Raw genomic sequence first — 55089 nt, forward strand, 5'->3', positions numbered from 1 at the left:
AGGATATTGAGTTCGCACATCTTGTTGTCTGGTTGTTGTTTTTTGGCGAAATCATTTGATCACATGACAAGATGTGTATCCAGCTTAAATTGATGATTTTTCTTAAAATCATCAGGGGATTCCTCAGACCAGAACGTTATTCTTGTTAATGATAGCGTAATGGATATTTCTGGGATGTTGGTTTATACCCGTGGTGAGTATCGTTTAGTTATTCCTGAGTCTGAGACTTTGGTAACTAGTAGTAATTTTAAACGTAATGATATTAAGCGGACTGATTTCCCTGAATATACAATTGAACTTGATGGTCAACATCATAAGTTTAATTTAAATAATGGGAGTTATCCTCGTGAAAATGAAGGTTACTTCCCATTGGTTGTAGGCTCTAAAAATGTCTTAAATTATTTTAATTCTCCTTTTTCAGGTGATCCTAATAATTATGGTAGTAATCGAGGTGCTTCAGATATTGAGGAGTTTGAATTACAACAAGCTAAAATCATTGAAGCACTATATCGAATGAATGCTGATATTGTTGGCCTGCTAGAAATGGAGAATAATGGGTTTGGTAAAAAGTCAGCGATTGCACAATTAGTAAATGAGTTAAATGATCGTTATCGCTGTAATGACAATACCGATAACAATGTGTATCAATTTGTCGCTATCGATTCAAATAATGACTTAGTTTCTGACCATCAGGACCATATCGGTACAGATGCAATTACTAATGCTATTATCTATCGACCAAATAAAGTAACTTTGCTTGATTCTAAGGTAATACCCTTACCAAAGCAGAATGCTGAATCCATTTTAGACCCTAAAACAGGAGATGTATTTCGCAATGGCCAAGGTCGTCCAATAAGTAGTGGAAAAGCTTCACAACGAGATGCTCTTACTGCTACATTTCTTGTGAACAATACAGATAACCATTTAACTATATCAGCGAATCATTTTAAGTCTAAAGGCTCAAATTGTATTGATGATTGGCCAACGGGTGAAGAACTCGATGCTTTTTTGAAAACTTTTGATCCTAAGGATCGTAATAAAAATCGTTTGCCTGATGATGATTTTCAAGGACAGTGTGAACGTTTTCGCGTCGCTGCTGCTTATGAATTAGGTAAGCAGTTAGAGAAAATTCCAGGTGACAAAGTCATTCTTGGTGATTTGAACTCGTACGCAATGGAAGATCCAATCTTGGTATTAACTGACAATCCAACGGGTAAAATTATCTATGCCGGCCGAGATACTTATATTGATGATCGTCCGCAATTTAGTGATTTGAGTGGTGTTCGTATTGATCGTACCTTTGGCTATATCAATGCAGTACCTTATAAAGATAAGAAATTTGATCGTCCAAAGAGCTGGAGTTACTCATTTAACGATGAACTAGGTTCACTTGATCATGCTTTAATTTCTTTATCGTTACGTGACCGTTTAGTGGATGCGATTGACTGGCGTATTAATAGTATCGAATCACCATTGTACGATTATAGTAAGCAAAATAATGGTCGCCCACATAAAGGTAGTCATTGGCAAAATTTCCATCATGATGACAATGGGGAATTAACTATTACTCATTATCGTTCTTCAGATCATGATCCTGTGTTACTGGTTTTTGAGTACCAGAGAAATGACCTAGAAGCAGGCAGCACAGGTTTAGTTGGACTGATGTTAATCGGCTTGGCAGGGTGGTTCCGTCGCCGTCGCTAAGTAAATAAGTTGAATTAATCAGTAATAAAAATCCGCCTTCACTGGCGGATTTTTTTATCAAGCAACCACTAAAAAAATAGCTAAGCTAATCCTTGAAGGATAACAAATTTTTCTAGCAGTTGTTCTTCGCTTTCAATGTGTTGAGGATCCGTAATAATACAGTTATTGATCGGACACACCGACTGACAGGTCGGTTGATCATAGTGTCCTTTGCACTCGGTACATAAATCTGGGTTAATCTCATAAACGTATTCACCCATCGAAATGGCGCCGTTTGGACACTCTGGTTCACACATATCACAGTTGGTGCATTTGTCTGTGATCAATAGTGCCATGATTATTTGCCTGTTGGGTTGCGAGTATCTTGACCGGCATTGAGGTTACGCATTAATAACGCGTACTCAAGATCTAAGTCTTCAGGCATAGGAATAAATACGAAGTGACCATTACCTTTTGCATCATCAATGGCTTGCGACTTGTGGTTTTCCATCATTTCAAGAGTAAAAATGATATTGCCTTTAGGGGTCATCAACTCAAGACTGTCACCGACACAGAACTTGTTCTTCACTTCCACTTCAACTAAATCACCACGGCGTTTACCGGTAAACTCACCGACAAATTGCTGACTATCGGAGACAGAGTAACCATAGTCATAGTTTTGGTAGCTATCATGAGTATGACGACGTAGAAAACCTTCGGTATAGCCGCGATGCGCGAGGCTTTCTAAGGTGCCCATTAGGCTGTCATCAAATGGTCTGTCAGCGACGGCATCATCAATCGCTTTACGATAAACTTGAGCCGTTCGGGCGCAGTAATAGAATGACTTAGTACGACCTTCAATTTTGAGCGAATGAACGCCCATTTTGGTTAAGCGTTCAACGTGCTGAACGGCACGTAAGTCTTTTGAGTTCATGATATACGTACCATGCTCATCTTCAAACGCCGCCATTTTTTCTTCAGGACGATGGCTTTCAGACAGCAGAACGACGTCATCAATCGGTTTACCTAATCCCAAGGTGTTATCTGGACGCTCTGCTTGTACTTCAATCGCTTGGGCGGCGCTTGGATCGAACTGTTCGACAATTTGCCCTGACGCATCTTCTTGGCCTTTTTCAACTTTGTACTCCCAACGGCAAGCGTTGGTGCAAGTACCTTGGTTCGGGTCTCGTTTATTCATGTAGCCTGATAATAAACAGCGGCCCGAATAGGCCATGCACAGTGCGCCATGAACAAATATTTCTAGCTCAGTCTCTGGGCATTGTTGGCGAATTTCTTCGATCTCTTCTAGTGACAGCTCGCGAGATAATATTACGCGTTCGACACCTTGGGTTGACCAAAACTTAACCGTTGCCCAGTTAACCGCATTAGCTTGGACTGACAAATGAATCGCCATCTCAGGAAACGCTTCACGTACCATCATGATCAGGCCGGGATCGGACATAATTAATGCATCCGGTCCCATGTCGATAACCGGTTTTAAATCGCGAATAAAGGTTTTTAATTTTGAGTTGTGTGGTTGAATATTACACACCACATAGAATTTTTTACCCAGTGCATGCGCTTCGTTAATGCCGATTTGCAGATTTTCGTGGTTAAACTCGTTATTACGTACGCGTAGGCTGTAACGCGGTTGGCCGGCATAAACAGCATCTGCGCCGTAAGCAAAGGCATAACGCATATTTTTTAGACTACCGGCAGGTGACAGTAGCTCAGGAACGAAAGGGGATGTTGTACTCATTATTAGCTTCTCAATCTGATTTCAAGTCAGGCCAATACCACCTCATGGTATTGGAAAGGGCGCAAATTTTACGTCAAAAGGTAAGCGGTGACCATACTCTTTTTCAGGTTATTATCCCTTGGCGTCTTGGTCTTGTCGTGGAAGGATGAAGAGAAAGGATTCAGGCTGGAGATACCAGCCTGAATAGGCCGTTAGGCGTCGTTTGACGGTAAGCCGCCTAATACATCAAATAAGTTAGGTAATAGAGCAGAAAATTCACCACACATTAACGATAAATCCGCATCGAATCGCGCCGCTTGGTCTTCTCTTGGAATATCTTCGTTTTGATCTTTGAGCTCATCACTAAATACCAAACGCTTTAAGCTGCAATCGTCGGCCAGAATAAAACTGATCCGCTCTTGCCAGTTGAGCGCTAACTTAGTCACCACTTTATTAGCGGCAATATGACTGATGATTTCATCACTGGTCAGCTCTTGCTTTTTACAACGGATGGTTGCGCCATCTTCTAAGGTGGATTTTAACTCTGCTTCTTCTAAGAGCGTAAAGCCTTGTGGTACGTTGCCATCCTTGACCCATTGAGTCAATGTGGTTTCGACCGCGACTTCAGGAATTGCTGGTACAACGGGTAAGCTGCCCATGGTTTTGCGCAGCAGAGCCAGAACATCTTCGGCTTTTTTATAGCTGCTAGCATCGACCAGAATTAACCCTTCTTTAGGCATGATGAGTACGTAGGTATAATGGCTACGAGTGAAGGCTCGCGGCAGCAAATCAATCATGACTTCTTCTTTTAAGGTCTCTTTCTCTTTTTTCTTGAGTGGTCGACCTTCTTGCGTCTCAATGGTGTCGACTTTGGCATTCAAAGACTCTTTGATCACCGACGCTGGGAGCATTTTTTCTTCTTTTTTGGCGCAAATCAGTATTCGTCCATCACTAACGTGCGTCATCATATCGCCATGTTTACCAAGGGCATGCACCCAGCCAAACTTCTGTTTGTCTTGACTAGAGCAAGGGCTAAAACGAAATTCCGTTAGTTGAGTTTCCAGTTGATCCGCATTAAAGGGAATATCACGATTGACGCGATACACCATACAATTTTTAAACCACATAGTGCGCTTCTTTTGGTTGTTCACAATTCGTCTATGATAGGGGAATTGACGATTAATGTCTTATACTCTTACGACACGAAATGACGATTGGTTAGCGGAGTTTGGTCATGCTAATCATCTCGTAAACCGTACACAAGCGTGAACTTTATATGAAAATTAGTTTGCAAAGGTCACAAAAGTGTCATAATCATTTCCCATAATGCATAGCGTTGATTAATAACAAAGGTTATTCAATTATGTCTAGAAGGATTCTGGTTGTTGAGGATGAAGCACCCATTCGTGAAATGTTGTGTTTTGTGCTTGAACAAAAAGGCTATCAAGCAGTGGAAGCTGAAGATTATGATAGCGCGGTGACTAAGCTCGCTGAACCTTTCCCCGATCTTGTTCTGCTCGATTGGATGCTACCCGGCGGTAGCGGGATTAACTTTATCAAACACATGAAACGTGAAGAGTTAACACGTAACATTCCGGTTGTCATGCTGACCGCTCGGGGTGAAGAAGAAGATAAAGTTCGTGGTTTAGAAGTAGGAGCGGATGATTACATTACCAAACCGTTTTCACCGAAAGAGTTGATTGCGCGTTTAAAAGCGGTTATTCGCCGTGTTACTCCTACCTCATTAGAAGATGTCATTGATGTGCAAGGTTTAAAATTGGATCCGGTGTCTCACCGAGTGACCGCTGATGATATGGCGCTAGAGATGGGACCGACCGAGTTTAAGATGCTGCACTTTTTTATGACTCACCAAGAGCGCGTATACAGTCGAGAGCAACTGCTGAATAACATCTGGGGCACCAATGTCTATGTTGAAGATCGTACGGTGGATGTGCACATTCGCCGCTTGCGTAAAGCTTTAGAAGATGCCGGGCATGATAAGCTGATTCAAACCGTGCGTGGCGCTGGCTACCGGTTTTCAACCAAAGCTTAAGTCGGCCCGTTGTGGAGTATTATGGTTGAACGATTAACTTGGAAAAAGCTGGCCTGGGAGCTGGCTTTTTTTTACCTTCCCTGGCTGATTGTTGGCTGGGTATTTGGGCATATGCCTTGGTTGCTGTTAGCGGCAACGGCATTACAGCTGGTTTGGCATTTGCATAATCAAGTGCGATTTTCGGCTTGGTTGTGGGATGAAAAGCGCTTAACACCCCCTTCTGGTTCAGGGAATTGGGAGTCGCTGTTTAATGGTATTTATCGTTTGCAGCAGCGGCAACGCAAAAAGCGCAAAGAGCTCACCAATTTAATTCGCCGTTTTCGTAATGGTGCAGAATCGTTACCTGATGCGGTGGTGGTGTTTCGTGCAGAAGGCAATATTGTGTGGTGCAACCGCTTAGCGCAGCATTTGTTGGGATTTCGTTGGCCCGATGATGCTGGACAGCCGATTTCCAATTTGATCCGCACGCCAGGTTTTATCAATTATCTGCAGAAAAATGATTTTTCAGAACCGTTGACCATGCACTCGCCATTGAATGTTGAGCGATCTTTAGAGCTACGTATCGTGCCGTATACCGAAGGTGAACATTTAATGGTCGTACGTGATGTGACTCAGGTGAAGCAGCTTGAAGGCATGAGACGAAACTTTTTTGCTAATGTATCGCATGAGTTACGCACGCCAATGACGGTACTGCAAGGTTACTTAGAAATGACGGAAGACCCAGATCTGCTACTCGGTCCAATGTGGCCGAAAGCCCACGGAGTGATGACCGAGCAGTTGAATCGGATGTCGAGTTTAGTTAATCAATTGCTCACCTTATCGAAAATTGAGGCTTCGCCCATTCATGAGTTGGATGAAGAAGTTGATGTCCCAGCGATGCTTGAGGTGTTAGAAAAAGAAGCGTTAAGTTTAAGTGGTGAACAGGCTCATCAGATTCGTTTTACTGTGGATAAACAGCTTAAAGTCTTAGCCGATGAAGACCAACTGCGTAGCGCTATTTCTAATTTAGTTTATAACGCCGTGAAATATACCCCAGCGGGCGCAGAGATTCAGGTTCGCTGGCAAAATACTGAACAAGGGGCGTTGTTTGAAGTGGAAGACCGTGGTGAAGGGATTGCGGCTCAGCATTTGCATCGCTTAACCGAGCGTTTTTATCGAGTGGATAAAGCGCGATCACGCGATACCGGTGGTAGTGGTCTGGGGTTGGCGATTGTCAAACATGCGCTTTCCCATCACGATAGCCATTTAGATATTCGCAGTGAGGTTGGCGTTGGGAGCTGTTTCTCGTTTGTGTTACCGAAACGTTTGGTGGTGAAATGCAATTAAGACGTTGGTTGATGGTGATGATGGCGAGTTTTCCGTTCAGTTCAGGAGCAGCGCAATCACTCACCGATTATCATCGCGTACCGGGTATATCGGGGAGTGTCCTTTCTGTGGGCTCGGATACTCTTGCCGGGCTGACAACACTTTGGGCAGAAGCGTTTAATGAGCTGTATCCTAATGTTAATGCTCAAGTACAAGCATCAGGCTCATCGACGGCACCTCCAGCCTTAACGGAAGAAACAGCGCAATTTGGACCGATGAGTCGACCAATGCGTCTACGTGAGATTGAAGCGTTTGAACGCACCCATGGCTACAAGCCGACTGAGTTACGGATTGCGATTGATGCGATTGGTGTGTTTGCTCATCGAGATAATCCCATCGAGGGGTTGAATTTTACCGAGCTCGATCAGATTTTTTCAGTAACGTTACGTTGCGGAGCCACAGAATCGATCAACCGTTGGTCACAATTAGGTCTAGATTACTCGTGGGCACAGCGACGCATGCAGTTGTTTGGACGTAATTCGGTATCGGGAACGTACGGCTATTTTAAGCAAACCGCGTTGTGTGGCGGTGATTTTAAAGCCCATGTCAATCAACAGCCGGGTTCAGCCTCTGTGGTGCAGTCGGTCGCTTCATCGATTAATGCATTAGGCTATTCTGGGGTAGGCTATCGTGTTTCTGGAGTGAAACTGGTCCCGATTGCTCGCCAAGGACGAGATTACGTTTATCCCTCACACGATAATATTTTGTCTGGTGAATACCCTTTATCTCGTTATCTGTATTTGTACGTTAACAAACACCCAGGGCGGCCATTAATGCCGCTGGAAAGAGAATTTGTGCGTTTTATCTTTTCTAAGCAGGGACAAGATCTGGTTAGCAAAGAAGGTTACTTAGCCATTTCTGCTGAGGTCGCGCAGCAAGAATTGGCCAAAGTGGGGATTCAGTGATCCGTGTTTACCGCGCATGCCAGCAGTAAAATCTAGGCTTTGACCCGCTTGATTTAAAACGTTAACGTCCAACCAACTTTATGCCAATAGGCTTGTTCACTGAGTAAATCGATGTGCAGCAGTTTGTTGTTTTCAAGCCAAGCCGGATCACTGCATGTTAATTGCCACCGATCTTCTTTGGCACTTAAGCGAATCTCGGGAAGTGGATCATCATTGCGCTGTCCATTTAGGACAATCGCTAACCGTAACACGCGGATAAGGCCGATGATGTGTTTTTTCTTATAGAGATAGAAATCGCTCATTTCACCAAGCTTAAGAGCTTTACGTTGAAAGCGAACCAGCGTGGCGAGCACCCTTTGTTGTTCACTGTTAAACCCTGGCATATTGGTGTGCTGTAAGATGTAAGCGGAGTGACGATGAAAGGCTTGTAAGCTGATGCTAAGGCCAACTTCGTGGAGTAGCGCAGCCCATTCTAGTAGCGCAAATAAATCACTGTTGGCTTTGAGTCCTAATTCGTCATTAACTTGACTCAAAAACTCTTTAGCGTAGCCCTTAACTTTTGCCGCGTGCTCTAAATCAACGAAGTGTTTGACCGCTAAGTTTTCTGTCGTGCGTAAACGGACATCGTCGTACTTGAACCTATCTTCCATTTCATACAGTAAGCCTTCGCGCAATGCGCCATCGGAAAAATGCATTTCCTTGATCTTTAATGCATTAAAGACACCGGTTAAGATGGCAACTCCGGCAGGAAAGACCGGTTTACGATCATCAGTCAGTCCGGTTAATTGAATATCCGCAATTTGATTAGACTCACACAGCTTATCGACTAATTTATGTAGCCGTTCTTGGGTGATCACGCCATCGTCGTAGCCTAAGCCAATCAATACTTCATGGATAGCTTTGACGGTACCGGATGAGCCAAACGCACGCTGCCAGCCTTTTTTACGATATTTACTGGCCATGGACTCGAGTTTTTGTTCCGCCGATAAAATCGCTTGAGCAAACTTTTTCTTGGACAGTTTATCATTGGTAAAAAAGCGTTCAGTGTAACTGACACAGCCCATCTGTTTGCTGTTAACCAATTCAGCTTCAAAGCCTTTACCGATGATCAGCTCCGTACTTCCACCGCCAATATCGACGACCAGCATAGAGTCTGCTTGCGGTTGAGTATGAGCTACACCAAGATAAATCAATCGCGCCTCTTCACTGCCAGGAATAATTTCGATAGGAAAAGGCATCACCTCTAACGCTCGTTGTAAGAAAAGGTGAGCGTTATTAGCTTGACGTAAGGTGTGGGTGGCCGCGATACGGACATTCTCGACTTTGAACCCTTGGAGCCGCTCGGCAAACATGGCTAAACAGGCTAACCCTCGCTCAATGGAGGCGTGATCCAGATTTTTTTGTTCATCTAAGCCTAATGCCAAATGCACCCGTTGTTTATGGCGGCTGATCAGTTGTAAATCTTGTTCAACGACTTTTGCGACCACCATATGGAAGCTATTTGAGCCAAGATCAATCGCCGCGATTTCTCGGCTGGTCGATTCGCTACTGTCTGGAGAAGAGATCTCAGAGTGGGTTTTCATGTGGCTCAAGGTTTCCTTTGGGTTTGCGTGTTTCTTTTTCTATTTGTTTAAGGTAGTCGTAAATAGCCAATTGTGAACGTATTTTTTTCCGATTGCCGCGTTTGACGTAACGGTTACTCATCTCTTTATCGATAACTCGAGCTTTGACGGTATCGGTAAACTGGAGATTAATGATATCGATGATCCGTTGTTTTAAACGTGGGCTACGAATGGGTGTGGTTACTTCAATCCGATGATCGAGGTTACGTGTCATCCAGTCAGCCGAAGAGATATAGACTAAAGGGTCGCCATCGTTATGGGTGATCAGTACTCGTGGATGCTCTAAGAAACGATCAACAATACTAATAATACTAATGTTATCACTGACTCCTGCAACACCGGGAACTAATGAACACATACCGCGAATGATCATTTTTATTTTAACGCCCGCGCTGCTCGCACCATAGAGTTTATTGATCAATCCTTTATCAACCAAATTATTCACTTTAACCATGATTTCAGCCTTCTTACCGTTACGGGCATTGGCAATTTCACTATCAATTAACCGATACAACTGGGTACGGCTATTTCGCGGTGAAACCAGTAAGTGAGTAAATTTAATCGGGCGAAATGGATTTTCAATATACGCAAACACACTACGCACTTCATTGGTGAGTTCATGATCGGCGGTGAGTAAAGAAAAGTCAGTATAAATCCGTGCGGTTTTTTCATGGAAATTCCCGGTACCAATATGTGCATAGCGCACTAATTCACTCTCTTCTCGACGAGTAATCAACAGTAACTTGGCATGAATTTTCATTCCTGGGATACCAAAAATCACGTCAACGCCCGCTTCAGTGAGGATCCGGGACCATTCGATATTGGCTTCTTCATCAAAACGCGCTTGCAGCTCGACGACCACGACGACACGTTTACCGTTATGCACTGCATCGATCAACGAATTCATCAATTTAGAGTTTTTAGCTACCCGATAAATGTTGATTTTAATACTGATCACTTTGGGATCAAACGAGGCTTGGCGCACTAACTCGGTGATATGCTCAAAGCGATGGTAAGGGTAGTGGAGTAAGATGTCTTGGCTACGAATGGCATCAAACGCGTTTAAGTAACCATCGAAATCAGCACATTTGAGAGGTGGTAATGTACGGTTTTCTAAGTAATCGCGCCCAACATTGGGAAACGCGATAAAGTCTTTAAAGTTGTGATAACGACCACCGGGAAGCAGACTATCATAATAAGAAATTTTGAGTTTTTCACATAAAAACGTCAGCATGGCTTCAGGCATATCATGTTCGTAGATAAAACGCACGGGCATCGCGGTCAGTCGCTGACTTAAGCCTTCTGATAATTGTTCGAGTAAACTGTACTCAACTTCGCGGCGTAAATCGTACTCTGCATCTCGAGTCATTTTTATTGCGTAGCCGTGAAGCGTGTCGTAATCAAAAAAGCCACGGAAAATATCATCTAAACAGTAACGAATAATATTATCGAGCAAAATAATGGTCTTGCGTCCTTTGCCTTTTTGCTCAGGTAACATGACAAAGCGAGGTAAGTGATCGGTTGGGATCTCGAGCAGGGCATAGCTTGATTGCTGGTCTTTTTTAAGCTCAACGGCAATGTAAGCGTACTCATCTTTAAGAAATTGCAATACATCAATATCATCACGCAGCAATAGCGGAGTAATATGGGGTAACACCTCTTTATGAAAATATTTACTGATCCACTTTTGCTGTAAGGGATCGAGTTGGGTCTCATTGACTAAAAAAATCCGCCGCCGGGCCATTTCGACAATCAATTCACTGTATAGACGATCAAAATCTTGGTTCAGTTTAAACGCTTTGCTCTGCATTTTACTCAGTAGATGCTTGGAGCTATCTTTTACGCCTTGTTCACGGTTGATTAAAATTCGCCGTTTGACATCGGCAAAACGGACTTTATAGAATTCATCTAAGTTATTAGAAAAAATACCTAAAAAACGAATTCTTTCAATCAATGGTACCGTTTTATCTGCCGCTTCTTGCAACACACGCTCATTAAACGAAAGCCAACTTAATTCTTTGTCGATGTACAACTTTTCGGTACTCATGGATTCCTTTCTTTTGCTTAAGCTCGAAAACCTTGACGAGATGATGCGTCGGTTTCCGCCATGCTTATCTGTTGCCTAGTTTATAATTTACGTCATCTCAATCACATCGTTTATCTATACTCATGGCGACGGACTGCCGTCTATCTGACGATCGACGTTATTTGTAGATAAGCCAATCGCAATGATCATTGTGCAAACTAAAGCGATGATATGACATAATTATTACAAATTGAGTTGATATAGAGTGGTTTTGTTTTCAGTTGCTTATCTGCGCTGTAATATAACCGTCACGTATTTGAAATAGTATACCCTGTAGCACCATAAAGTATGAAACGCTTCACATAGTTAAGCGGCTGGTTATTCTGATGCGCTTCTTGCGCTCGCGATCTTATTCTTACTCTCCGTGCTGTTGGTCACTACCGCTTTCTAAGCTCGGCCGCCCCCTCAAGATAACAAGGATAGAGTGAATTGATGCCCCACAGTGAATTTTCATTACAGCAACGAGATCATAAACGACGCTTGAAAGATCGTTGCGTTCGCTTTGCGGTAACCTGTGGTGGGGTTGGAGTCTTAGCGGCTCTGATTTTAATTTTTGTTTATTTGGCGTTGGTCACCCTACCACTTTTTGCAGATGCCAAGCTTGATGCCAACTTTGCTAAACAGCCGATTTCTTCTGTGCAGCCTCAGGTACTGGCGATGGATGATTATGGTGAGCATCTGTTCGTGGTCGATCAATATGGTGAAGCGGAATTTTGGGCGCTAAAGCAACCGAGTGATCAGCCGTTATGGCGACAGCCTTTGTCTTTTGTTCCTGTTAAAATAGAAGCCAGTACGGCACAAGACGGGTGGTATGCGGTTTTGGATGCTGCGCATCAGGTGCATCTTTTTCGTCCTCGGTTTGATTATTCAATAACTCAACAGCGACGAGAGTTTACCCCTGTGCTGGAGTCATTAAGCACCGAATCTACGCTGGTTGCAGCACCAGAGGAAGCGGTGATTGAGCAGTTCAACTTTGCGCTAACGGCTGACTATCTTTATACGGTCAGTTATTTGGCTGACCAACGGGTAATGATTCGTTGGCTGGCGCGACAAGCGCCTTTAGCCATGGCAGAAACGGTATTACCGACTCGGTACGCGCAACTGGATCAACTGCTTATTACTCCAGATGGCCAGACGATTTACTTACGTACCGGCTCGCAATTGGCGGTTATTCAGCGTGATGGTGAAGCGTATCGTCTGCGTGAACAAGTGGATCTTAGTCGCGGTCAGCCGCAGCGTTTAGTAACGAATATGACCTTGTTATCCGGCGCTTACTCGCTGCTGATTACTTACGAGAATGGCGTTGTTAGCCAATGGTTTGATGTTTTACAGCAAGGTCAACGCCAGTTGCAGTCGATTCGTGATTTTCAGCTGGCACCGTCTATTCAGCTTTTGCTCACGGATACTCAGCGTAAAGGTTTTTATACTTTTTATCCTAATGGCACGCTACAAAGTCATTATACCACCAGTGAAAAGCTGGTGTTGTTTGAGCGGGTTTTTCCTAAAGCGCCGACGCTAGCGGTGATGTCGAATAACGAGCGTTATATTGCCACTTGGGACGATGGAATCGTTCAGGTCATTGAATTGGATAATCCTCACCCTGAGATTTCCTTTTCGGCACTATGGAAAAAAGTCTGGTATGAAGGCTATCCAGAGCCGCAGTTTGTGTGGCAGTCAACCGCGGCGAATGAGCAGTTTGAACCTAAATTAAGTTTAGTGCCGATTGCGTTTGGTACATTGAAAGCGGCTTTCTATGCCATGCTATTTGCCGTGCCGATAGCGGTGTTTGCCGCTATTTATACCGCTTATTTTATGAAACCCGCGATGCGTCGAGTGGTGAAGCCGACCATTGAATTGATGGAGGCGCTTCCGACGGTGATCATTGGCTTTCTCGCTGGGCTATGGTTTGCGCCTATCGTAGAAAACAATTTAGCAGCGGTAGTCACACTTTTAATCGGTTTACCCATCTCGACGTTAATGATGGGTGTTATCTGGTCTTGGTTACCTAAACGTTATTTGGGGTATGACATTTCCGGTTGGCAAGCACTGATCTTAGTGCCATTAATGATCGTTATCATGGCATTGACGCTCTCTTTTAGTCATCTCATCGAACAAGTCTTGTTTGCCGGAGATGTACTGCTCTTTTTGGATCAAAGAGGCATTGGTTTTGATCAGCGTAATGCGTTAATTGTGGGGATTGCGATGGGATTTGCCGTGATCCCAACAATTTTTACCATTGCAGAAGATGCGATTTTCTCGGTTCCGAAACATTTATCGGATGGTTCATTAGCTCTAGGAGCGACTGGATGGCAAACCTTAACCCATGTCGTGTTATTGACTGCCAGCCCAGGAATTTTTTCGGCAATCATGATGGGGTTGGGGCGAGCCGTTGGCGAAACCATGATCGTACTGATGGCGACAGGAAATACGCCTATTCTTGATTGGAATATTTTACAAGGCATGCGCACCATTTCAGCCAATATTGCGATTGAACTACCTGAGTCTGCGGTGGGGAGCTCTCATTATCGAGTGCTGTTTTTAGCGGCGTTATTGTTGTTTGTCTTTACTTTTATCGTTAACTCCTTTGCCGAGTGGGTGCGTCAGCGCTTACGCGCCAAATATCGTTCATTGTAATCGGGAGCACGTAAATGAAACTGACCCAGCAATTTCAATCTGGCTCTCCTTGGATTTGGCTGACGGCTGGCGCCGTTAGCATCAGTTTGATCTCTGTATTAGGCTTATTGTTATTAATTGGCTGGAAAGGATTAATTTATTTTTGGCCAGCGCCGCTCTATCAATGGCAAACTGAAGATGGTCATACTTTAGTTGGGCAGCTCTATGCTCGAGAAAAGGTGACGGTCAATCATCTTCTTGAGATGGGAATAAGCCTACCTGAAGACGCGATTGCGCAAGGCCACGTGCAACGATTAAACATTAAGGTGGCTAATCGAGACATTTATCAGGCTGATTTTTTGTCGATTCTTGATATTAAATTGTCACCGGCGACCCTTGCTCATGGTTGGGTCGTCTTGCAACGAACCCATGACGGGCAGTTTTATGGTAAGCCGATTGGTTTTGAATCGACACTCATCAGTCAAGATAATTCTTTAAGTCCCTCTCAGTGGTTAGCAACCGTTTTTGGGCAGACTCAGCAGATAAGAGCGGAGATCGAGCAGCAAGTTCGACCGCGCATTCGTGAACTGGCTCATCAGTTAACGACGCTTCGTCTCTCAGATCCCAGTTCTTTAAAACAAACCCCTAACCAGCGTGCAGAGCGCCAGCAAAAAGAGCAGCAATGGGTGAGTGAGCTGGCCGAAGCTGAGCAACGATTAGAAAGTTTAAGGGCAACATTGGATGATCAGCGACTCTTATTGCAAGATATGGCTGGTGATACGATTGGTATCCCAATGAGTCAGGTGCTCGATTATTGGTATCCCAATGAAATGACCCATGCCGAGAAAGTGATTCGCTGGCTGAAGCATTTGTGGGATTTTTTATCCGACTCGCCTCGCGACTCGAATTCTGAAGGTGGGGTCTTTCCCGCCATTTTTGGCACCGTATTGTTGGTATTGATCATGTCTGTGATTGTGATGCCACTGGGTGTTATTGCTGCGGTTTACCTGCATGAATATGCTAAAGACAACACCTTTACGCGTTTAATTCGTGTCGCGGTGATCAACCTTGCGGGTGTGCCATCGATTGTTTATGGGGTATTTGGGCTGGGCTTTTTTGTGTATACGATTGGCGCAAGTATTGATAATGTGTTTTATGCCGATAGTTTACCAGCCCCCACCTTTGGTACGCCGGGATTATTGTGGGCGGCATTAACGTTAGCGGTGCTTACCTTACCGGTGGTGATTGTGACCACCGAAGAGGGGTTAACACGCATTCCGCCATCAGTGCGTTATGGTTCATTAGCGTTAGGGGCAACGCAGTTTGAAACCATTTGGCGGATAGTGCTGCCGATGGCCAGTCCAGCGATGATTACTGGGTTGATTCTTGCGATTGCTCGCGCCGCTGGCGAAGTGGCTCCTTTGATGTTAGTCGGTGCGGTTAAGCTAGCCTCGAATTTACCTGTCGATAGCGAGTTTCCTTTTGTACATCTAGAGCGCAAGTTTATGCATTTGGGATTTCACATTTACGATGTTGGTTTTCAAACCACCAATATTGAAGCTGCTCGCCCCTTAGTGTATGCCACGGCCTTTTTACTGGTGACCGTGGTCGTGATGTTGAACTTAACCGCCATTCATATTCGCAATAACTTGCGTGAAAAATACCGAACCTTAGGACAAGATTAAATATGTTTTCTGTTGAGCAAACATTAGGTTATCAGCCTCCCTTAGATGTTCATCATTTAACGGATCAGCAAACCGCGATTACTATTGAAGAACTCAGTTTGTATTACCAACAGACTCGTGCTTTAAATGGAATTTCGATGCGTATTCCCAAAGGGCAGGTGACGGCATTTATTGGTCCTTCAGGTTGTGGTAAGTCGACGTTATTACGCTGTATTAATCGAATGAACGATTTAGTCGATGGTTGTCGAGTTGAAGGCGCTGTGAAATTGCATGGTAAAAATGTCTATGACAGTGATGTCGATGTGCCGACGTTGCGACGCCGAGTCGGGATGGTCTTTCAGCGCCCCAATCCTTTTCCTAAATCCATTTATGAGAATGTGGTCTATGGTCTACGCTTACAAGGTATAAAAAACAGTCGGACACTCGATGACGCGGCAGAATATTCATTACGAGCGGCGGCCTTGTGGGATGAGGTAAAACATCGTTTGCACGAAAATGCATTTGGATTATCCGGTGGACAGCAACAACGCTTGGTCATTGCGAGAGCGATAGCGATTGAACCCGAGGTATTGTTGTTGGATGAACCTACCTCCGCGTTGGACCCTATTTCAACCTTAACCATTGAAGAATTGATTCATGAGTTGAAAAAACAATATACCGTGGTGATAGTGACGCACAATATGCAGCAAGCGGCACGAGTCAGTGACCATACGGCTTTTATTCATATGGGAAAGTTGATCGAATATGCAGATACAGATTCTATTTTTACTTCTCCATTGAAAAAACAGACCGAAGACTACATTACTGGTCGATATGGCTAATCAAATAGCAAAAAATAGGATGGCATGATGCAGTTAGGCCGACATATTTCAGGACAATTTAATGTCGAACTTGAATCGATTCGAACCCATGTACTGACCATGGGAGGGTTGGTGGAACAGCAACTCTCTTTGGCGATGCAGGCGCTGCACAAAGAAGATATCGAGCTAGCACGCAAAGTGGTTCGAGATGACCATCAAGTTAATGAAATGGAAGTGTCAATCGATGAAGCGTGCACGCGAATCATCGCTAAGCGCCAGCCGACGGCCAAAGATTTGCGTTTGATTATGGCCATCATTAAAACCATTACCGATTTAGAACGCATTGGTGACGTCGCGACTAAAATGGCCTATATCGCAATAGAAAGCCCTGCCGATAAAGAACGTCGCTTTCAAGTCTCATTAGAGCCACTCTGCCGTCAAGCTATCGCCATGCTGCATCAAGTCTTAGATGCTTTTGCTCGCATGGATGTGGTCGCGGCGGCGGCTTTGCATAAACAAGATGATAAATTAGACCAAGAATACGAAGCGGTGATCCGTCAGTTAATGACCTATATGATGGAAGACCCGAAAAATATACCGCACATTTTGCAAGTGATGTGGTCGGCTCGTGCTATTGAACGGGTCGGTGATCGCTGCCAAAATATTTGCGAATACATTATTTACTTTGTAAAAGGTAAAGATGTTCGTCACTTAGGCAAACAATCGATAGACGATGCGTTGCGCTAAACCAAGCCTCTCAATTGTTCAGCGACTTGAGCAATCGCGGTTGGATTCGTTACCGGGATCATAAAATCATCCACGTCCGCTTGGCCCATTTTTGCGGCAGCGGATTTGAGCTGCATGTGACTGGGCCGTACGCTTTTACCTGATAAGTGGACTTCCTGTACCCCAGTTTGTTGAATAATCCGCGTCACATTATTCGCGGTTAATCCTGCGCCTGCCATAATGCGAATTCTGCCTTTGGCAAGGGAGACCATGTCTGCCAATGCAGAGATACCTTGTTCTACTTGAGGTGCTTGCCCTGAGGTAAGTACTCGCTCACATCCTAAATCAATTAAGAGTTCAAGCGCCTGACGAAAATCCCGACATTGATCAATTGCTCGATGGAACGTCACACCTAAACCATGTTGCTGAGCACGGGTAACCAGTTGCTTGACCTGTGATTCGTCTATCTCCCCCTGTGCGGTTAAGGCCCCAATGACGACACCTTGGAGCTTAGCTTCGGCTGCAGCATCAATGTCATCTAACATCATAGCGATGTCATCGTGGTCATACAAAAAATCGCCTTGGCGTGGGCGTATCATGGCATACACCGGAATGGTTGATAGGCGAGCACTTTGCTTCATCATGCCATAGCTGGGGGTTAGCCCTCCTAACGCTAACGCTGAGCAAAGTTCGATACGCGTCGCGCCTCCTTGAATGGCATAATGCAGCGATTCGATATTATCAATGCAGACTTCAAGTTCATAATTCATGATGATCTCTCACTTAAACGGTTTGAGTTGTTGATGCTGATTTTATCAGTCTGCCGCGATAGCGTCTGTTAACCTAAGGTCTGAAATAGAGGTAAAGTTAAGCTTTTTACCTTTCCTTAAATAGTGTGAGTGAGTGATTTAGAGTGCCTAGGAATTGGCGTTTATTGAGGATGGCATGAATGAAAAAAGCCCAAAACCAGTGGCTTTGGGCTTTGATGACTTTACTTATGACTGATTGGCTTATGCGTTAAACGCTTTTTATTGTGTCTAACCTTTATCCGTGTGGCTCGAGTTGAGCGCGAGCCATTAATAGGCCGATAGTGGCCTATTAACTTATTTCTTACCTAGATCACCAGCATGCTCAGATAGGAATGCAGCTACGCCTTCACTAGAGGCTTTCATGCCTGCTTTACCTTCTTCCCATTGCGCAGGGCAGACTTCACCGTGCTTTTGGTGGAAGTTAAGCGCATCTACCATACGTAGCATTTCATCGATGTTACGACCAAGAGGTAGATCGTTAACCACTTGGTGACGAACTAGGCCTTCTTCATCAATCAGGAATGAACCACGGAATGCAACACCCGCTTCTGGATGCTCGACATCGTAAGCTTTAACGATTTCGTGTTTGATATCTGCAACCAATGGGTATTTAACTTGGCCGATACCGCCGTTTTCTACCGGAGTATTACGCCATGCGTTGTGTGAGAATTGTGAATCGATAGAAATACCGATCACTTCAACGCCTTTAGCTTGGAAATCTTCAAAACGCTTGTCAAAAGCGATAAGCTCTGAAGGACAAACGAAAGTGAAATCAAGAGGGTAGAAGAAAACAACGGCTTTCTTACCTTTTGTAAACTGTGCAAAGTTGAAGTTTTCAACGATTTCACCGTTACCAAGAACAGCTGCAGCAGTAAAATCAGGGGCTTGACGACCTACGAGTACCATTTTTTTGCTCCTAAGATGATGGTTAATGCTTGATAAAACAGCATGTTTTATCAAGTCCATTTAAACGAGACAAACTATAGTACACCATGTGGCATAGAAAAAAGCGAATTAAATAGATTAAGTTAATCGAAAAAAGCGATAAGAATTGGGGGCTGAATTTACTCGGTACGAGAAATCGCGCTTTAAGCTATTTGAGTGGAGAATAAAGAGAATACGATGAATAAATGGCCAAGCTTAAAGCAGCTACATTATTTGATTACGTTATATGAAACACGACATTTTAGTGAAGCGGCTGAACGCTGTTTTGTTAGCCAATCGACACTGAGTAAAGGCATTCAAAATTTGCAGACTCTGATTGGTTGCCCTTTATATGAGAAATCGGACAAAAAAAGCCCGTTGGTTTTTACTTATGCCGGAGAACAAGTGGTAAAGGGAGGGCGTGAATTACTGGCGAAAGGTAAAGATCTACTGGAGTTAGGTCAGCAGTGTCAAAATGGGCCAATGGAAGGACAGCTTAAACTAGGCTGCATTCCGACGATCGCGCCTTTTTTATTGTGTGATTTGGTGCAAGAGCTTAACCAACGTTATCCTAAGTTACACTTATTATTACGCGAAGATACGACCGCTAATCTATTAAACGCCTTACGAGTCGGAGAGCTCGATGTATTAATTCTCGCCTTACCGATGGACATCGGTCAGATGATGAGTCGAATCGTTGGTCGAGATCCTTTTAGGATGGTGATTAGCCGTCAGCAGGCGGACCGTATTCGAGTACCTATCACTTATGATGATCTGCCTAATGAATCGGTATTTTTATTAGAGCATGAGCACTGCTTAACTGAACATGCGGTATCTGCCTGTAAGTTAACCGATAAAGAAAAAATCAATCCTTTTATGGCAACCAGTTTACATACCTTAGTACAAATGGTGGCCAACGGATTAGGTATGACCTTTATTCCGCAAATGGCGATTGAACATGGTCTGTTAGACAATCAAAACTTAGTGATTATTGATCCTCCCGGTCAGCAGGCTTATCGAGAAATTGGTGTGGTATGGCGTCCCGGTTCATCTCGCCAGCCAACTTTTGAACAGCTTGCCGAAGTCGTGGCACAGCTATTATAACGCCCTCTCAGGACAAAATAAGGGAGGGACGATGGCAGCGATACACTCTTCGTTTTGGAAGTTGCTGTGATATTAGCGACGTTTGTTTACTCTAACTCCATCATTTATCTATGTTCATGGAGCCAGTGAGAGCGAGTTTTGGCTCTCATTGGCATTGGTGACGTTTTTTCCAGATAAATTTGCCAGTGGCTTGCTTGCTAGCGGTTAATAGCGCCAAGTCGTTTGGAGAGCATAATGATGTTAAGCCGTTTGGCTGTTCTGTATATTTGCGGTTTTTCTAGTTTTATTTGCCATTTTTTATTAATTAAACAGAGTTTAACTCTGCTAGTGAATCTTTTTTTGTCAAATTTTACAGCCATGAAGTTTTGAAGCTTTCATAAAATAGTAAAACTTCACATGGTTAATTTTACATCTTTTCCTCATTCCATTGTTTCAACATTCGGTTATCTATCCTGCTTGAACCCTGAAAATACGATATCGCTGATCGATTTAATTATCGAACGGCTGTTTTAAACGACTTTCAAGGTTAATTTTTAATGTAATTTTATTACGTAATAAATTACATTTTTTAAGCCAATAATAAACGATAGTTTGAAACGGAATAAAACGTTGAATTTAACGATGTGTTAACTTTCGCTCTTTAATTGTAATGGCTTATAGGGTAATGTTTGTCTTGAGTTTATTGGTTTGTGTCGTGCTGACTTACCTTTGACCCATTGATGGATTAAGTCAGGCTTATAAACACAACTCGCCAATATTATTGTTATACGCTTACTGTGTTTTTTGTAGTTCTAAATTTACAAATGACAGATAAAGATACTCTCTAAGGAAGGATGCCATGCTTGCTCAAACCCCCGATAAATCGTCATCAGCCATTGAAAACGCTAAGCATCACGATCAATTAGTTGTTAATGGGGCTCTATCCTCGGAACATAGCACCATTTTCTCTGTTGAAGCCCAAACCTTTTTAGCTGAGCTGTGTCGTCATTTTGCGTCGCGAGTGAATACGTTACTCAATGAGCGCGAACAGCAACAGCAGCGTATTGATCAAGGTCACCTGCCTGATTTTTTAGAGCAAACCATCGATATTCGTGAAGGCAGTTGGAAAATCCTTGGTATTCCTAATGATCTGCAAGATCGAAGAGTGGAAATTACCGGTCCAACGGATCGTAAAATGGTCATCAATGCACTCAATGCCAACGTTAAAGTCTTCATGGCCGATTTTGAAGATTCGATGTCACCCGCTTGGGATAAGCTGCTCGATGGACAAGTGAATTTGCGCGATGCGGTGAATGGCACCATCAGTTATCGTAATCCAGATAACGATAAGGTCTATCAACTTAAAGAAGATCCAGCCGTGTTGATTTGTCGAGTTCGAGGGCTTCATTTACAAGAGAAGCATGTCCTATTTGCTGAGCAAGCGATTCCCGGGGCTTTATTTGATTTCGCTTTGTATTTTTTCAATAACTATAAAGCGTTATTGAAAAAAGGTAGTGGTCCTTATTTCTATTTACCAAAACTCCAAGCTTATCAAGAAGCGCAATGGTGGAGTGATGTCTTCCATTTTACCGAAGATTATTTTGGTTTAGAGACCGGGACGATAAAAGCGACGGTGTTGATTGAGACTCTGCCTGCGGTGTTTCAGATGGATGAAATCCTCTTTGCTCTTAAAGAACACATTGTGGGGCTCAACTGTGGCCGCTGGGATTATATCTTTAGCTACATTAAAACGTTGAAAAAACACCCTGATCGCGTATTGCCTGACCGTCAAGTCGTGACGATGGATAAGCCATTTTTGAATGCTTACTCACGTTTATTGATCTATACCTGCCACCGACGCGGCGCATTTGCCATGGGAGGCATGGCGGCCTTTATTCCTGCCAAAGATCCTGCGCTTAACGCTCAAGTACTGGAAAAAATCCGTCATGACAAAATGCTGGAAGCGATGAATGGCCATGATGGAACTTGGGTCGCTCATCCCGGATTAGCGGATACCGCTATGGAGGTCTTCAATCAAGTGCTGGGTGAGCGTCGTAATCAATTGGATGTGACTCGTTTATCGGATGCGCCAATCCTTGCAGAAGCGCTGCTTGCTCCTTGTGATGGCCCACGGAGCGAGCAAGGCATGCGACACAATATTCGTGTTGCTTTGCAATACGTCGAAGCGTGGATTTCTGGTAATGGCTGTGTACCAATTTATGGTTTGATGGAAGATGCAGCGACCGCAGAGATCTCTCGCGCTTCAATTTGGCAATGGATTCAGCACGGTAAAACCTTAGATAACGGACAAGTAGTCACGAAAACGTTATTTCGTGATTACTTAGCTCAAGAAATTGAAGTCGTTAAAGCTGAAGTTGGGCAAGCACGCTTTGATCAGGGACGGTTTACCGAAGCAGCTGAATTGATTGAACGTCTCACCACCAGTGACGACCTCGGTAACTTTTTAACCATCCCGGGCTACGACTATTTGGCGTAGAACGGTCTTAACCAATAATAAATAACAGTAACGTGAAACCGAACTTCAAAGCTCACTGAATCGAAGTGAGTGGCGAAAAGGACGATATCGGCGTGTGCCATCAGCCACGCGAAACCAATGATAAGAGGGACAGAACATGACATTAACTCGCCGCCAGCAAATCGAAGCACTAGAAAAAGATTGGGCAACGAATCCACGTTGGAAACACGTTAAGCGGACATACAGTGCAGAAGATGTCGTTAATTTACGGGGCTCAGTCACCCCAGCCAATACCATAGCCCAGCGTGGTGCAGATAAATTATGGGAACTGGTAAACGGTAGTGCTAAAAAAGGCTACGTTAACTGTCTTGGTGCTTTGACGGGAGGACAAGCCGTTCAACAAGCTAAGGCTGGTATCGAAGCGATTTACCTTTCAGGTTGGCAAGTCGCGGCGGACAATAATACCGCTGGGACGATGTATCCTGATCAATCGCTCTATCCGGTCGATTCGGTTCCTAGCGTTATTAAACGCATCAATAATGCGTTTCGTCGCGCTGATCAAATTCAATGGTCAAATGGCAAATCTCCACAAGATGAAGGGGGTATCGATTACTTTTTACCAATAGTCGCTGACGCAGAGGCGGGGTTTGGCGGCGTACTGAATGCTTATGAACTGATGAAATCGATGATTGAAGCCGGTGCGGCAGGGGTTCATTTTGAAGACCAATTGGCGTCGGTGAAAAAATGTGGCCATATGGGCGGCAAGGTACTGGTTCCTTCTCAAGAAGCGGTGCAAAAATTGGTCGCTGCGCGTCTGGCTGCTGATGTTGCTGGAACAACTACGCTGGTGATTGCTCGAACCGATGCTAACGCCGCGGATCTATTAACGTCGGATTGTGATCCATATGATGCCGATTTTATTGTTGGTGAGCGTACCGCTGAAGGCTTCTATCGTGTTCGTGCTGGGATCGATCAAGCGATTTCTCGTGGTTTGGCTTACGCTCCTTACGCCGACTTAATCTGGTGTGAAACCGCTAAACCCGATTTAGAAGAAGCGCGACAGTTTGCTGAAGCGATTCATGCTCAGTACCCTGATCAACTCTTGGCTTATAACTGCTCGCCATCGTTTAACTGGGAGAAAAACCTGGATGCCGAAACGATCGCCAAATTCCAGCAAGAATTAGCGAATATGGGCTACAAATACCAATTTATCACTTTAGCTGGCATTCATAACATGTGGTTTAACATGTTTGAACTTGCTCATGCCTATGCTCAAGGTGAAGGCATGCGTCATTATGTTGAAATGGTTCAGCGTAAAGAGTTTGCCGCCGCCGAGAAAGGCTATACGTTTGTGGCTCACCAACAAGAAGTGGGCACGGGTTATTTTGATAAAATGACCAATACGATTCAAGGTGGTCAATCGTCAGTCACTGCGCTAACCGGTTCAACCGAAGAAGAGCAGTTCTAACTTCTGCATGGTGATAATCTGATGACGCAAAGTTGCAGGGGACAACTGCAACTTTAATAAATTTATCGCATCAATTAATTGTCTGAGTGATAGCAAGTTATCTCAAAACTAAAAAGAGCAAGGGTATTGATTACCATGCTCTTTTTATTTATCTATTCTATTGACCAGCTACAAAACGTCTTGCTCAAAGTCGTTATCCGTATCGACTTCGTCGGGCTCGCTGTTTTCTTGTAATTCTAGCAAGTTGATCGCAATAGCGACGAAGTCGCTATCGGTAATGATCCCGACCAACTCGCCTTTGTTGACTACCGGTAAACAGCCAACTTTATGCCGTTGCATGTAGATAGCACTTTCTTTTAGGCCGGCTTGTGGAGCGACCGACATGACGCCCGTGTGCATGACCTCATACAAAGGGGTCGTTTCGGTATGTGAGGTATCGGTAATTTTGTTGTATAGACTCGACTCTTGTGCTGCCAATACATCGCGATGAGTAATAATGCCTAATAACCGGCGATTGGCATCGACAATAGGAATATGACGAATATCTAATGCTTCCATCATATTTCGGGCGTCGGCTATTGTGTGGGTACGCAACAAAGTATGTGGGTTGCGAGTCATCATGTCTTCAACTTTGATCATAACCAACTCCTTTTCCTTTCGATGATCGGTAACCAAGTTTAACTGGCCAATGAACGTGACGTAGCGCGCGGTCTGTTGATATTTAGTATAGGTTTGTTTGTGGTTAATATCTGAGAGTTAAGTCAGCTTTTACTGGTAATCGCAACAGAGAAGCCGCTAAGTCACTTTTGATTACAATCCTTAATCGATGGAACGTATCCTAGCTGCTGACAATCCTGTATCTTGCCGGAGCTTGGGTATATACTGTTGCGCCGCGAAATGAACCGTCGCTAACCTTATCAATAACTAAGAAAGAGCCATGCAAGTTTCAGATTTTCACTTTGACCTCCCAGATGAGCTAATCGCTCGTTACCCGAAAGCGCAGCGTACTGATAGTCGGTTACTGCGATTAAATGGCACCACCGGTGAACGGGTTGATGGCACATTTACCGATGTGTTGCATTATATCGAGCCAGGAGACTTATTAGTCTTTAACAATACTCGTGTTATCCCAGCTCGTTTATTTGGTCGTAAAGCCAGTGGTGGTAAATTAGAAGTGTTGGTTGAGCGTATGCTCGATGAGCACTCTATTTTAGCGCATGTTCGTTGTTCCAAGCCGCCTAAACCGGGGACGGAACTGTATCTGGGTGAGCAGGACCAATATTTAGCGACCATGGTCGCACGCCATGATGCCTTGTTTGAGATTCGATTTAATGCCCAGCAAACGGTTTTGGAAATCTTAAACCATATTGGCCATATGCCTTTGCCACCATACATTGATCGTCCCGATGAAGAAACCGATAAAGAGCGTTATCAAACGGTTTATAATCAAAAGCCGGGCGCCGTTGCCGCACCAACAGCTGGGCTACATTTTGACCAAGCATTACTGGATCAAATTCAAGCCAAAGGCGTTGAGTTTGCCTATGTGACTTTGCATGTCGGCGCGGGTACTTTCCAACCGGTGCGCGTGGAAAATATTCATGATCACCATATGCATGCTGAATACGTTGAAGTACCAGAAGAAGTGGTCGCGGCGATTGCAGCGACCAAGGCTCGTGGTGGCAGAGTGATTGCGGTTGGGACAACCTCGGTGCGTTCTTTAGAGAGCGCAGCGCAAGATGCACTTGCGAAAGGCACAGCGTTAGCGCCTTTTTTTGGTGATACGGATATTTTTATTTTTCCTGGTTATCAATATCAATTGATTGATGCATTGATCACCAATTTTCATCTACCAGAGTCGACGCTGATTATGTTGGTCAGTGCCTTTGCTGGTTATGAGCACACTATGGCTGCTTATCAGCATGCGGTAGAGCAGAAATATCGCTTCTTCAGCTATGGTGATGCGATGTTTATTGAAAAAAATCAGGCGTAAGCTTGATCCCTTAATATCGTCAGACTGTTTCTCTGACATTGGAGGCTTTGTGAAGTTAACGTTTGAACTGAAAAAGAAAAATGGTAATGCGCGTCGAGGTCAGTTGACCTTTGAACGTGGCACCGTACAAACCCCGGCCTTTATGCCCGTTGGGACTTATGGCACAGTAAAGGGCATGACCCCGGAAGAAGTTAAAGAAACGGGTGCTGAAATTTTGCTGGGTAACACCTTCCATCTCTGGCTGCGTCCAGGCCAAGAAGTGATGAAAATGCATGGTGATTTGCACGACTTTATGAATTGGCAAGGCCCGATTCTGACTGACTCTGGTGGTTTCCAAGTGTTTAGTTTGGGCGAAATTCGTAAAATCACCGAAGAGGGGGTGCATTTTCGCAACCCTGTAAATGGTGACAAAATCTTTATGGATGCCGAAAAATCGATGGAAATCCAAAAAGATTTAGGTTCAGATATCGTAATGATTTTCGATGAATGTACGCCTTACCCTGCGACGCATGAAGAAGCAAAAAAATCGATGCAAATGTCATTACGTTGGGCGCAGCGCTCTCGTGACCATTTTGATAAGCTCAACAATACCAATTCACTGTTTGGCATTGTTCAGGGTGGCGTATACGAAGATTTACGTGATGAGTCAGTGAAAGGACTAACACAAATCGGTTTTGATGGTTATGCGGTCGGTGGCCTTGCGGTTGGAGAGCCTAAGCCCGATATGCATCGTATTTTAGAACACACCTGCCCTCAGCTGCCTGAAGATAAGCCTCGCTACTTAATGGGCGTGGGTAAGCCAGAAGATTTAGTAGAAGGTGTACGTCGTGGCGTCGATATGTTTGACTGTGTGATGCCAACACGAAATGCTCGTAACGGACACCTATTTGTGACCGGTGGTGTGATCAAGATCCGTAATGCAGTACATAAAACAGATACAACACCACTGGATCCGCATTGTGACTGTTACACTTGCAAAAATTATTCTAAGTCGTACTTGCACCATTTGGATCGTTGTAATGAGATCCTTGGCGCTCGTCTGAATACTATTCACAATCTACGTTATTACCAACGATTGATGGAAAGTATTCGTAAAGCGATAGACGAAGATCGCTTTGATCAATTTGTAGAAGCGTTTTACGCACGCCGTCAACGCGAAGTGCCGCCGCTACAAATCGAACAAGCGTAATGGCAAGCACTGAGATGGATTTATCCTGAAGGGTCTATTCATGGCTTGAATTTGTCTTAGTGCGGCCCAATACCTACAAATATTACAAACAATAACTTAGAGGACGTTTCTCAATGAGTCTAATTTCTGTAGCGCACGCAGCAGGTGAAGGTGCATCACAGGGTGGTGGTTTCGAAATGCTGATCATGCTTGGCATGTTTGCGGTAATTTTCTATTTTATGATTTACCGCCCACAGTCTAAACGAGTGAAAGAGCATAAAAGTCTAATGGCCTCAATGGCGAAAGGTGATGAAGTCTTAACCAGTGGTGGTTTAGTGGGAAGAATCACTAAAATCGCTGATGATAACGATTTTATCTCTGTTGAATTGAACAACAATAATGAAGTTGTGATCAAAAAAGACTTCGTTTCTGCCGTGTTACCAAAAGGTACACTTAAATCTTTGTAAAACAGCTAGAGGATCCTCGCTGTGCTAAACCGTTATCCGTTATGGAAGTACTTAATGGTTGTGTTTGCCATTACCATTTCTGCTTTATACGCACTTCCTAATCTTTACGGTGAAGATCCGGCTATTCAAGTTACAGGGGCGCGTGGCGCCTCTGTAGATATGTCAACGCTGGATGCTGTCACTGAAGCGCTCGATAAAGCGCAACTCTCTCATAAATCCATTGCTTTCGAAAATGGCTCCATTTTGGTGCGTTTTAATGACACTGATACCCAAATCAGTGCTCGTGACATCATTAATGAAGCTTTAGGCAATGACACCATTGTTGCGCTGAACTTAGCGCCTTCCACTCCTCGTTGGCTAGAATCCATTGGCGCAGCGCCGATGAAACTTGGCCTTGATTTACGCGGCGGAGTTCACTTTTTAATGGAAGTGGACATGGACGCGGCAATGGAGCGATTAGTCAGCCAACAAGAAGAAGCTTTTCGTAGTGAATTGCGCGATGAGAAGATCCGCTACCGTGCGATCCGTAGTCAAGCGGATTCCGTCGAGATCATTTTACGCGATGCCGCTCAGCTTGAAGAAACTCGCCGTCTATTAGAGGCGAATCATCGTGATATGAATTTTACCGCTTCTGATCGTGATGGGCGCTTCCTCTTGGTAGCCAAATTTACAGACGCCCGTTTACAAGAGATTCGCAACTACGCGGTTGAGCAAAATATCACTATTTTACGCAATCGTGTCAATGAATTAGGGGTTGCAGAACCTTTAGTTCAGCGTCAAGGTGCGAGTCGGATTGTGGTTGAATTACCTGGCGTACAGGATACTGCACGTGCGAAAGAAATTTTAGGTGCGACGGCAACCCTTGAGTTTCGTGAAGTCGACGCTACGGCTGATCTGGCTGCCGCAGCGGCAGGTCGAGTGCCTGCAGGTAGTGAAATTAAACTGGATCGCGATGGTCGTCCTGTTGTTTTAAAACGTCGAGTCATTTTGGGTGGTTCAAGTATTACTGACGCCAGTTCAAGTGCCGACGAATACGGTCGCCCACAGGTCAATATTTCTCTTGATAGTGAAGGTGGCAGTAAGATGTCGGCTTTCTCAAGAAATAATATTGGTAAGCTGATGGCAACGGTATTTGCTGAATATCGAGACAGTGGTGAAAGAACCGACGATGGCCGAGTGATTTTAGAAAAGCATGAAGAAGTCATCAACCAAGCGACGATTCAGTCAGCATTGGGGCGTAATTTCCGAATCACCGGCATCAACTCGGCGGCTGAGGCTCAAAATTTAGCGTTATTACTACGTGCAGGCGCATTAATCGCACCGATTTCGATCGTTGAAGAGCGGACGATTGGCCCGTCAATGGGACAACAGAATATCGACATGGGTATTCAAGCTTGTATCTGGGGTTTGTTTGCGGTGATGATCTTTACTGCACTGTACTATCGTACGTTTGGCTTGATTGCTAACTTAGCCTTGTTGACCAACTTAGTGTTGATTATCGGCATTATGTCGATGATTCCCGGAGCAACCATGACCTTACCCGGCATTGCCGGTATTGTGTTAACGGTTGGTATGGCGGTAGATGCTAACGTGCTGATTTTTGAACGTATTCGTGAAGAGCTACGTGAAGGTCGTAATCCGCAACAAGCGATCCACCAAGGTTACGCCAATGCGTTTAGTACCATTGCTGATGCGAATATCACGACGCTGATCACGGCGATTATTTTGTTTGCGGTGGGTACTGGTGCGATCAAAGGCTTCGCCGTTACTTTATCGATTGGTATCTTAACGTCGATGTTTACCGCGATTATCGGTACGCGTTGTGTGGTTAACCTGCTGTATGGCGGGAAACGTATTAATAAATTGTCGATCTAAGGCTAGGAATCATTATGTATCAAATTCTGAAAGCAGAGAAAACGATCGACTTTATGCGTTGGTCAAAGTTTACGTTTGTCTTATCGCTATTGATGATTGGCGCGTCAATTTTTACCTTATCCACCAAATGGTTAAACTGGGGATTGGACTTTACTGGCGGAACACTGATAGAAGTGGGTTTTGCCGAGCCTGCGAATCTGGAGAAAATTCGCCATGCCCTTGATGAGCGTGGATTTGGTGATGCAACAGTACAAAACTTTGGTTCAGCACGTGATGTAATGGTCCGTTTGCGTCCTCGTGAAGGGGTCGCTGGAGAAACGCTCGGTAACCAAATTCTGAATGCCATCAAAGAGGGAACGGGTGAAAGCGTTGAGATGCGCCGGATCGAGTTTGTTGGTCCTAACGTTGGTGATGAGCTGGCAGAAGCGGGAGGCTTAGCAATTTTAGCCTCACTGATCTGTATTTTGCTTTACGTTTCAATGCGTTTTGAATGGCGTTTAGCCTCTGGGGCCGTATTATCTCTAGCTCACGACGTAATCATCACCCTAGGTATTTTCTCGTTACTGCAAATCGAAATTGATTTAACGATCGTGGCCGCTTTACTAACGGTGGTCGGCTATTCGTTGAACGATACGATAGTGGTCTTTGACCGTATTCGTGAGAATTTCCGTAAGTTGCGTAAAGGCGATTCAGCGGAAGTAATGAATAGCTCCATTACGCAAACGCTGAGTCGGACGTTAATTACTTCAGGCACGACGTTGTTTGTGGTGATCGCATTATTTGTCCAAGGTGGTGCGAATATCCATGGTTTTGCTACCGCATTACTGCTGGGGATCACGGTAGGTACTTACTCTTCTATCTACGTTGCTTCGGCGTTAGCGTTAAAGCTTGGTATTACCCGTGAGCATCTTATTCCAGCACCTATAGAAAAAGAGGGTGCTGAGTTGGATGAGTTGCCTTAGCTTAAGGTTGACAGGTGACAGTGAGATTCGTCTTCACCAGTAACAAAAAAACCGCTGAATATTCAGCGGTTTTTTTTATCAAGCGAGCATGGATGATTGGTGCCATGCTGATTGTTTGACAATAGAACGGTTATTTAAAAATCGCACTGTTTCCGTTTTCACGGATGTGTTGCAAAATCGCTTTTACACCACGTGGGCTTGAGCCGACAATATTGCCTGATTGCATGTAATTAGTACCGCCAGCAAAATCGGCCAGAATTGCGCCTGCTTCACGAGCGATCAGTTCGCCTGCCGCCATATCCCATGGTTTAAGACCTAACTCAAAGTAGCCATCGACACGGTTAGACGCTAAATAACATAAATCTAAGGCGGCTGAGCCAGTACGACGAAAATCAGCGCACTCAACAAACAAAGAAGAAATAATTTTTAGGTAAGATTCAGAATGTTGTTTTTGCTTAAATGGGAAACCAGTCGCAAGGATAGCCCCTTGTAGATCTTTCAATGGTTTAACGCGAATACGACTATTGTTTAATTGAGCGCCAGAGCCACGTTGTGCGGTAAATAGTTCATTTAACATTGGGTCATAAACACAGGCAACTTCGGTGCGACCGTTCATTCTTACGGCAATCGATACCGCAAAATGAGGGATACCTTTCACGAAGTTATTGGTTCCATCCAGTGGGTCGATGATCCATTGTACGTCTTTATCTTTACCTTCGATAAGACCGCCTTCTTCGGCAATAATGCAGTGCTCAGGGTAAGAGCTTTGGATGGTAGCAATGATTAGCGCTTCCGCTTCTTTGTCGACATTAGTAACAAAGTCATTGCTTCCTTTTTGAAAGGATTCAATTTTGTCAGCGTTTTCTAGAGATTTAGCAATATGATTACCTGCTTTTCGCGCAGCGCGAATAGCAATGTTTAGCATTGGATGCATACGAGTTTCCCAACGGATGTTAAAGAACGAAAAAAGCGGAGCGGATTATAGCAAAATCATACCAAAAAGGAAGTGGTTATTTTTTGCTCGCTTAATGGTTCGGCCGACAACGGGCCTGATCATTTCATTTTTCTTTATGTTATTATCGAACAACGAACGCCAAGTAACCGTTTTTGTATGGATTATTCTCGAGTTACTTAGCCAACCCTTCAAGCCAATTTAATACCGTTAAAGTTAAGATGGACTCGCTCGTCAACGCGAATCAACGAGTGAGTGTCATCATCGACGGCGAGATTAGCGATAGATTGATGGTAAATTAACGTCATGTTAGACAATGTTAAAATCGTTTTAGTGGGCACATCACATTCAGGAAACATTGGTTCAGCGGCTAGAGCGATGAAAGTGATGGGCCTAAGTCAGATGGTATTAGTCGCACCTGAATGCGCAGTAGATGCTCAAGCAATCGCGTTAGCTGCGGGTGCCAGTGATATTGCGTTAAATGCGCAGATCGTCAGCACGCTGAGTGAAGCGGTTGCTGAGTGTGGGTTAGTCGTTGGTAGCAGCGCCCGTTCACGTACATTAGAGTGGCCGATGCTTGATCCTCGTCAGTGTGGCGAACAGTTTGCTATTGAAGGTCAAACCCATCCTGTTGCGGTAGTATTTGGTCGTGAAAGAACAGGCTTAACCAATGAAGAGTTACAGCTTTGTCATTATCATGTATGCATTCCTGCTAACCCCGAATACAGCTCATTAAACTTAGCGATGGCCGTGCAAACGTTATGTTACGAGATTCGCGTTGCTCATTTAACACATCAACAGAGTGAGTTTTCATCACCGACAGTGGTGGACTATCCTCGTCATCAAGAACTGGACCGATTTTATCAGCATCTAGAGCGAGTGTTGTTGGAAAGTGAGTTTATCTCTCCTTCACAGCCAGGGCAGGTAATGAACAAGCTCCGCCGATTATTCAGCCGAGCTCGCCCTGAAGCGCAAGAAATTAATATCTTACGTGGCGTATTGACTGCAGTAGAGAAAAAAATGCGCCTGCCTTAATTGTCGCTAATCACCTGATTAATTTAAGGTTAAATACCCGACTAATTCAGTCAATTAAATACTTGACTGAATTAGTCGGGTATGGAAGAATCTCAACCACATAATCGATGTGGATATGGTGTAATATGAGATTAACATCTAAAGGAAGATACGCGGTAACCGCCATGTTAGATGTGGCGCTAAATTCGCAGCAAAACCCAGTACCTCTAGCGGATATTTCAGAGCGACAAGGTATTTCTCTGTCTTATCTAGAGCAGCTATTTTCTAAATTACGTAAAGCTGGCTTAGTTGCTAGTGTTCGTGGTCCTGGCGGTGGTTATCGTTTAGGCGCAGAAGCGAGTACCATTTCTATTGGTACGGTTATCGCGGCGGTGGATGAATCTGTCGATGCGACGAAATGCCATGGTAAAGGTGATTGCCAAGGTGGCACTCGTTGTCTTACTCACACGTTATGGTGTGACCTCAGCTCACGTATTAGCGACTTCTTAAATAACATCACACTCGGTGAGTTGATGGTTGATAACGAAGTCTTACAAATTTCTGACCGTCAAGGTATGAACCTTGCGGCGAACCAAGGGAATGGCAATAAGCATTCTCAATCTGTCACTATTGGTGCAGCCTCCTTTGGTCTTAACGTTCGCTCATAGCGGCAATGTTTACACTGGAGTAAAATAAAAAATGAAACTGCCTATTTATTTAGACTATTCGGCCACCTGTCCGGTTGATCCGCGCGTGGCCGAAAAGATGATTCAGCATATGACGATGGATGGGACGTTTGGTAATCCTGCTTCTCGATCGCATCGTTATGGCTGGCAGGCAGAAGAAGCGGTGGATACGGCGCGTGAACAAGTTGCTGAACTTATTAATGCCGATCCGCGTGAAATTGTTTTTACTTCAGGGGCAACAGAGTCGAATAACTTGGCGATTAAAGGTGCGGCGCACTTTTATGCTAAACAAGGTAAGCACATCATCACCTGTCAAACTGAGCATAAAGCAGTATTAGATACTACTCGCCAGCTAGAACAGGAAGGTTTTGAGGTGACGTATCTTCAGCCTGACCGTCGTGGATTGATCGATATAAATCAATTACAAGCCGCCATGCGTGATGATACCGTGCTAGTGTCGGTGATGCATGTCAACAATGAAATTGGTGTGATTCAGGATATCACTGCGATTGGTGAGCTGTGTCGTGATCGAAATATCATCTTTCACGTTGATGCGGCTCAATCCGCGGGCAAAGTTGAGATCGATGTACAAGCAATGAAAGTCGATCTTATCTCACTCTCAGCGCATAAAATTTATGGCCCTAAAGGTATTGGGGCTCTCTTTGTGCGTCGCAAGCCGCGTATTTATCTTGAAGCACAGATGCATGGTGGTGGTCATGAGCGCGGTTTCCGCTCAGGAACACTGGCGACCCATCAAATTGTTGGGATGGGAGAAGCGTTTAACATCGCTAAACAAGAGATGGAGCATGATTATCAACATGCTAAAACTTTACGTGACCGTTTACTTAATGGCATACAAGATATCGAAGCTGTGAGTATCAACGGTGATTTAGAGCAGCGTGTTCCTCATAACCTTAATCTCGGTTTTGCTTTTGTCGAAGGCGAATCGTTGTTAATGGCCCTGAAAGATCTTGCGGTTTCTTCAGGCAGTGCTTGTACCTCGGCTAGCTTAGAGCCTTCTTATGTATTGCGTGCGCTGGGTTTGGATGATGAATTAGCACACAGCTCGCTTCGTTTTTCATTTGGCCGTTTTACGACCGAAGATGAAATAGATTATGCGATTGAACATATTCGTAGCGCAGTGACTCAATTGCGTAATATGTCGCCTTTGTGGCAAATGCATAAAGAAAGCTCAATAATATAGTCGGCAGCGAGCCATCAAATCAGTGTTGAGTTAACAATTTTAAGCAAAATAAGCGGACCTCATGGTCCGTTTTTTTATCCAGTGGGTATTTTTACGCGACAAAATGTTAACATCGTTAGGTTGATTATTCGTTGTGATTCAGATATATCCGAGAGTAGTTATTCTCAACTCGTTACAAGAGCGGTAATCGCGCGGTAGTGTAACGGAACAAAGGAATATATCTATTAGGGCCACACCATATAGGACAAGGAGAAACCATGTCTACACAGATGCCTGTATTTATTAGTCTAGAGTCAGCCCAGCCTCAGTGGGGAGAAAAAGCCCTCGTCTCATTCTCAGAGCAGGGCGCGACCATTCATTTATCGAAAGAGAATGATCTCAATGCCATTCAGCGTGCAGCACGTAAATTAGATGGCCAAGGATTGCGTTCGTTACATTTATCTGGTTCAGCATGGACCTTAGAAACGATTTGGGCATTTCACCAAGGTTATCGTGATCCTAAAAAGAAAAATACCTTACAGTGGGAGTCGTTAGCCAGCGCTGATCAAACTGAACTTGAAGCACGGATTAAAGCGGCGGATTGGACACGCGATATTATCAATAAAAGTGCTGAAGAAGTGGCTCCTCGTCAATTAGCGACCATGGCTGCCGAGTTTATTAAGTCACTAGCTCCGGATCACGTCTCTTATCGAATTGTAAAAGATAAAGACCTATTGACGGAAAATTGGGAAGGCATTTATGCGGTAGGTCGAGGTTCTGAGCGCACTTCTGCCATGTTGCAATTAGACTACAACCCAACGGGCGATGATAATGCTCCTGTATTTGCCTGCTTAGTTGGCAAAGGCATTACCTTTGACTCTGGTGGCTATAGTTTAAAACCGTCTAATTTTATGTCTTCGATGAAAGCGGATATGGGTGGAGCAGGAACCATCACCGGAGCACTTGGTCTGGCTATCATGCGCGGTTTGAATAAACGCGTTAAGCTCATTTTGTGCTGTGCTGAGAACATGGTATCTGGCCGTGCATTAAAATTGGGTGATGTGATCACCTATAAAAACGGCAAAACCGTTGAAATTATGAATACTGACGCAGAAGGGCGGTTAGTCTTAGCTGATGGTTTGATTTACGCTTCAGAGCAAAAACCACAATTGATCATCGATTGTGCAACGTTAACGGGAGCTGCAAAAAATGCGTTAGGTAATGATTACCACGCATTACTGAGCTTCGACCAAGCTTTGAGTCAACAAGCGCTCAATGCAGCTCAAGAAGAGCATGAAGGATTATGGGCTCTGCCATTAGCTGATTTTCACCGTGATATGTTGCCCTCGAACTTTGCTGATCTCTCCAATATTTGTTCTGGTGATTATTCACCGGGTGCAAGTACGGCAGCGGCTTTCTTATCCTACTTTGTTGACGATTACCAGCAAGGCTGGCTACATGTCGATTGCGCGGGAACGTATCGTAAATCCGCCAGTGATAAATGGGCCGCTGGGGCAACAGCGATGGGCGTTAAGACCGTTGCGCGTATTTTATTAGATCAGGCCAAATAATAAGTAACCAAGGGGCAGTGTTGATTGCCCCGTTTTGTACTCTTTTTTGCTATTACAGCGGTATTGACGTCGTTGAGTAGCTCCTATGACATGGTTATCTATGTGGTTAGGGAGAGACTCATCTGTCGCTAAAGGTAGCAGCAAGCGATTGGAGTACGTATCAATTAGCCTTACTATTTACTATCAAAATCCAAAAAGGACATCTTATGGCTCTTGAAAGAACATTTTCAATTATCAAACCTGACGCGGTAAAGCGTAACTTAATCGGCGAGATTTACCATCGTATAGAAAAAGCGGGATTGAGAATTATCGCGGCAAAAATGGTTCATTTAACCGAAGATCAAGCGAGCGGTTTTTATGCTGAGCATGAAGGAAAAGCGTTCTTTAATGATCTAAAAGCCTTTATGACATCAGGTCCGATCATGGTCCAAGTGTTAGAGGGAGAAAATGCGATTGCTCGTTACCGTGAATTAATGGGTAAAACTAATCCGGAAGAAGCGGCATGTGGCACGATACGCGCTGATTACGCGCTGAGTATGCGTTATAATTCTGTACACGGCAGCGATAGTCCTATTTCGGCAGCTCGTGAAATTGAGTTCTTTTTTCCCGACGCTGAAATTTGCCCACGCAGTGAGTGAGTTGCCGTAGAACCCAAATGGCACCATCAAGACTCAGCGCTGGATGGTTTATGGTTTTTACCACGGTATAAAGTAAGCGTTAAGCTGAAGGTAAATAGTTAATCACCGTGTTTATTGGTGACCCCTGATGAGTCCTGCCTCATCAGGGATTAATCATCGACTAGAACCGCTTTCCTATCCCAACAATGTCGCAAAAAATTCAGGGTTTTACTGTGCTTGTTGTCATTGAATAAAGGCTGTACAATTCGCGCCCTTAATTCTAGTTCCATCTTGGAGAGGCCACATGACCACTGAAAAAGTCAATCTGCTCGATTTTGATCGCAAAGGCTTACGTACTTATTTCGCAGAAGAATTGGGTGAAAAAGCGTTTCGAGCTGATCAAATCATGAAGTGGATTTATCACTTCGGTTGTGATGACTTCGAAAAAATGACCAACATTAACAAAAACCTGCGTGAGAAATTACAGACTCACTGTGAGATTCGAGCGCCTTACGTTTCCGATGCTCAATACTCCAGTGATGGCACGATTAAATGGGCAATGCGAGTCGGAGATCAAGATGTCGAAACCGTCTATATTCCCGAGGAAGATCGCGCCACATTGTGTGTCTCTTCACAAGTTGGTTGTGCGCTGGAATGTAAGTTTTGTTCAACCGCTCAGCAAGGGTTTAACCGTAATTTACGCGTTTCGGAAATTATTGGTCAGGTTTGGCGTGCAGCACGTGAAATTGGTTTGGAAAAAGAAACAGGCCGCCGTCCGATCACCAATGTGGTAATGATGGGCATGGGTGAGCCGTTGCTCAATATGAAAAACCTCATTCCTGCGTTAGAACTTATGCTTGATGACCTCGGTTTTGGTTTGTCGAAACGTCGTGTGACGGTCTCTACTTCAGGTGTCGTTTCTGGTTTAGATCAAATGACCGGGCAAATTGACGTTGCTTTAGCGATTTCACTTCATGCACCTAACGATAAACTACGCAGCGAAATTATGCCGATTAATGATCGCTGGGATATTCAAGATTTTCTTGCTTCAGTGCGCCGCTATATTGCCTCTTCTAACGCCAATCGCGGTAAAGTAACCGTCGAATATGTTTTGTTGGATCATGTGAATGATGGCACTGAACATGCGCATGAACTGGCTCAGTTGATGAAAGGGACGCCTTGTAAAATTAACCTGATCCCGTTTAATCCTTATCCAGGTTCACCGTATAAAAAACCCAGTAATTCACGCATTGATCGTTTTCAGAAAACCTTAATGCAATATGAGCATACTGTGACAATACGTAAAACGCGTGGTGATGATATTGACGCTGCCTGCGGTCAGTTAGTTGGTGATGTAATAGACAGAACCAAACGGACGAAATTAAAGCAGCAGCCTGAGCAGATTATTCCCGTAAAAACCTTATAAACCTTTTTAATAACGCCAGCCTTTTCGCTGGCGTTATTGTTAAGAGAAAACGGCTAAACAAGTCGAATTACATTTTGAGTTTATAAGCCAATAGATGCTCAGTTTTTATCGGTCATCGAGCACCTTGATAGAATCATGCTATTAACTGAAACAGGCTGCGTAAGGTGTTTTGATGCATAGTAGGATTCTTAGCTCACAGTGGCAAATTATGGCTTTTTTATGTCAATTTAACGAAAAATCTTGACCTAGCTGTAATTTCTTTTTCAAATCAATGTTGTTTACCGCCTAAGATCCATTAGAATGATTTAATTAGAGCCCATTCGATGTAGCGGTCGAATCGAACAAACGTGATATCCAACTTACTTGATGAGTGATAATGCAATTTCCTCGCTGTATAAGCAAAATTAGTCTGGAAGTTAGTATTATCGAAACTTAAGTGAATTGGATGAAACCATTTTCCCTGTTGGAGCCCTGAGAACCTAAACGCGACTAATGAATAGAGACAAAAATAACAGCGTAGGCTTCGGCTCGAACACGAATAAAAGAGATTGATAGCGCGGATGAATACACAACAAGAGACCATCGTTGAAGAAACGCCGAACGTTCAACAACCCGGCACACTGCTTAAGCTCAAACGAGAAGCTTTAGGATTGAGTCAAAAGCAAGTGGCTGATCGCTTACGGTTGCGGGTGGCGATTATTCGTAACATTGAAGATAACCAATTTGATTCTGATTTGGTGGCAACCTTTACTCGTGGTTATCTGCGTTCTTATGCTAAAGCCGTCGGACTCTCGGCTGCTGAAGTCGTCGAAGCTTATGAGTTGCACTATGTGATTGAGCCTCAAGAGCAGAAGATGCAAAGCTTTTCTAAAAAAACGAAACGTGATCAGCACGATAGTCGTATCATGTTGATCACTTGGGTTATTGTATTGGTGATTATTGGTATGTCATCACTGTGGTGGTGGCAGAATAACCAACACAATAATCTCACTTCATCGAGTGAGCTCAGTTCATTGATTACTGAGCAAACCAATCCGCAGTCTGCGTTGGCCGACCCTATTTTGGATCAGCTACCGACGGTGAGTGACCTGACTGTTGGTAATGAGGTATCAGCGGTTGAGCAAGCAGAAGAGGAAGAGTCCCCCGTCAACGATAGTCGGGTTGAGCCTATCTTAGAAGCGGAGCCATCCATCACACCAGCTACCACCGAAAATACGCCGGTCAACGCTGACGAGAGTAATTTGCTCAGCATGACTTTTAGCGCTGATTGTTGGATTCAAGTTAAAGATGCCACTGGCAAAACGCTGTCTACCGGCGTTAAAAAAGCCGGTCAATCAATCAATGTGCGTGGTGAAACCCCGATTAGTGTCATTCTTGGAGCACCAGAAGGTGTTTCTGTCACATTTGCGAGTGAACCTGTCGACCTTTCTGGGTATACTTCAGGCAGAGTAGCTAGATTCACCTTACCTTAGACGAAATTATGCAACACAAGTCTCCTATTAAGCGTCGCCCCTCTACACGTATTTATGTGGGTAACGTACCTATTGGCGATGGCGCGCCTATCGCCGTACAATCCATGACTAACACCAGAACCACAGATGTGGCTGCGACCGTCGCTCAAATAAAAGCGTTGGAGAAAGTCGGGGCCGATATTGTCCGTGTCTCGGTTCCTACTATGGATGCTGCCGAAGCATTTAAGTTAATTAAGCAACAGGTCTCGATTCCTTTAGTGGCAGATATTCATTTTGACTATCGAATCGCTTTAAAAGTGGCCGAGTATGGTGTTGATTGTTTACGGATTAACCCTGGTAATATCGGTAATGAAGCTCGGATCCGCTCGGTAGTCGATTGCGCCCGTGATAAAGGCATTCCGATTCGAATCGGCGTTAATGGTGGTTCATTAGAAAAAGACCTTCAGCTTAAATATGGTGAACCGACACCTGAAGCTCTGGTTGAATCTGCGATGCGCCATGTCGATATTCTCGACAGGCTAAACTTCGATCAGTTCAAAGTCAGTGTTAAAGCTTCGGATGTTTTTCTAGCAGTAGATTCCTATCGGTTATTGGCTAAACAAATCGATCAACCTCTTCATTTAGGGATCACCGAAGCGGGTGGTGCCCGAGCTGGTTCAGTTAAATCGGCAGTTGGTTTAGGGATGCTGTTGGCTGAAGGTATCGGTGATACGCTACGGATTTCTTTAGCGGCCGATCCTGTTGAAGAGATTAAAGTCGGTTTTGATATTCTGAAATCACTGCGCATTCGCTCTCGTGGGATCAACTTTATCGCTTGTCCAAGTTGTTCTCGTCAGGAATTTGATGTGATCAGTACGGTTAACGCACTTGAGCAGCGTTTGGAAGATGTGTTAACCCCAATGGATGTCTCGATCATTGGTTGTGTCGTCAACGGCCCTGGTGAGGCAGAAGTCTCCCACTTAGGATTGGCTGGCAGTAATAAAAAAAGTGCCTTCTATGAAGATGGTGTTCGTCAGAAAGAGCGCTTTGATAATGACGATCTCGTTGCTCAGCTCGAAGCTAGAATCCGTTCAAAAGCAGCTCAGTTAGACACGAGAAATCGTATTGCTATTCAGCAAATCGAGCAAGATTAACCTCACGATATTACGGTAAATATTTTGGCAAAGACTATTCAAGCAATTCGAGGCATGAACGACTGCCTCCCGACTCAATCTCCAATTTGGCAAAAAGTGGAGAACGCAGTTAAAAATGTCGTTAGTGCCTATGGCTATAGCGAAGTGCGTATGCCCATCGTGGAAATGACGCCACTTTTTAGCCGCGCTATTGGTGAAGTGACCGATGTGGTTGAAAAAGAGATGTACACCTTTGCTGACCGTAATGGCGATAGCTTAAGCCTTCGTCCTGAAGGAACAGCCGGTTGCGTTCGTGCAGGAATTGAACATGGCCTGCTGTATAACCAAGAGCAGCGTTTATGGTATATCGGACCAATGTTCCGTCATGAGCGTCCTCAGAAAGGTCGCTATCGTCAGTTCCACCAATGTGGCGTTGAAGTATTTGGTATCGATGGCCCAGATGTTGATGCCGAGCTTATCATGATGACAGCACGTCTATGGCGTGAACTTGGTATTGCTGAGCATGTGCGACTAGAGCTGAATTCGATTGGTTCATTAGCGGCTCGCGCGGATTATCGCAGCGCGTTGATTGAGTATTTAGAACAACATCAAGACGTATTGGATGAAGATTGTAAACGCCGCATGTATACCAATCCATTGCGTGTACTTGACAGTAAAAATCCAGACGTTCAAGCGATACTTGGCGATGCGCCCGAATTGGCTGATTACTTAGATGCCGAATCGAAACAACATTTTAGCGGTTTGTGTGAACTTCTTGACGCGGCAGGTATCGAATACACCGTTAATCAACGTTTAGTGCGTGGATTAGATTATTACAATCGAACGGTTTTTGAATGGATAACAGAAAGCTTAGGCTCTCAGGGCACTGTGTGTGGCGGTGGCCGCTATGATGGTTTAGTTGAACAGCTCGGAGGGAAAGCGACTCCGGCAGTTGGTTTTGCGATGGGACTTGAGCGTCTGGTATTGATGATGGAAACCTTAGGTAATACAGAGGTGCGGCGTAGCGTAGACGTTTATATTGTCACGGCGGGTGAAGGTACCACCATGGCTGGAATGAAACTCGCTGAGCAACTGCGTGAGCAAGTTCCGGGTTTACGTGTGATGAACCACTGTGGTGGTGGTAACTTCAAAAAACAATTTAAACGTGCAGATAAAGTTGGTGCTGCGGTCGCTCTGGTACTTGGTGAAAACGAGATCGCTGAAAAGACGGTAGTACTAAAAGATTTACTTGGTGGTCAGCAAACCACGTTATCTCAAACTGATATTGCTAGCCAATTGGCTCATCTCGTTTAAACGCATGTTTTTGAGATTTCTTATTTAAGAGGACAGGAAGTGGAACTCTACGATACCGAAGAACAACAAGTTGAAGCGATAAAAGATTGGTGGAAAGAGAATGGTAAAGCCGTTCTCCTTGGTGCGGTACTTGGTCTTGGCGGTTTGTTTGGATGGCGTTATTACCAGCATTCAACTACGACGGGTCAAGAAACAACGTCTGAAACGTATAGCAAAGCTATCGCTAACTTTTCAGCTAAAGGGGCGCAAGCTGAGTCAGATTTACAGCATTTTATCGATAATCATCAGAAATCAGAATACGCTGTTTTAGCGGCGATGCAGCTTGCTAAAGCACAAGCCGATGCCGGGCAGTTAGATGAGGCGTTAGCGCAACTTGAATGGGCTAAGAAGTCGACGAAAGACGCAGCATTAACCCCAGTCATTGCATTTCGTATTGCACGTTTGCAGGCTGAGCAGCAGCAATTTGATGCCGCGCTGGCTGAATTAACAACGATTACTGAGGCAAGTTGGGCTGCACGTGTTGCTGAATTACGTGGTGATATTGCACTCCGTAAAGGAGATAAAGACGCGGCTTATGCAGCCTATTCACAAGCTCAACAATCGAGTAATGCTAGCCAAACATTACAGCTGAAACTCGATGATCTAGCCAGATAAGGGCATCTGTTGATGAAAAAAATATTCAACAAAGTGCTTTTGTCTGCGGCCGTAATCGGTTTGTTAGGCGGATGTGCTGGGGAAGAAGAAAATATCATTATGGCTCCGCTACCTAGTGTGAGTAGTGAGTTTACACCGCAACCCATTTGGAGTAACTCGGTTGGTCGGGGAGTCGGTCATTTTTTCTCTAATCTGACTCCTGAATACGCTTATGGTAAAGTGTTTGTTGCTAGTCGTGATGGCGAAGTCAAAGCCCTTGATCCCAATGACGGGAAAACATTATGGCGTGTTAATGTAAGACAAGATATGCCAGCGCGTTTATCTGGGGGCATTGTTGCCGCTTACAATCAGCTGTTTATCGGCAGTGAAAACGGTCAAGTCCTGGCTTTAGATGCCGAAACGGGCGAGCTGAATTGGCGTGTCGATGTAGCCGGTGAAGTACTGGCTTCGGTTGCCACAGACAGTAACTTAGTGATTGTGAATACCAGTCGAGGCATATTGCTTGCGTTAGACAGTACTAATGGCGCTCAAAAATGGACCATCAGTACCGAAGTACCCAGCTTAACCCTACGTGGTGATAGTCGGCCTGTTACCGCTTCTGGTGGTGTTTTTTGGGGAACCTCTAACGGTCGTCTTGCCGCCGCAATTATTGAACGTGGTCAATTAATTTGGCAACAGCCGATAGGTCAACCGCAAGGCGCAACCGAAATTGATCGCTTAGTTGATGTTGATGCTGCGCCATTGATCATTGGAGCTAACTTGTACGCCATCGGTTTTAATGGGCAGTTAATTTCAATTGATTTGCGTTCAGGTAGTGCGGTATGGAAACGCAATTATTCGTCAACGACGGATATGGTCAGCGATGGCCGCCGTCTGTTTTTAGTTACTGATAAAGATCATGTCGTTGCCGTTGATGCACGTAGCGGGACGGAACTATGGCAGAATAATCAGCTACAGCACCGACTGTTAACGGCGCCTAAATTGATTGATGGTTACCTAGTTGTTGGTGATAGTGAGGGATACCTTCACTGGTTGGATCGCAATAGCGGCGAATTTGTGGCTCAGCAATTCGTCAGTAAAAGCGGTTTTGCAGTCGGTCCCCTTGCACTTGACGATGGCTACTTGATTGTCTCGCGAGATGGTAAAATAAAGAAACTGACTATCACTCAATAAATCGTGATATAATTCACATTCGGCTCCTGGCTGTATACAGCTAGGGGCCGTTTTGCTGCAATAAACCTTGAGTTTGTATACCCAAATGTGTTTGTCATACTAAACTTTTGTACCGAGTAGCAAAATCATTTGAGTATAATTACATAAGAAAGAATTATTATTGAGGTTGTTATGATACCTGTTGTTGCTCTTGTTGGGCGTCCAAATGTAGGTAAATCGACGCTATTTAACCGACTCACCCGTACACGAGATGCACTGGTAGCGGACTTCCCCGGTTTAACCCGCGACAGAAAATATGGCCAAGCAAAATTAGGTGAAAACGAATTCATCGTGATTGATACCGGTGGTATTGATGGCACAGAAGAAGGCGTTGAAACTAAAATGGCTCAGCAATCATTGGCGGCGATCGACGAAGCGGACGTCGTCTTGTTCATGGTTGATGGTCGTGCTGGGTTAACTTCTGCCGATGAAGCCATTGCTCAGCATTTGCGTCGTATTGAGAAAAACGCGATTTTGGTTGTGAATAAAGTCGATGGTATTGATGCTGATGCGGCTTGCGCTGAATTTTGGCAGCTCGGGATGGGATCGCAGATGTACCAAATTGCCGCAGCCCATGGTCGAGGCGTTGCTGTTCTTATCGATCGCGCGTTGAATCCGCTCGCAGAGCAGATGAACGAAGATCTACAGAATCTAGAAGATCTGACGGAGTTTGTTGATACTGATGAGCCCGAGCAGTTGGAATACACTGAAGAAGAAGCGGAAGCAGAATTTAAAAGGTTACAAGATCAACCGATTAAACTGGCCATTATCGGTCGACCTAATGTAGGTAAATCAACGCTCACTAACCGTATTTTAGGTGAAGAACGGGTTGTGGTTTATGATATGCCCGGCACCACACGTGACTCGATTTATATTCCAATGCAGCGTGACGATCGTGAGTATGTCTTGATCGATACCGCGGGTGTGCGTCGTCGTAAAAGTATCAATGAAACGGTAGAAAAATTTTCTGTTGTTAAAACGCTTAAAGCGATAGAAGATGCTAACGTTGTGCTATTAGTGATCGATGCTCGTGAAAATATCTCTGATCAAGATTTAAGCCTACTCGGTTTTACTTTAAATGCTGGACGTTCGGTGGTCATTGCGATCAACAAATGGGATGGCTTGAGCAATGATATCAAAGAGCGTGTGAAAAAAGAGTTGGATCGCCGCTTAGGATTTGTTGATTTTGCTCGTATTCACTTTATCTCGGCGCTGCATGGTACCGGAGTTGGTCACCTTTTTGAGTCGGTACAAGAAGCGTATCGTTCTGCCACGACACGAGTGGGAACCTCGGTATTAACTCGTATCATGAAAATGGCAACCGATGATCACCAGCCACCACTGATTCGTGGTCGACGCGTTAAACTGAAGTACGCTCACGCAGGTGGTTATAACCCACCGATCATTGTTATTCATGGTAACCAGGTTAATGAACTGCCCCATTCCTATAAACGCTATCTAATGAACTATTACCGTAAATCATTAGAAATCATGGGTACGCCAATTCGTATTCAGTTCCAAAGTAGTGAAAACCCATTTGAGAACAAAGTGAGCAAGTTGACGTTATCTCAAGAACGTAAACGTAAGCGTTTAATGACCATGGTGAAAGATCGTCGAAAATAGACCTAGGTCGATATATTATAAAAAGCCCAAGCTGTTAGCTTGGGCTTTTTTTATCCCTTTTCGTCATTGTATTTTGTCGGTTTTTGATGGATGAGTTAACGCTTCCTCTTTGAGTATGGCGTTATACTATGCTTAAAATAGGATCTTATAAGGAAGAATTAGTGATAATGATCATTTTATTAAATATTGTGAATTTAGGTTTATGAATTTTAATTTAGATTTTTAATCTGTTTAAAATCCAAATGCAGAATATGTAACTTATGCTTTCGGTGTGTGGTGATATAAATGTTCTTTTTACGGTAGATCGCTGATCAAGGTAGATAAAGCAAAAGATCCATGATAGATCCCAAAGCACAGCAAGTGGAACGATTCACGTGATTTTATGTAAATAGACAGATCGGCTGAAATCACCAATGGCCCATTTGTTCTATCGAGTACTTGGCGGTATGATCGCTAGGGCCTTGCGATTTGAAGAAGAGGGGCTCGGTGTCTTTTTGCCTTATACTGTTCTAGGCCATCCCTTTTTCTACTTGAAGCCGCAGTGATGTGTGCCGCCTTTGTTGACCTTTTTTGTCAACCAGTCGGAGTATCGTGTTGGATTAATCGACGGCTTCGGCTCTGCCGGTGATGTAGCGTCTTGGTAAAGTAATCGTTATCAGTAAGGAAACCTGCAATGGAAACATGTTGTCCACAATGCTCGCATGAATTGGTCTGGAATGGTCGTTATTACTGTGCGTCGTGTGATGTAAATTATACAAAAATAGCTCACTGCCCAGATTGTAGCGCAGAGTTAGAAAAGCTTCAGGCTTGTGGTGCGGCGAATTATTTTTGTCATTCGTGCAACGAACTTAAGTCTAAATCACGTGTTCAGATTGAATTCGCAAAGCTAAAGTAACAAGCTCGCTGGTTGTTGATGGTGATTAATTAACAGTAGAACGAATGTCACCCTGTGCTAAGCGGGTAACAATCACTTCACCAGTTTGGACTTGGTCTTTACTGTGGATCACTTCACCGCGTTCATTTTGGGTAATTGAGTAGCCACGAGAGAGGGTGGCGAGTGGACTGACGGTATTGAGTTTATCCACTAAGCGGGCATAACGATGCTGTGCGTCGAGTAATTGACGCTCCATTGCTTTACGCAACTGATGTTGGCTCATCATCAACTGATGCTTTTGTGCACTGAGTTGTTTTTCTGGAGAGCGAAGCTGTAAGCGATACTGCTGTTGGCTGACGCCTTTGGCTAATAACATCAAACGCCGTTGCATCGCTTGTGTCAATTGTAAGGTGAGTTCATCCAATTGTTGACGCTGTCGCTGCAAACGGTGAGCTGGGTGTTGTTTATCCAATCGGTGTTGCAACTGTTGTAACTGATTTTTTTGCTGGGCAAAGTAATAGCGAATGCTATTGGTGAGTTGGTGTTGTTTTTGATTAAATGACTGTTTTTTATTGCTATTGTCTCGACTTACCAGTTCAGCTGCAGCAGACGGCGTTGGCGCGCGCATATCGGCAACAAAATCAGCAATAGTGACATCCACTTCATGGCCGACTGCACTGATGATCGGGATTTGACTTGCCGCTATCGTTCTCGCCACAATTTCATGGTTAAAACACCAGAGATCTTCCAGTGAACCGCCGCCGCGGCCGACGATCAACACATCACATTCTGCGCGAGAATTCGCACAACCAATCGCTTGAGCGATACTTATCGCCGCTTCATTGCCTTGGACGATGGTCGGGTAAATAATGATTGGCAGACTTGGATCGCGGCGTTTCAGCACCTGCAAAATATCGTGCAGAGCAGCTCCGGTTTTTGAGGTGATCACGCCCACACAGCGCGGGTGTTCGGGAAGTGGTTTTTTGAGTGATTGCGCAAATAACCCTTCTGCGGCCAGTTGCATTTTGAGTTGTTCAAACTCTTGTTGTAGCCGTCCGTCGCCTTCAGGCTGCATACTTTCAATGATAATTTGATAATCACCACGAGGCTCATACAAAGAGAGCCTAGCTTTGACTAACACTTGTTGGCCATTTTGGGGCTTAAAAGAAACGGAACGGTTATTACCTTTGAACATCGCGCATTTGACTTGAGCGCGACTGTCTTTCAGGGTCAAGTACCAATGACCGGATACGGGCGCAGAGAAGTTAGAGATCTCACCGATCAGCCAGACGATGCCCATTTCATTTTCAAGTAACAATCTGACTTCAGCATTAAGACGAGAAACCGTGTAGATATTTGGATTAGTCAAGGAGGGCACCGCTAATTTGGCCAGACATAAGTATGGAAATTAGCGGCAATATAATACATATCAAGGGGGTAATTGCAAATAAAAAATTAAAAAATGAGTGGTCAAGCGATTGCTCTGGGCGTATAATCCGTCCGCAATATCAAATCTAAATCTCTTTATTATGCGAAACGATAAAGCGATTTATTACTCTTAACCTTCACGTTGTGAGATATTGCAAATGCTAAGAATTGCTAAAGAAGCTCTGACCTTCGACGATGTTCTCCTCGTCCCTGCACACTCTACTGTCCTCCCCAATACAGCCGATCTTCGCACTCGACTTACCAAAAACATTACGCTCAACATCCCTATGATTTCTGCGTCTATGGATACAGTAACAGAAGCTCGCCTAGCAATCGCACTTGCACAAGAAGGTGGCCTTGGTTTTATCCATAAAAATATGTCGATAGAACAGCAAGCGGAACAAGTTCACCAAGTAAAAATCTTTGAAGCCGGCGTGGTTACTCATCCTGTCACCGTTCGTCCTCAAGCAACGATTGCTGATGTCATGGCATTGACCGAGAAACACGGTTTTGCCGGCTTCCCTGTTGTCTCTGAGAACAACGAACTGGTTGGGATCATTACTGGGCGTGACGTGCGCTTTGTAACCGATTTAACTAAGTTAGTCTCTGATGTGATGACTCCGAAAGATCGTCTGGCGACGGTGAAAGAGGGTGCTTCAGGCCAAGAAGTTCAAGAGCGGATGCATAAAGCGCGCGTTGAGAAAATTCTGGTGGTTAATGATGAGTTTCAATTAAAAGGCATGATCACCGCCAAAGATTTCCACAAAGCAGAAAGTAAACCTCATGCATGCAAAGATTCTCAAGGACGTCTACGAGTCGGCGCTGCCGTTGGCGCTGCTCCGGGAAATGAAGAGCGCGTTAAAGCCTTAGTTGAAGCCGGTGTTGATGTACTGCTGATTGACTCGTCTCATGGCCATTCAGAAGGCGTATTGCAACGGATTCGTGAAACACGCGCCGCTTACCCTGATCTTGGTATTATTGGTGGCAACGTGGCGACCGCCGAAGGTGCCCGAGCACTGATTGAAGCGGGTGTTAGTGCCGTTAAAGTTGGTATTGGCCCAGGTTCTATCTGTACTACGCGTATCGTCACTGGTGTGGGTGTTCCGCAAGTCACCGCCATTGCTGATGCTGCAGAAGTCGCTAATCAATATGGCATTCCTGTGATTGCTGATGGTGGTATTCGCTTCTCGGGCGATATTTCTAAAGCGATTGCTGCAGGCGCATCTTGTGTCATGGTGGGTTCAATGTTTGCTGGCACCGAAGAAGCCCCAGGAGAGGTTATCCTCTATCAAGGCCGTTCTTACAAAGCTTATCGTGGCATGGGTTCTTTAGGTGCGATGTCAAAAGGCTCTTCTGATCGTTATTTCCAAACCGATAATGCGGCAGACAAATTAGTCCCTGAGGGTATTGAAGGTCGTATCGCTTACAAAGGTCTATTAAAAGAGATTGTTCATCAGCAGATGGGCGGGTTACGTTCATGCATGGGCTTAACTGGCTCACCAGATATTGAAACCTTGCGTACTCAAGCACAATTTGTTCGTATCTCTGGAGCTGGCATGAAAGAGTCTCATGTCCATGACGTACAAATTTCTAAAGAAGCACCTAACTATCGAATGAGCTAAACGTAAACGTTTGCTTTTTTCCTTGATGCCATTCTGAGAGGCGAGTAGACTCGCCTCCGTTTCTTAATTTAGCTGATAAGACTGCTTAACTATGACCAAGAACATTCATGATCAACGAATCCTTATTTTAGACTTTGGTTCACAATACACTCAATTAGTTGCACGCCGTGTACGTGAAATTGGTGTTTACTGTGAGTTGTGGAGCTGGGATGTCGAAGAAGCGGACATTCGCGAATTTAACCCAGACGGCATTATTCTGTCTGGTGGTCCTGAAAGCGTAACTGAGCTTAATTCGCCACGCGCGCCTCAATATGTATTTGACTCAGGCGTGCCGGTATTCGGTGTGTGCTATGGCATGCAAACGATGGCTGAGCAGTTGGGTGGCCGCGTAGCTACCTCTACCGAGCGCGAGTTTGGCTATGCGCAAGTTACGGTTTCTGGTCAATCGGCGTTATTTAACGATCTTGAAGCGATTCAAGATGTGTGGATGAGCCACGGTGATAAAGTGGTGGAAATTCCAGCCGACTTCGTAAAAATTGGTGAAACCGAGACCTGCCCATACGCAGCCATGGCCAATGAAGAGAAAAAATACTACGGAGTTCAGTTCCATCCAGAAGTGACGCACACCAAACATGGCCTCAAAATGCTCGAGAATTTCGTACTCGATATTTGTGGTTGTGAACGTTTATGGACGTCTGAATCGATCATTGAAGATGCGATTGCTCGGATTAAAGAGCAAGTCGGTGATGATGAAGTGATCCTTGGCTTATCTGGTGGCGTTGACTCATCGGTTGTCGCTATGCTGGTACACCGCGCGATTGGTGAACGTCTGACTTGTGTGTTTGTCGATAATGGCTTACTGCGCTTGAACGAAGGTCAGCAAGTGATGGATATGTTTGGCAATAAATTTGGCCTAAACATCATCAAAGTCGATGCTGAAGAGCGTTTCCTCGCCGCCTTAGAAGGCAAAGCCGATCCAGAAGAAAAGCGTAAGACGATCGGACATGTGTTTGTTGATGTTTTTGATGAGCAAGCCAAGAAATTGAAAAACGCTAAATGGTTAGCGCAAGGCACGATTTATCCGGATGTGATTGAGTCAGCCGCCTCTAAGACTGGTAAAGCGCATGTGATTAAATCACACCATAACGTCGGTGGTTTACCGGATGATATGGAAATGGGCTTAGTGGAACCATTACGTGAACTGTTTAAAGACGAAGTACGTAAAATTGGTCTTGAGTTAGGTCTACCTTACGACATGCTATACCGCCACCCATTCCCAGGTCCAGGTCTTGGTGTGCGAGTCCTCGGTGAAGTGAAGAAAGAGTATTGCGATTTGCTACGTCGTGCTGACGCTATCTTTATTGAAGAGCTGCACAATGCGGATTTGTACAATAAAGTATCGCAAGCGTTTACCGTTTTCTTACCAGTACGCTCTGTTGGTGTAATGGGTGATGGCCGTAAATACGACTGGGTTGTGTCACTACGCGCAGTAGAAACGATCGATTTCATGACTGCCCATTGGGCTCACTTACCTTATGAATTTTTGGGTAAGGTTTCCAACCGTATTATCAATGAAGTGAGTGGTATTTCTCGCGTGGTGTATGACATCTCCGGTAAGCCACCCGCGACTATTGAGTGGGAATAGGCTTAGTTGTAAAAACTAACCAAGTCCTTATAAAATAAAAATGCCAGTCAGTATTACTGACTGGCATTTTTTTATAGGGATAATGATAGTTGGTTTTCAGAGATAAGCATATCTAGGAAATCGACAACAGCCCTAACTCTACGTGAGTGTGCCAAATCTGAGTGAATAGCCAACCAAATAGGCTGATCACAACCCACATCACCTTGGACACAAACCAAGTTTTTTTTCTTAGAAATAAAATGAGGGAGTATAGCCATTCCAATTCCTGCTTCTACAGCGCTCATTTGTGCTGACAGACTGGTTGTGATTAAGCGACAAGGTTTTCCTCTTAACATTTTTGTTAACCATTGTGCTGCTGGCAAATTTTGCTGCATTTCAGACCACCCTATGAAATCATCATGTTCGAAAGATAAGCTAGTGGTGTCTGAGCGCTTTCTATTGTTTACGTAGTCTTGTGAGGCGTAAAGCCCAAACCCTAGTGTGCCTAGTCGGCGGATACTCACATTACCCCGTTCCGGTCTTACCATACGCAAGGCAATGTCAGCATCGCGTCGGTGTAGGTTAACTGTGGACACGCCCGTGACTATCTCCATGGTTAAATTTGGATGAGCCGCAATAAGTTTTGGCATGGCTGGAATAATTAGATAATCGGCCAATCCTTGCGCTGTTGCCAGGCGTACATGACCCATCACTTCATCATTATTACGATACGTAGCATCTCCAAAAGCAAAGCCAGCTTGCTCTAGGGCTTCAGCCGGTGAAATCAGATCTCTGCCTTCATCGGTTAATGTATAGCCCTGTTGATCACGCGTAAATAAGCGAGTCTGTAGAGCAGACTCCAGACGTTCTAAACGTCGAGAAGTGGTGGCAATCCCCAAATTTAATCGTTTTGCTGCGCGACTTAATGTGCCTTCTCTAGCGATGGCGAGAAATATCCTGGCATCATCCCAATTCAAAGACGGGGGGGTGTTCTTGTTTCCATTTTCGGAAAACTGATTGCAGTTTGTGTGCATATAAATCTCCACTTTCGGAAAGCATAATGAATATCTCAACGTAAACCAAGGGATATTAATTATGAAGAAACGTGTATTAGGTCAAAGTCTTGAAGTCTCCGAGATAGGGTTAGGCTGTATGGGCATGAGTGAATTTTATGGGCCCAGAAATGACGCCGAATCCAAGTCGGTACTCCATAAAGCTATTGATCTTGGCTGCACTTTTTTAGATACCGCAGATACTTATGGCCATTATCATAACGAGCAGCTACTTGGGGAGTTTTTGAAAGAAAGCCGTGCTGAAATTAAAGTTGCGACTAAGTGTGGAATTGTGCGTCGTCCTGGGGAGTACCAACGAGTAATTGATAATAGTCCAGATTATATTCGTCGTGCTTGCGAGAGTTCACTACGCCGCTTAGGTGTTGAATGCATCGACTTATACTATATCCATCGATTAGATCCTAATGTGCCTATAGAAACAACCGTTTTTACGTTGTCTCAATTGGTTAAGGAGGGGAAAGTTGCAAATATTGGCTTATCTGAGGTCAGCGCAAGTACACTGAGAAAAGCGCATGCTGTTCATCCAATTAGTGCCGTGCAGACCGAGTATTCACTGTGGACCCGTGATGTGGAGCAAGATGTTTTGCCAACTTGTAGAGAATTAGGTATTGGTTTTGTTCCTTATTCTCCATTAGGGCGTGGTTTTTTGACAGGGAATATTACGCCTGACAGTGACTTTACTCCTGAAGATGCAAGACAATCATTACCGAGATTCACGCCTGATAACCTAAGAGCAAATCGGCCGCTAACAGAGGTGGTTGCTAGCATGGCCAGTAGTAAGTCATGCTCTTCGGCACAAATTGCATTGGCATGGTTATTAGCACAGGGACCTGACATCGTACCTATTCCGGGTACAAAGAAAATGAAGCATTTGATTGATAATTTGGGAGCTCCTGATGTCGTATTAACGGCAGCCGATTTGGCCCGCATTGAATCAGCAGTGCGAGAATTTCAGCCCGCAGGGGAGCGTTATACAACTGAAGGTATGAAAGGAGTGAACGCTTGAGCCCGTTAAACCACACAAATTGGCGCAGCTGGGTCGCTGTTTTTATGCTTGGTATTGCGTCATTTACGGTTGTTGCTACTGAGTTAGCACCAATAGGTATGTTGTCTTCGATTGCACAGGATATGCAGCAGAGTGCTAGTTCTACAGGGTTAGTGGTTACTTTGTATGCATGGCTTGGTGCCGCTGCCGCTTTAATTTCAGTCATGATGATTAGCCATTTACCCCGTCGACCATTGTTAGTCGGACTGATGCTATTATTGGGGCTGTCTAATGGTGTGGCAGCTGTCAGTCATAGTTTTAGCGTATTGCTAGCTGCCAGGCTTGTCGGTGCTCTTGCTCATGGTGCTTTCTGGGCAATGATTGGCACTTTGGGCGCACAGCTGGTCTCAGAAAGTAGCGTGGGGAAAGCCACTGCCATTATTTTCGGCGGCGTTTCAACCGCGAGTGTTTTAGGTGTCCCACTGATTAATTGGATAAGCTCTGATGCTGGCTGGCGATCATCATTTTTACTTTTAGCAATATTATCTGTTGTTACGGCATTAACTCTGGCTCTAAGCCTTCCGCATGTATCAGGTACACCGCGTTTGGGAAGGGGTCAACTCTTCTCTGTGTTTCGAAATTCGAAGTTGAGAATCGTCTACCTCATTGCGGTTTGTGGTATCGTTTCACACTTTGCTGCATTTACTTATATTGAGGTGTTACTTTCTTCAGTGATTGCCCTGCCAAACAGTTGGATCTCTATCTGTCTGTTGACATTTGGTGTTGCTGGTATAGTTGGTAACTTCATGTGTGGAATGTATATAGACAACTACTTAAAGAGAGTCCTTAGCACAGGGCTTCTACTTATTTCGTTGTGTTTGATGTTAATTAGTCTTCCGACTGTTAACAGTAAAATAATTACACTACTGATCGTCTCCGGATGGGGCCTTGGTGTTGCGATACTATTCGTTGGTCTTCAAACATGGATCATCCGATTAGCTAAAGACGATGCATTACCAGCTTCAGCTATTTATGCTGCTATTTTCAATGGCGCTCTTGGTATGGGGGCCGTATTAGGAGCAGGAATTTTAGACCATTGGAATATTAGTACGCTTTATTTATCTGCTTCATTAATTACGCTGCTAAGTCTTGCTTTGATGGTTGGTAGTCGTAAAGGGGCTACGGAACAAGCTACTATGGTATAAGTTTGGAATGTTATAAAATACGTCGACGATCAGCAAAAAATCAAAAAAATTCTGCGCATGGTACAGATGATGGTATCGTTAATAGTCTCCTTTCTAACTAGCTGTTATATAGATTTATTTTCTGCTCATTGATATTCGAGTGGGAATGATTTCCCAGTATTGGTTTTTTGAGTTTACTGTTTATCAAACCTCAGGTTCTGCCTGAGGTTTTTTATTGGGCCACATTTGTCGTGGTGCTTCCAAGAAAAATGTCACCATGCAACATAGGTGTAGGATGATCGCTAATGCCTCGCAAAACCGTCTTATCATCGTTTGTTTTTGCTTAAAAGCAGATGAATGGCCTCTATCCTAAAGTGGCGTTTATCAATAAGAGGTATTTTTTTCATGTTCATACTCAATAAAACGGCCTGTTGGGTGAGTCTTATTTGTGCACTCCCAAGCTATGCAATGACGATTCAAGTCGATCCTCTCGACAGCTCCGGATACGTGGTATCTCGCGTGGAGTTACAAGCCATTGAACAGCAAAAAGCGGCGGATCCTATGTATGCGATTTGGTCACAGGCTTTACGAACAGCACCTAATAGTTTAGTCGACAGTATTGAGCCGGGGTTGGTGAGTAATCCAGACAATGTAAAACGGGTGGAAAGGGTTTTTCCTGAACATGAGTGGAATTTCCTCACTCATATGGCCGCACCTGAATACACCTATACCCGATTTTTAAGAGCCATCGGCAAGTTCCCCGCCTTTTGTGGTGATTATGATGATGGACGTGATGCCGATGCTATTTGTAAAAAGTCGGTGATCACGGCTTTTGCACATTTGTGCGCCGAGCATGGCGTTGATCTAGGAGGTGAAAGTCCTCTACGGGCTCAGTCGAGCGGGAACCGTTAGCCTATGCAAGGGTGTTCATCGTGAGGTGAAATCTGAAGGAAGCAAATGGCAAA

The 55089-nt window shown here is 44.4% G+C and carries 44 protein-coding genes and 1 pseudogene; 34 read left to right on the forward strand and 11 right to left on the reverse strand.

Annotated elements, in window-relative coordinates:
* The first annotated feature begins 138 nt into the window (after nucleotides 1-138).
* Nucleotides 139-1704, forward strand: a complete 1566-nt coding sequence (locus FKN93_RS12720) for an ExeM/NucH family extracellular endonuclease (RefSeq protein WP_346009391.1) — start codon at nucleotides 139-141, stop codon at nucleotides 1702-1704.
* 80 nt (nucleotides 1705-1784) lie between these two features.
* On the opposite strand, the gene FKN93_RS12725 is transcribed toward FKN93_RS12720, so the two are convergent.
* The 3 genes from FKN93_RS12725 to rdgC form a co-directional block, all read right to left on the reverse strand.
* Nucleotides 1785-2039 (reverse strand): YfhL family 4Fe-4S dicluster ferredoxin, encoded by a 255-nt coding sequence (locus FKN93_RS12725; RefSeq protein WP_040904656.1) that lies wholly within the window; start codon nucleotides 2037-2039, stop codon nucleotides 1785-1787.
* Between the two features lie 2 nt (nucleotides 2040-2041).
* On the reverse strand, nucleotides 2042-3442 hold the full coding sequence (gene yegQ / locus FKN93_RS12730) for a tRNA 5-hydroxyuridine modification protein YegQ (protein ID WP_170905236.1): 1401 nt from the start codon (nucleotides 3440-3442) through the stop codon (nucleotides 2042-2044).
* Between the two features lie 191 nt (nucleotides 3443-3633).
* Nucleotides 3634-4548: a recombination-associated protein RdgC gene (gene rdgC, locus FKN93_RS12735; RefSeq protein WP_158144209.1), complete on the reverse strand. Its 915-nt coding sequence runs from the start codon at nucleotides 4546-4548 to the stop codon at nucleotides 3634-3636.
* 236 nt (nucleotides 4549-4784) lie between these two features.
* Here rdgC and phoB point away from each other — a divergent pair, with 236 nt between their 5' ends.
* Genes phoB through FKN93_RS12750 form a run of 3 tightly spaced genes read left to right on the forward strand, consistent with a single transcriptional unit; the run spans nucleotide 4785 to nucleotide 7744 of the window.
* Nucleotides 4785-5474, forward strand: a complete 690-nt coding sequence (phoB, locus tag FKN93_RS12740) for a phosphate regulon transcriptional regulator PhoB (protein ID WP_158137929.1) — start codon at nucleotides 4785-4787, stop codon at nucleotides 5472-5474.
* A gap of 21 nt (nucleotides 5475-5495) precedes the next feature.
* A complete protein-coding gene (gene phoR / locus FKN93_RS12745; protein ID WP_154169011.1) occupies nucleotides 5496-6800 on the forward strand; it encodes a phosphate regulon sensor histidine kinase PhoR in 1305 nt (434 codons plus the stop codon).
* Between the two features lie 11 nt (nucleotides 6801-6811).
* A complete protein-coding gene (locus FKN93_RS12750) occupies nucleotides 6812-7744 on the forward strand; it encodes a phosphate ABC transporter substrate-binding protein (RefSeq protein WP_249374180.1) in 933 nt (310 codons plus the stop codon).
* A gap of 53 nt (nucleotides 7745-7797) precedes the next feature.
* Here the strand turns inward: FKN93_RS12750 and ppx are convergent, their stop codons facing one another.
* Together ppx and ppk1 are read right to left on the reverse strand one after the other, a co-directional pair.
* A complete protein-coding gene (ppx, locus tag FKN93_RS12755; protein ID WP_170905238.1) occupies nucleotides 7798-9327 on the reverse strand; it encodes an exopolyphosphatase in 1530 nt (509 codons plus the stop codon).
* Nucleotides 9311-11413: a polyphosphate kinase 1 gene (ppk1, locus tag FKN93_RS12760; protein ID WP_170905239.1), complete on the reverse strand. Its 2103-nt coding sequence runs from the start codon at nucleotides 11411-11413 to the stop codon at nucleotides 9311-9313. Before ppk1 ends, ppx begins: the two co-directional genes overlap by 17 nt.
* 471 nt (nucleotides 11414-11884) lie before the next feature.
* Between ppk1 and FKN93_RS12765 the strand changes: the two genes are divergently transcribed.
* From FKN93_RS12765 to phoU, 4 genes are read left to right on the forward strand one after another with little or no spacing between them, the layout of a single operon-like run.
* The gene (locus FKN93_RS12765; RefSeq protein WP_170905240.1) at nucleotides 11885-14086 is read left to right on the forward strand and encodes an ABC transporter permease subunit; all 2202 of its coding nucleotides are present in this window, start codon (nucleotides 11885-11887) and stop codon (nucleotides 14084-14086) included.
* A gap of 20 nt (nucleotides 14087-14106) precedes the next feature.
* Nucleotides 14107-15750, forward strand: a complete 1644-nt coding sequence (gene pstA / locus FKN93_RS12770; RefSeq protein WP_170905250.1) for a phosphate ABC transporter permease PstA — start codon at nucleotides 14107-14109, stop codon at nucleotides 15748-15750.
* A 2-nt stretch (nucleotides 15751-15752) separates the two neighbouring features.
* Complete coding sequence (pstB, locus tag FKN93_RS12775; protein ID WP_004395863.1) at nucleotides 15753-16571, forward strand: phosphate ABC transporter ATP-binding protein PstB; 819 nt, start codon at nucleotides 15753-15755, stop codon at nucleotides 16569-16571.
* 27 nt (nucleotides 16572-16598) lie between these two features.
* Nucleotides 16599-17297 carry a phosphate signaling complex protein PhoU gene (gene phoU / locus FKN93_RS12780; RefSeq protein WP_040904645.1) on the forward strand — a complete coding sequence of 233 codons (699 nt, stop codon included), beginning with the start codon at nucleotides 16599-16601 and terminating at the stop codon, nucleotides 17295-17297.
* Here phoU and FKN93_RS12785 read toward each other — a convergent pair.
* The gene (locus FKN93_RS12785) at nucleotides 17294-18046 is read right to left on the reverse strand and encodes a copper homeostasis protein CutC (protein ID WP_170905241.1); all 753 of its coding nucleotides are present in this window, start codon (nucleotides 18044-18046) and stop codon (nucleotides 17294-17296) included. The genes phoU and FKN93_RS12785 overlap by 4 nt on opposite strands.
* 333 nt (nucleotides 18047-18379) lie before the next feature.
* Nucleotides 18380-18991 (reverse strand): peroxiredoxin C, encoded by a 612-nt coding sequence (locus tag FKN93_RS12790; protein ID WP_158144204.1) that lies wholly within the window; start codon nucleotides 18989-18991, stop codon nucleotides 18380-18382.
* Nucleotides 18992-19207: 216 nt separating this feature from the next.
* On the opposite strand from FKN93_RS12790, the gene FKN93_RS12795 reads away from it, so the two are divergent.
* The 3 genes from FKN93_RS12795 to aceA all read left to right on the forward strand — a co-directional run bounded on the left by FKN93_RS12795 (nucleotide 19208) and on the right by aceA (nucleotide 24036).
* Nucleotides 19208-20113 carry a hydrogen peroxide-inducible genes activator gene (locus FKN93_RS12795; protein WP_154168999.1) on the forward strand — a complete coding sequence of 302 codons (906 nt, stop codon included), beginning with the start codon at nucleotides 19208-19210 and terminating at the stop codon, nucleotides 20111-20113.
* An 838-nt stretch (nucleotides 20114-20951) separates the two neighbouring features.
* Complete coding sequence (gene aceB / locus FKN93_RS12800) at nucleotides 20952-22589, forward strand: malate synthase A (RefSeq protein WP_170905242.1); 1638 nt, start codon at nucleotides 20952-20954, stop codon at nucleotides 22587-22589.
* A gap of 136 nt (nucleotides 22590-22725) precedes the next feature.
* Entirely contained in the window at nucleotides 22726-24036 is a 1311-nt protein-coding gene (aceA, locus tag FKN93_RS12805; RefSeq protein WP_154168995.1) for an isocitrate lyase, read from the forward strand.
* Nucleotides 24037-24204: 168 nt separating this feature from the next.
* On the opposite strand, the gene FKN93_RS12810 is transcribed toward aceA, so the two are convergent.
* On the reverse strand, nucleotides 24205-24675 hold the full coding sequence (locus FKN93_RS12810) for a CBS domain-containing protein (protein ID WP_154168993.1): 471 nt from the start codon (nucleotides 24673-24675) through the stop codon (nucleotides 24205-24207).
* A 298-nt stretch (nucleotides 24676-24973) separates the two neighbouring features.
* Here FKN93_RS12810 and queA point away from each other — a divergent pair, with 298 nt between their 5' ends.
* The 5 genes from queA (at nucleotide 24974) to secF (ending at nucleotide 30498) form a co-directional block, all read left to right on the forward strand.
* Nucleotides 24974-26026 (forward strand): tRNA preQ1(34) S-adenosylmethionine ribosyltransferase-isomerase QueA, encoded by a 1053-nt coding sequence (queA, locus tag FKN93_RS12815; protein WP_004395855.1) that lies wholly within the window; start codon nucleotides 24974-24976, stop codon nucleotides 26024-26026.
* A 49-nt stretch (nucleotides 26027-26075) separates the two neighbouring features.
* Nucleotides 26076-27215 (forward strand): tRNA guanosine(34) transglycosylase Tgt, encoded by a 1140-nt coding sequence (tgt, locus tag FKN93_RS12820; protein WP_154168989.1) that lies wholly within the window; start codon nucleotides 26076-26078, stop codon nucleotides 27213-27215.
* Between the two features lie 113 nt (nucleotides 27216-27328).
* Complete coding sequence (yajC, locus tag FKN93_RS12825) at nucleotides 27329-27661, forward strand: preprotein translocase subunit YajC (protein ID WP_072668776.1); 333 nt, start codon at nucleotides 27329-27331, stop codon at nucleotides 27659-27661.
* 21 nt (nucleotides 27662-27682) lie between these two features.
* A complete protein-coding gene (gene secD / locus FKN93_RS12830) occupies nucleotides 27683-29536 on the forward strand; it encodes a protein translocase subunit SecD (RefSeq protein ID WP_083797767.1) in 1854 nt (617 codons plus the stop codon).
* Between the two features lie 14 nt (nucleotides 29537-29550).
* Nucleotides 29551-30498 (forward strand): protein translocase subunit SecF, encoded by a 948-nt coding sequence (gene secF, locus FKN93_RS12835; RefSeq protein ID WP_154168987.1) that lies wholly within the window; start codon nucleotides 29551-29553, stop codon nucleotides 30496-30498.
* Between the two features lie 130 nt (nucleotides 30499-30628).
* Here the strand turns inward: secF and suhB are convergent, their stop codons facing one another.
* The gene (gene suhB / locus FKN93_RS12840) at nucleotides 30629-31432 is read right to left on the reverse strand and encodes an inositol-1-monophosphatase (protein WP_170905243.1); all 804 of its coding nucleotides are present in this window, start codon (nucleotides 31430-31432) and stop codon (nucleotides 30629-30631) included.
* A 324-nt stretch (nucleotides 31433-31756) separates the two neighbouring features.
* On the opposite strand from suhB, the gene trmJ reads away from it, so the two are divergent.
* The 13 genes from trmJ to FKN93_RS12905 all read left to right on the forward strand — a co-directional run bounded on the left by trmJ (nucleotide 31757) and on the right by FKN93_RS12905 (nucleotide 46229).
* Nucleotides 31757-32485, forward strand: a complete 729-nt coding sequence (gene trmJ / locus FKN93_RS12845) for a tRNA (cytosine(32)/uridine(32)-2'-O)-methyltransferase TrmJ (RefSeq protein WP_154168985.1) — start codon at nucleotides 31757-31759, stop codon at nucleotides 32483-32485.
* Between the two features lie 125 nt (nucleotides 32486-32610).
* Complete coding sequence (gene iscR / locus FKN93_RS12850; RefSeq protein ID WP_154168984.1) at nucleotides 32611-33132, forward strand: Fe-S cluster assembly transcriptional regulator IscR; 522 nt, start codon at nucleotides 32611-32613, stop codon at nucleotides 33130-33132.
* 31 nt (nucleotides 33133-33163) lie between these two features.
* Nucleotides 33164-34354, forward strand: coding sequence for an IscS subfamily cysteine desulfurase (locus tag FKN93_RS12855; RefSeq protein ID WP_161438684.1), 1191 nt, complete (start codon nucleotides 33164-33166; stop codon nucleotides 34352-34354).
* A gap of 257 nt (nucleotides 34355-34611) precedes the next feature.
* The gene (gene pepB / locus FKN93_RS12860; RefSeq protein ID WP_004395845.1) at nucleotides 34612-35904 is read left to right on the forward strand and encodes an aminopeptidase PepB; all 1293 of its coding nucleotides are present in this window, start codon (nucleotides 34612-34614) and stop codon (nucleotides 35902-35904) included.
* 206 nt (nucleotides 35905-36110) lie between these two features.
* Entirely contained in the window at nucleotides 36111-36542 is a 432-nt protein-coding gene (gene ndk, locus FKN93_RS12865; protein WP_154168978.1) for a nucleoside-diphosphate kinase, read from the forward strand.
* A gap of 283 nt (nucleotides 36543-36825) precedes the next feature.
* Nucleotides 36826-37947, forward strand: a complete 1122-nt coding sequence (locus FKN93_RS12870; RefSeq protein WP_004395843.1) for a bifunctional tRNA (adenosine(37)-C2)-methyltransferase TrmG/ribosomal RNA large subunit methyltransferase RlmN — start codon at nucleotides 36826-36828, stop codon at nucleotides 37945-37947.
* Between the two features lie 560 nt (nucleotides 37948-38507).
* Nucleotides 38508-39419 carry a RodZ domain-containing protein gene (locus FKN93_RS12875; protein WP_170905244.1) on the forward strand — a complete coding sequence of 304 codons (912 nt, stop codon included), beginning with the start codon at nucleotides 38508-38510 and terminating at the stop codon, nucleotides 39417-39419.
* Between the two features lie 8 nt (nucleotides 39420-39427).
* The gene (gene ispG / locus FKN93_RS12880; protein WP_170905245.1) at nucleotides 39428-40552 is read left to right on the forward strand and encodes a flavodoxin-dependent (E)-4-hydroxy-3-methylbut-2-enyl-diphosphate synthase; all 1125 of its coding nucleotides are present in this window, start codon (nucleotides 39428-39430) and stop codon (nucleotides 40550-40552) included.
* A gap of 24 nt (nucleotides 40553-40576) precedes the next feature.
* Entirely contained in the window at nucleotides 40577-41845 is a 1269-nt protein-coding gene (hisS, locus tag FKN93_RS12885; protein ID WP_170905246.1) for a histidine--tRNA ligase, read from the forward strand.
* Nucleotides 41846-41884: 39 nt separating this feature from the next.
* Nucleotides 41885-42499, forward strand: coding sequence for a tetratricopeptide repeat protein (locus FKN93_RS12890; RefSeq protein ID WP_004395839.1), 615 nt, complete (start codon nucleotides 41885-41887; stop codon nucleotides 42497-42499).
* Between the two features lie 12 nt (nucleotides 42500-42511).
* Nucleotides 42512-43672 (forward strand): outer membrane protein assembly factor BamB, encoded by a 1161-nt coding sequence (gene bamB, locus FKN93_RS12895; RefSeq protein ID WP_158137950.1) that lies wholly within the window; start codon nucleotides 42512-42514, stop codon nucleotides 43670-43672.
* Between the two features lie 171 nt (nucleotides 43673-43843).
* Nucleotides 43844-45334 carry a ribosome biogenesis GTPase Der gene (gene der / locus FKN93_RS12900; protein WP_158137952.1) on the forward strand — a complete coding sequence of 497 codons (1491 nt, stop codon included), beginning with the start codon at nucleotides 43844-43846 and terminating at the stop codon, nucleotides 45332-45334.
* Nucleotides 45335-46007: 673 nt separating this feature from the next.
* Nucleotides 46008-46229 carry a zinc ribbon domain-containing protein gene (locus tag FKN93_RS12905; RefSeq protein WP_158137954.1) on the forward strand — a complete coding sequence of 74 codons (222 nt, stop codon included), beginning with the start codon at nucleotides 46008-46010 and terminating at the stop codon, nucleotides 46227-46229.
* A 25-nt stretch (nucleotides 46230-46254) separates the two neighbouring features.
* Here the strand turns inward: FKN93_RS12905 and xseA are convergent, their stop codons facing one another.
* Nucleotides 46255-47586 (reverse strand): exodeoxyribonuclease VII large subunit, encoded by a 1332-nt coding sequence (xseA, locus tag FKN93_RS12910; RefSeq protein ID WP_158137955.1) that lies wholly within the window; start codon nucleotides 47584-47586, stop codon nucleotides 46255-46257.
* 208 nt (nucleotides 47587-47794) lie between these two features.
* Here xseA and guaB point away from each other — a divergent pair, with 208 nt between their 5' ends.
* Together guaB and guaA are read left to right on the forward strand one after the other, a co-directional pair.
* On the forward strand, nucleotides 47795-49258 hold the full coding sequence (gene guaB, locus FKN93_RS12915; RefSeq protein WP_170905247.1) for an IMP dehydrogenase: 1464 nt from the start codon (nucleotides 47795-47797) through the stop codon (nucleotides 49256-49258).
* A gap of 91 nt (nucleotides 49259-49349) precedes the next feature.
* Entirely contained in the window at nucleotides 49350-50903 is a 1554-nt protein-coding gene (gene guaA / locus FKN93_RS12920; RefSeq protein ID WP_004395834.1) for a glutamine-hydrolyzing GMP synthase, read from the forward strand.
* 71 nt (nucleotides 50904-50974) lie between these two features.
* Here guaA and FKN93_RS12925 read toward each other — a convergent pair whose 3' ends face one another.
* Nucleotides 50975-51916 (reverse strand): LysR family transcriptional regulator, encoded by a 942-nt coding sequence (locus tag FKN93_RS12925; RefSeq protein ID WP_170905248.1) that lies wholly within the window; start codon nucleotides 51914-51916, stop codon nucleotides 50975-50977.
* Nucleotides 51917-51977: 61 nt separating this feature from the next.
* On the opposite strand from FKN93_RS12925, the gene FKN93_RS12930 reads away from it, so the two are divergent.
* The 3 genes and pseudogenes from FKN93_RS12930 to FKN93_RS12940 form a co-directional block, all read left to right on the forward strand.
* Nucleotides 51978-52961, forward strand: a complete 984-nt coding sequence (locus tag FKN93_RS12930) for an aldo/keto reductase (RefSeq protein ID WP_158137958.1) — start codon at nucleotides 51978-51980, stop codon at nucleotides 52959-52961.
* Nucleotides 52958-54145 carry an MFS transporter gene (locus tag FKN93_RS12935; protein ID WP_170905249.1) on the forward strand — a complete coding sequence of 396 codons (1188 nt, stop codon included), beginning with the start codon at nucleotides 52958-52960 and terminating at the stop codon, nucleotides 54143-54145. Before FKN93_RS12930 ends, FKN93_RS12935 begins: the two co-directional genes overlap by 4 nt.
* 384 nt (nucleotides 54146-54529) lie before the next feature.
* Nucleotides 54530-54964, forward strand: a pseudogene (locus FKN93_RS12940) (carbohydrate-binding protein); the annotation flags it as partial.
* Nucleotides 54965-55089: the final 125 nt, after the last annotated feature.

The sequence above is a fragment of the Vibrio sp. A8-1 genome (assembly GCF_013048685.1).
In the GTDB taxonomy this organism is placed as follows: domain Bacteria; phylum Pseudomonadota; class Gammaproteobacteria; order Enterobacterales; family Vibrionaceae; genus Vibrio; species Vibrio metschnikovii.

What these genes read in the sequence shown, in the direction of transcription:
- trmJ (WP_154168985.1), top strand. Translation starts at nt 31,757, where the DNA reads ATGTTAGACAATGTTAAAATCGTTTTAGTGGGCACATCACATTCAGGA.
- guaB (WP_170905247.1), top strand. Translation starts at nt 47,795, where the DNA reads ATGCTAAGAATTGCTAAAGAAGCTCTGACCTTCGACGATGTTCTCCTC.
- FKN93_RS12875 (WP_170905244.1), top strand. Translation starts at nt 38,508, where the DNA reads ATGAATACACAACAAGAGACCATCGTTGAAGAAACGCCGAACGTTCAA.
- pstB (WP_004395863.1), top strand. Translation starts at nt 15,753, where the DNA reads ATGTTTTCTGTTGAGCAAACATTAGGTTATCAGCCTCCCTTAGATGTT.
- secF (WP_154168987.1), top strand. Translation starts at nt 29,551, where the DNA reads ATGTATCAAATTCTGAAAGCAGAGAAAACGATCGACTTTATGCGTTGG.
- FKN93_RS12790 (WP_158144204.1), bottom strand. Translation starts at nt 18,991, where the DNA reads ATGGTACTCGTAGGTCGTCAAGCCCCTGATTTTACTGCTGCAGCTGTT.
- FKN93_RS12930 (WP_158137958.1), top strand. Translation starts at nt 51,978, where the DNA reads ATGAAGAAACGTGTATTAGGTCAAAGTCTTGAAGTCTCCGAGATAGGG.
- aceB (WP_170905242.1), top strand. Translation starts at nt 20,952, where the DNA reads ATGCTTGCTCAAACCCCCGATAAATCGTCATCAGCCATTGAAAACGCT.
- FKN93_RS12785 (WP_170905241.1), bottom strand. Translation starts at nt 18,046, where the DNA reads ATGAATTATGAACTTGAAGTCTGCATTGATAATATCGAATCGCTGCAT.
- guaA (WP_004395834.1), top strand. Translation starts at nt 49,350, where the DNA reads ATGACCAAGAACATTCATGATCAACGAATCCTTATTTTAGACTTTGGT.
- FKN93_RS12750 (WP_249374180.1), top strand. Translation starts at nt 6,812, where the DNA reads ATGGTGATGATGGCGAGTTTTCCGTTCAGTTCAGGAGCAGCGCAATCA.
- yajC (WP_072668776.1), top strand. Translation starts at nt 27,329, where the DNA reads ATGAGTCTAATTTCTGTAGCGCACGCAGCAGGTGAAGGTGCATCACAG.
- ndk (WP_154168978.1), top strand. Translation starts at nt 36,111, where the DNA reads ATGGCTCTTGAAAGAACATTTTCAATTATCAAACCTGACGCGGTAAAG.
- yegQ (WP_170905236.1), bottom strand. Translation starts at nt 3,442, where the DNA reads ATGAGTACAACATCCCCTTTCGTTCCTGAGCTACTGTCACCTGCCGGT.
- FKN93_RS12855 (WP_161438684.1), top strand. Translation starts at nt 33,164, where the DNA reads ATGAAACTGCCTATTTATTTAGACTATTCGGCCACCTGTCCGGTTGAT.
- ppx (WP_170905238.1), bottom strand. Translation starts at nt 9,327, where the DNA reads ATGAAAACCCACTCTGAGATCTCTTCTCCAGACAGTAGCGAATCGACC.
- ispG (WP_170905245.1), top strand. Translation starts at nt 39,428, where the DNA reads ATGCAACACAAGTCTCCTATTAAGCGTCGCCCCTCTACACGTATTTAT.
- phoR (WP_154169011.1), top strand. Translation starts at nt 5,496, where the DNA reads ATGGTTGAACGATTAACTTGGAAAAAGCTGGCCTGGGAGCTGGCTTTT.
- FKN93_RS12810 (WP_154168993.1), bottom strand. Translation starts at nt 24,675, where the DNA reads ATGATCAAAGTTGAAGACATGATGACTCGCAACCCACATACTTTGTTG.
- aceA (WP_154168995.1), top strand. Translation starts at nt 22,726, where the DNA reads ATGACATTAACTCGCCGCCAGCAAATCGAAGCACTAGAAAAAGATTGG.
- pepB (WP_004395845.1), top strand. Translation starts at nt 34,612, where the DNA reads ATGTCTACACAGATGCCTGTATTTATTAGTCTAGAGTCAGCCCAGCCT.
- rdgC (WP_158144209.1), bottom strand. Translation starts at nt 4,548, where the DNA reads ATGTGGTTTAAAAATTGTATGGTGTATCGCGTCAATCGTGATATTCCC.
- phoU (WP_040904645.1), top strand. Translation starts at nt 16,599, where the DNA reads ATGCAGTTAGGCCGACATATTTCAGGACAATTTAATGTCGAACTTGAA.
- iscR (WP_154168984.1), top strand. Translation starts at nt 32,611, where the DNA reads ATGAGATTAACATCTAAAGGAAGATACGCGGTAACCGCCATGTTAGAT.
- queA (WP_004395855.1), top strand. Translation starts at nt 24,974, where the DNA reads ATGCAAGTTTCAGATTTTCACTTTGACCTCCCAGATGAGCTAATCGCT.
- FKN93_RS12925 (WP_170905248.1), bottom strand. Translation starts at nt 51,916, where the DNA reads ATGCACACAAACTGCAATCAGTTTTCCGAAAATGGAAACAAGAACACC.
- der (WP_158137952.1), top strand. Translation starts at nt 43,844, where the DNA reads ATGATACCTGTTGTTGCTCTTGTTGGGCGTCCAAATGTAGGTAAATCG.
- bamB (WP_158137950.1), top strand. Translation starts at nt 42,512, where the DNA reads ATGAAAAAAATATTCAACAAAGTGCTTTTGTCTGCGGCCGTAATCGGT.
- FKN93_RS12870 (WP_004395843.1), top strand. Translation starts at nt 36,826, where the DNA reads ATGACCACTGAAAAAGTCAATCTGCTCGATTTTGATCGCAAAGGCTTA.
- phoB (WP_158137929.1), top strand. Translation starts at nt 4,785, where the DNA reads ATGTCTAGAAGGATTCTGGTTGTTGAGGATGAAGCACCCATTCGTGAA.
- FKN93_RS12725 (WP_040904656.1), bottom strand. Translation starts at nt 2,039, where the DNA reads ATGGCACTATTGATCACAGACAAATGCACCAACTGTGATATGTGTGAA.
- FKN93_RS12765 (WP_170905240.1), top strand. Translation starts at nt 11,885, where the DNA reads ATGCCCCACAGTGAATTTTCATTACAGCAACGAGATCATAAACGACGC.
- ppk1 (WP_170905239.1), bottom strand. Translation starts at nt 11,413, where the DNA reads ATGAGTACCGAAAAGTTGTACATCGACAAAGAATTAAGTTGGCTTTCG.
- FKN93_RS12905 (WP_158137954.1), top strand. Translation starts at nt 46,008, where the DNA reads ATGGAAACATGTTGTCCACAATGCTCGCATGAATTGGTCTGGAATGGT.
- suhB (WP_170905243.1), bottom strand. Translation starts at nt 31,432, where the DNA reads ATGCATCCAATGCTAAACATTGCTATTCGCGCTGCGCGAAAAGCAGGT.
- FKN93_RS12795 (WP_154168999.1), top strand. Translation starts at nt 19,208, where the DNA reads ATGAATAAATGGCCAAGCTTAAAGCAGCTACATTATTTGATTACGTTA.